At 74.2% G+C, this 56,511-nt stretch carries 51 protein-coding genes (1 of these 51 only partly in view); 30 read left to right on the forward strand and 21 right to left on the reverse strand.

Features of this window, described 5'->3' with window-relative positions; genetic code table 11:
* On the reverse strand, positions 1-157 hold the start of the coding sequence (locus GA0070622_RS06665) for a molybdopterin oxidoreductase family protein (RefSeq protein WP_091570205.1). Its footprint begins 1,952 nt before the window's first position; only the first 157 of its 2,109 coding nucleotides appear in the window; it begins with the start codon at positions 155-157; its stop codon lies beyond the left edge, outside the window.
* A gap of 147 nt (positions 158-304) precedes the next feature.
* Between GA0070622_RS06665 and GA0070622_RS06670 the strand changes: the two genes are divergently transcribed.
* The 7 genes from GA0070622_RS06670 (at position 305) to glmM (ending at position 5,727) form a co-directional block, all read left to right on the forward strand.
* Positions 305-1,003: a class I SAM-dependent methyltransferase gene (locus GA0070622_RS06670; protein WP_091570209.1), complete on the forward strand. Its 699-nt coding sequence runs from the start codon at positions 305-307 to the stop codon at positions 1,001-1,003.
* 74 nt (positions 1,004-1,077) lie between these two features.
* A complete protein-coding gene (locus GA0070622_RS06675; protein ID WP_176710429.1) occupies positions 1,078-1,338 on the forward strand; it encodes a DUF6364 family protein in 261 nt (86 codons plus the stop codon).
* Entirely contained in the window at positions 1,316-1,621 is a 306-nt protein-coding gene (locus tag GA0070622_RS06680) for a hypothetical protein (protein ID WP_172967920.1), read from the forward strand. Before GA0070622_RS06675 ends, GA0070622_RS06680 begins: the two co-directional genes overlap by 23 nt.
* A gap of 122 nt (positions 1,622-1,743) precedes the next feature.
* A complete protein-coding gene (locus GA0070622_RS06685) occupies positions 1,744-3,123 on the forward strand; it encodes an MFS transporter (RefSeq protein ID WP_091570217.1) in 1,380 nt (459 codons plus the stop codon).
* Positions 3,124-3,332: 209 nt separating this feature from the next.
* Complete coding sequence (gene rplM, locus GA0070622_RS06690; protein ID WP_091570221.1) at positions 3,333-3,776, forward strand: 50S ribosomal protein L13; 444 nt, start codon at positions 3,333-3,335, stop codon at positions 3,774-3,776.
* Positions 3,777-3,796: 20 nt separating this feature from the next.
* Positions 3,797-4,261: a 30S ribosomal protein S9 gene (gene rpsI, locus GA0070622_RS06695; protein WP_088998399.1), complete on the forward strand. Its 465-nt coding sequence runs from the start codon at positions 3,797-3,799 to the stop codon at positions 4,259-4,261.
* Between the two features lie 110 nt (positions 4,262-4,371).
* Positions 4,372-5,727, forward strand: a complete 1,356-nt coding sequence (gene glmM / locus GA0070622_RS06700) for a phosphoglucosamine mutase (protein WP_091570224.1) — start codon at positions 4,372-4,374, stop codon at positions 5,725-5,727.
* A 65-nt stretch (positions 5,728-5,792) separates the two neighbouring features.
* Here glmM and GA0070622_RS06705 read toward each other — a convergent pair whose 3' ends face one another.
* The 3 genes from GA0070622_RS06705 to GA0070622_RS06715 are packed head-to-tail and all read right to left on the reverse strand — an operon-like array spanning position 5,793 to position 12,216.
* Entirely contained in the window at positions 5,793-8,618 is a 2,826-nt protein-coding gene (locus GA0070622_RS06705; protein WP_141684537.1) for an ABC transporter permease, read from the reverse strand.
* A 14-nt stretch (positions 8,619-8,632) separates the two neighbouring features.
* A complete protein-coding gene (locus GA0070622_RS06710; RefSeq protein WP_091570231.1) occupies positions 8,633-9,379 on the reverse strand; it encodes an ABC transporter ATP-binding protein in 747 nt (248 codons plus the stop codon).
* Positions 9,380-9,381: 2 nt separating this feature from the next.
* Positions 9,382-12,216, reverse strand: a complete 2,835-nt coding sequence (locus tag GA0070622_RS06715) for an ABC transporter permease (RefSeq protein WP_176710430.1) — start codon at positions 12,214-12,216, stop codon at positions 9,382-9,384.
* A gap of 98 nt (positions 12,217-12,314) precedes the next feature.
* On the opposite strand from GA0070622_RS06715, the gene GA0070622_RS06720 reads away from it, so the two are divergent.
* On the forward strand, positions 12,315-12,965 hold the full coding sequence (locus GA0070622_RS06720; RefSeq protein ID WP_141561962.1) for a PadR family transcriptional regulator: 651 nt from the start codon (positions 12,315-12,317) through the stop codon (positions 12,963-12,965).
* A gap of 26 nt (positions 12,966-12,991) precedes the next feature.
* On the opposite strand, the gene GA0070622_RS06725 is transcribed toward GA0070622_RS06720, so the two are convergent.
* The 3 genes from GA0070622_RS06725 to GA0070622_RS33425 are packed head-to-tail and all read right to left on the reverse strand — an operon-like array spanning position 12,992 to position 16,396.
* A complete protein-coding gene (locus tag GA0070622_RS06725) occupies positions 12,992-14,095 on the reverse strand; it encodes a threonine aldolase family protein (RefSeq protein ID WP_091570242.1) in 1,104 nt (367 codons plus the stop codon).
* Positions 14,092-15,279, reverse strand: a complete 1,188-nt coding sequence (locus tag GA0070622_RS06730) for a pyridoxal phosphate-dependent aminotransferase (RefSeq protein WP_091570246.1) — start codon at positions 15,277-15,279, stop codon at positions 14,092-14,094. Before GA0070622_RS06730 ends, GA0070622_RS06725 begins: the two co-directional genes overlap by 4 nt.
* A gap of 31 nt (positions 15,280-15,310) precedes the next feature.
* Entirely contained in the window at positions 15,311-16,396 is a 1,086-nt protein-coding gene (locus GA0070622_RS33425) for an MmpS family transport accessory protein (RefSeq protein ID WP_091570249.1), read from the reverse strand.
* Between the two features lie 420 nt (positions 16,397-16,816).
* On the opposite strand from GA0070622_RS33425, the gene glmS reads away from it, so the two are divergent.
* Positions 16,817-18,730 (forward strand): glutamine--fructose-6-phosphate transaminase (isomerizing), encoded by a 1,914-nt coding sequence (gene glmS, locus GA0070622_RS06740; protein WP_091570253.1) that lies wholly within the window; start codon positions 16,817-16,819, stop codon positions 18,728-18,730.
* A gap of 50 nt (positions 18,731-18,780) precedes the next feature.
* Here glmS and GA0070622_RS06745 read toward each other — a convergent pair whose 3' ends face one another.
* Positions 18,781-20,424, reverse strand: coding sequence for an alpha/beta hydrolase (locus GA0070622_RS06745; protein ID WP_091570257.1), 1,644 nt, complete (start codon positions 20,422-20,424; stop codon positions 18,781-18,783).
* Positions 20,421-20,723: a type VII secretion target gene (locus GA0070622_RS06750; protein ID WP_091570262.1), complete on the reverse strand. Its 303-nt coding sequence runs from the start codon at positions 20,721-20,723 to the stop codon at positions 20,421-20,423. Before GA0070622_RS06750 ends, GA0070622_RS06745 begins: the two co-directional genes overlap by 4 nt.
* A 252-nt stretch (positions 20,724-20,975) precedes the next feature.
* Between GA0070622_RS06750 and GA0070622_RS06755 the strand changes: the two genes are divergently transcribed.
* From GA0070622_RS06755 to ung, 5 genes are all read left to right on the forward strand, one after another.
* Entirely contained in the window at positions 20,976-22,445 is a 1,470-nt protein-coding gene (locus GA0070622_RS06755; protein ID WP_091570267.1) for an NAD(P)H-hydrate dehydratase, read from the forward strand.
* A gap of 73 nt (positions 22,446-22,518) precedes the next feature.
* Positions 22,519-23,637 carry an alanine racemase gene (gene alr, locus GA0070622_RS06760; RefSeq protein ID WP_091570271.1) on the forward strand — a complete coding sequence of 373 codons (1,119 nt, stop codon included), beginning with the start codon at positions 22,519-22,521 and terminating at the stop codon, positions 23,635-23,637.
* Positions 23,634-24,719: an alpha/beta fold hydrolase gene (locus tag GA0070622_RS06765; RefSeq protein ID WP_091570275.1), complete on the forward strand. Its 1,086-nt coding sequence runs from the start codon at positions 23,634-23,636 to the stop codon at positions 24,717-24,719. Before alr ends, GA0070622_RS06765 begins: the two co-directional genes overlap by 4 nt.
* The gene (gene tsaE / locus GA0070622_RS06770) at positions 24,710-25,192 is read left to right on the forward strand and encodes a tRNA (adenosine(37)-N6)-threonylcarbamoyltransferase complex ATPase subunit type 1 TsaE (RefSeq protein ID WP_091576953.1); all 483 of its coding nucleotides are present in this window, start codon (positions 24,710-24,712) and stop codon (positions 25,190-25,192) included. Before GA0070622_RS06765 ends, tsaE begins: the two co-directional genes overlap by 10 nt.
* A gap of 53 nt (positions 25,193-25,245) precedes the next feature.
* Positions 25,246-25,947, forward strand: coding sequence for a uracil-DNA glycosylase (ung, locus tag GA0070622_RS06775; RefSeq protein WP_091570280.1), 702 nt, complete (start codon positions 25,246-25,248; stop codon positions 25,945-25,947).
* Here ung and GA0070622_RS06780 read toward each other — a convergent pair.
* A complete protein-coding gene (locus tag GA0070622_RS06780) occupies positions 25,936-26,661 on the reverse strand; it encodes a helix-turn-helix domain-containing protein (protein ID WP_091570284.1) in 726 nt (241 codons plus the stop codon). The genes ung and GA0070622_RS06780 overlap by 12 nt on opposite strands.
* A gap of 354 nt (positions 26,662-27,015) precedes the next feature.
* Here GA0070622_RS06780 and tsaB point away from each other — a divergent pair, with 354 nt between their 5' ends.
* The 4 genes from tsaB to GA0070622_RS06800 are packed head-to-tail and all read left to right on the forward strand — an operon-like array spanning position 27,016 to position 29,457.
* Positions 27,016-27,693: a tRNA (adenosine(37)-N6)-threonylcarbamoyltransferase complex dimerization subunit type 1 TsaB gene (tsaB, locus tag GA0070622_RS06785; protein WP_091570288.1), complete on the forward strand. Its 678-nt coding sequence runs from the start codon at positions 27,016-27,018 to the stop codon at positions 27,691-27,693.
* Positions 27,690-28,133: a ribosomal protein S18-alanine N-acetyltransferase gene (rimI, locus tag GA0070622_RS06790; RefSeq protein WP_091570292.1), complete on the forward strand. Its 444-nt coding sequence runs from the start codon at positions 27,690-27,692 to the stop codon at positions 28,131-28,133. Before tsaB ends, rimI begins: the two co-directional genes overlap by 4 nt.
* Before the next feature lie 5 nt (positions 28,134-28,138).
* On the forward strand, positions 28,139-29,185 hold the full coding sequence (gene tsaD / locus GA0070622_RS06795) for a tRNA (adenosine(37)-N6)-threonylcarbamoyltransferase complex transferase subunit TsaD (protein ID WP_091570297.1): 1,047 nt from the start codon (positions 28,139-28,141) through the stop codon (positions 29,183-29,185).
* 17 nt (positions 29,186-29,202) lie between these two features.
* Entirely contained in the window at positions 29,203-29,457 is a 255-nt protein-coding gene (locus GA0070622_RS06800) for a hypothetical protein (protein WP_091570300.1), read from the forward strand.
* A gap of 45 nt (positions 29,458-29,502) precedes the next feature.
* On the opposite strand, the gene GA0070622_RS06805 is transcribed toward GA0070622_RS06800, so the two are convergent.
* From GA0070622_RS06805 to GA0070622_RS06835, 7 genes are all read right to left on the reverse strand, one after another.
* Entirely contained in the window at positions 29,503-30,240 is a 738-nt protein-coding gene (locus tag GA0070622_RS06805) for a DUF4142 domain-containing protein (RefSeq protein WP_091570304.1), read from the reverse strand.
* Between the two features lie 94 nt (positions 30,241-30,334).
* A complete protein-coding gene (locus GA0070622_RS06810; protein ID WP_091570309.1) occupies positions 30,335-31,510 on the reverse strand; it encodes an ROK family protein in 1,176 nt (391 codons plus the stop codon).
* Between the two features lie 31 nt (positions 31,511-31,541).
* Entirely contained in the window at positions 31,542-32,801 is a 1,260-nt protein-coding gene (locus GA0070622_RS06815; RefSeq protein ID WP_091570312.1) for a sugar ABC transporter permease, read from the reverse strand.
* The gene (locus tag GA0070622_RS06820; protein ID WP_091570317.1) at positions 32,798-33,616 is read right to left on the reverse strand and encodes an ATP-binding cassette domain-containing protein; all 819 of its coding nucleotides are present in this window, start codon (positions 33,614-33,616) and stop codon (positions 32,798-32,800) included. The genes GA0070622_RS06815 and GA0070622_RS06820 overlap by 4 nt, the downstream gene beginning before the upstream one ends.
* Positions 33,617-33,720: 104 nt before the next feature.
* Positions 33,721-34,824 carry a sugar ABC transporter substrate-binding protein gene (locus tag GA0070622_RS06825; protein WP_091570320.1) on the reverse strand — a complete coding sequence of 368 codons (1,104 nt, stop codon included), beginning with the start codon at positions 34,822-34,824 and terminating at the stop codon, positions 33,721-33,723.
* A gap of 195 nt (positions 34,825-35,019) precedes the next feature.
* Positions 35,020-35,499: a Cys-tRNA(Pro) deacylase gene (gene ybaK / locus GA0070622_RS06830; RefSeq protein ID WP_091576954.1), complete on the reverse strand. Its 480-nt coding sequence runs from the start codon at positions 35,497-35,499 to the stop codon at positions 35,020-35,022.
* 56 nt (positions 35,500-35,555) lie between these two features.
* On the reverse strand, positions 35,556-36,788 hold the full coding sequence (locus tag GA0070622_RS06835; RefSeq protein ID WP_091570323.1) for a THUMP-like domain-containing protein: 1,233 nt from the start codon (positions 36,786-36,788) through the stop codon (positions 35,556-35,558).
* A gap of 254 nt (positions 36,789-37,042) precedes the next feature.
* On the opposite strand from GA0070622_RS06835, the gene groES reads away from it, so the two are divergent.
* From groES to GA0070622_RS06850, 3 genes are all read left to right on the forward strand, one after another.
* On the forward strand, positions 37,043-37,357 hold the full coding sequence (gene groES / locus GA0070622_RS06840) for a co-chaperone GroES (protein ID WP_088998427.1): 315 nt from the start codon (positions 37,043-37,045) through the stop codon (positions 37,355-37,357).
* 70 nt (positions 37,358-37,427) lie between these two features.
* Positions 37,428-39,074, forward strand: coding sequence for a chaperonin GroEL (gene groL / locus GA0070622_RS06845; protein ID WP_091570326.1), 1,647 nt, complete (start codon positions 37,428-37,430; stop codon positions 39,072-39,074).
* Positions 39,075-39,192: 118 nt separating this feature from the next.
* Entirely contained in the window at positions 39,193-40,917 is a 1,725-nt protein-coding gene (locus GA0070622_RS06850) for a molybdopterin-dependent oxidoreductase (protein ID WP_425412754.1), read from the forward strand.
* A 642-nt stretch (positions 40,918-41,559) separates the two neighbouring features.
* Here the strand turns inward: GA0070622_RS06850 and GA0070622_RS06855 are convergent.
* Positions 41,560-41,943 (reverse strand): WhiB family transcriptional regulator, encoded by a 384-nt coding sequence (locus tag GA0070622_RS06855; protein WP_091576957.1) that lies wholly within the window; start codon positions 41,941-41,943, stop codon positions 41,560-41,562.
* A gap of 252 nt (positions 41,944-42,195) precedes the next feature.
* Between GA0070622_RS06855 and GA0070622_RS06860 the strand changes: the two genes are divergently transcribed.
* Positions 42,196-43,005 carry a response regulator transcription factor gene (locus tag GA0070622_RS06860; RefSeq protein ID WP_091570335.1) on the forward strand — a complete coding sequence of 270 codons (810 nt, stop codon included), beginning with the start codon at positions 42,196-42,198 and terminating at the stop codon, positions 43,003-43,005.
* Positions 43,006-43,020: 15 nt separating this feature from the next.
* Here GA0070622_RS06860 and GA0070622_RS06865 read toward each other — a convergent pair whose 3' ends face one another.
* Complete coding sequence (locus GA0070622_RS06865; RefSeq protein WP_091570338.1) at positions 43,021-43,425, reverse strand: DUF5319 domain-containing protein; 405 nt, start codon at positions 43,423-43,425, stop codon at positions 43,021-43,023.
* Between the two features lie 197 nt (positions 43,426-43,622).
* On the opposite strand from GA0070622_RS06865, the gene guaB reads away from it, so the two are divergent.
* The 4 genes from guaB (at position 43,623) to GA0070622_RS06885 (ending at position 49,346) form a co-directional block, all read left to right on the forward strand.
* On the forward strand, positions 43,623-45,185 hold the full coding sequence (guaB, locus tag GA0070622_RS06870; RefSeq protein ID WP_091570342.1) for an IMP dehydrogenase: 1,563 nt from the start codon (positions 43,623-43,625) through the stop codon (positions 45,183-45,185).
* A 34-nt stretch (positions 45,186-45,219) separates the two neighbouring features.
* Positions 45,220-46,338, forward strand: a complete 1,119-nt coding sequence (locus GA0070622_RS06875) for a GuaB3 family IMP dehydrogenase-related protein (protein ID WP_091570345.1) — start codon at positions 45,220-45,222, stop codon at positions 46,336-46,338.
* Between the two features lie 71 nt (positions 46,339-46,409).
* A complete protein-coding gene (locus GA0070622_RS06880; RefSeq protein WP_091570348.1) occupies positions 46,410-47,798 on the forward strand; it encodes a M1 family metallopeptidase in 1,389 nt (462 codons plus the stop codon).
* Positions 47,799-47,888: 90 nt separating this feature from the next.
* Positions 47,889-49,346, forward strand: a complete 1,458-nt coding sequence (locus tag GA0070622_RS06885; protein ID WP_091570351.1) for a M1 family metallopeptidase — start codon at positions 47,889-47,891, stop codon at positions 49,344-49,346.
* Positions 49,347-49,350: 4 nt separating this feature from the next.
* On the opposite strand, the gene GA0070622_RS06890 is transcribed toward GA0070622_RS06885, so the two are convergent.
* Complete coding sequence (locus GA0070622_RS06890) at positions 49,351-50,451, reverse strand: LCP family protein (protein ID WP_091570356.1); 1,101 nt, start codon at positions 50,449-50,451, stop codon at positions 49,351-49,353.
* A gap of 144 nt (positions 50,452-50,595) precedes the next feature.
* Between GA0070622_RS06890 and GA0070622_RS06895 the strand changes: the two genes are divergently transcribed.
* Together GA0070622_RS06895 and guaA are read left to right on the forward strand one after the other, a co-directional pair.
* Positions 50,596-52,278, forward strand: coding sequence for an FAD-dependent oxidoreductase (locus GA0070622_RS06895; protein ID WP_091570360.1), 1,683 nt, complete (start codon positions 50,596-50,598; stop codon positions 52,276-52,278).
* 119 nt (positions 52,279-52,397) lie between these two features.
* Positions 52,398-53,954, forward strand: coding sequence for a glutamine-hydrolyzing GMP synthase (gene guaA / locus GA0070622_RS06900; protein WP_091570365.1), 1,557 nt, complete (start codon positions 52,398-52,400; stop codon positions 53,952-53,954).
* A gap of 7 nt (positions 53,955-53,961) precedes the next feature.
* On the opposite strand, the gene GA0070622_RS06905 is transcribed toward guaA, so the two are convergent.
* Positions 53,962-54,279: a PspC domain-containing protein gene (locus GA0070622_RS06905; RefSeq protein ID WP_091570370.1), complete on the reverse strand. Its 318-nt coding sequence runs from the start codon at positions 54,277-54,279 to the stop codon at positions 53,962-53,964.
* Positions 54,280-54,423: 144 nt separating this feature from the next.
* Between GA0070622_RS06905 and GA0070622_RS06910 the strand changes: the two genes are divergently transcribed.
* Positions 54,424-55,371 (forward strand): NUDIX hydrolase, encoded by a 948-nt coding sequence (locus tag GA0070622_RS06910; RefSeq protein WP_091570375.1) that lies wholly within the window; start codon positions 54,424-54,426, stop codon positions 55,369-55,371.
* A gap of 112 nt (positions 55,372-55,483) precedes the next feature.
* A complete protein-coding gene (locus GA0070622_RS06915) occupies positions 55,484-56,395 on the forward strand; it encodes an NUDIX hydrolase (RefSeq protein WP_091570380.1) in 912 nt (303 codons plus the stop codon).
* Positions 56,396-56,511: the final 116 nt, after the last annotated feature.

Consider the following 56,511-nt stretch of genomic DNA (forward strand, 5'->3'; position numbering starts at 1 on the left):
CACCCCGGTTGGTGGGGAAGTCCCGGGGGGCCACCTCGACGCGGTCGCCGGTCGCCCGAAGCGTCATGCCGCACTGGAGCGCGCAGTACGGGCAGTGCGTGGCGACCTCCCGGGGACGTACCCCCGTTCGCGTCGCCGTGCGTGCACCGTCTGTCATGTCGGAAAAGCGTGCCGGCGGGCGGTTTCCGGTCCGGGTCCCTTCTGTTTCGGTCCTGTCAAGAGCGCCTCACACCGCACGGGGGTGACGGGCCGAATCGTCGGGTTTAGAATATGGGAAAGTTGTTCCATATAATGGGAGACAATCGTGAGCGTGACGGACGCGTTCGACGCGGTGGCGGGCACCTACGACCAGGCCCGGCGACGGCTGGTGCCGTGCTTCGACGCCTTCTACGGCACCGCCGTCGAGGTGGCCGCGCCACCGTTGCGAACGGCGCTCGCCGCCGGGCGTACCCCCGAGGTGCTGGACCTCGGGGCGGGCACCGGCCTGCTCTCCCTGCTGCTGGCCGCCGCGGTCCCCGGCGTCCGGCTGACGCTGGTCGACGGCGCGCCCGCGATGCTGGCGGTGGCCACCGGCCACCTGGCCGCCCGGGGCGTGCCGCACCGCACGGTCCACGCCGACCTGGGCGACCCCCTGCCCGCCGGGCGGTACGACGCGGTGGTCTCCGCGCTGGCCGTCCACCACCTCGACGACGACGGCAAGCGGGCGCTCTACCGCCGGGTGGTGGACGCGCTGACGCCGGGCGGGGTGTTCGTCAACGCCGAGCAGGTGGCCGGCCCCACCCCGGCGCTCGACCGGCGTTACGACGAGGTGTGGACGGCGCGGATCACCGAGCGGGGCTCCGACGCCGCCGAGATCGCCGCCGCGCGGCAGCGGATGCGGCACGACCGCCCGGCGACCGTGGCCGAGCAGTGTCGCTGGCTCGCCGAGGCGGGCCTGGTCGACGTGGACTGCTTCTTCAAGGAGTGGCGGTTCGCCGTCTTCGGCGGCCACCGTCCGGGATGAGGTCGGCTGTCCGGTTCGCCGGTGGGCGCGCGCGGGGATGACTGGTGGTCATACCTATGGGTAATCTCTCCGGCATGACCGCCAAGGTGACGTTGTCGTTCTCCGACGAGACGATCGAGGAGGCGCGCCGGTTCGCCAAGCGGGAGGGCCTGTCCCTCTCCGCCTGGATGGACCAGGCCGCCCGGGAGAAGGCGCTGCGCGAGGTCTTCACCGCGCACGCCGCCGCCGTCAGCCGTGCCGGCCTGGACCTCGAATCCGCCGCCCTGGCCGACGCCCAGGAGGCCGCGCTGGTCGACGACGCCCTGTTCGGCGGTGGGCGCCCGCGTGCTGCGTAGGGGAGAGGTCTGGCGCATCTCCGGCGCCCGGGAACGGTTCGGCCTGGTCATCAGCTCCGACGTCTACAACTCCACCGACGTGCCGATCGTGATCGTAGCCGAGGTGGTCGAGGAGTCGCTGTTGCGCGACTCGCCGCTGGCCGTCCGGATGGGCGGCTTCGTGGTGATGCCCGACCGGCTCTCCTCGCCGATGAAGAAGTGGTTCAGCGAGTGCGTGGACGTGGCCGACACCGAGACCATGCAGCGGGTCGGCCGGGCGCTGCGCATCCTCCAGGAGCTGTGACCGCCTCACCGCCGCCGCCCGGCGGCCGTGCGATCTCCGTTTCCGGACCGACGCGCGCGGGGCACCCCGGGGAAACCGGCCGTTCCTAGCGTCCCCCTCGTCACCGACGAGGAGGAGCCGCCGTGAGCACGCTCGCCACCAGCACCACCACGACCCCGGCGCCGGTCGCCACCGGCCGGCCCGGGCGGATCACCGAATGGCGTCCCGAGGACCCGGCGTTCTGGGCCGCCGGCGGCGCCCGGGTGGCCCGGCGCAACCTGTACGTCTCGATCTTCGCCGAACACGTCGGCTTCTCCGTGTGGAGCCTCTGGTCGGTGGTGGTGCTCTTCCTCGGCCCGGAGTACGGCATCGACCCGGCCGGGAAGTTCCTGCTCACCGCCGTGCCGGCCGCGCTGGGGGCGGTGCTGCGGCTGCCGTACACGCTCGCCGTGGCCCGGTTCGGCGGCCGGAACTGGACCATCGTGAGCGCCCTGCTCCTGCTCGTGCCGGCGGTGCCGATGGCGGTGCTGATCGAGCCCGGGGTGTCGTACGCCACGCTGATGGTGCTGGCCTGCCTGTCCGGCGTGGGCGGCGGCAACTTCGCCTCCTCCATGGCCAACATCAACCTGTTCTTCCCGGACCGGCTCAAGGGCCGGGCGCTGGGGCTCAACGCCGGCGGCGGCAACCTCGGCGTGCCGGCCGTGCAGCTCGTCGGGCTGGCGGTGCTGGGCGTCGCGGGCGCCGCGTACCCCCGGCTGGTGCCGGCGGTCTACCTGCCGCTGATCGTGCTCGCCGCGCTGGCCGCGGCCCGCTGGCTGGACAACGTGCCCGGGGCGCGCAACGAGCCGGGCGCGCTGCGGGCGGCGGCCCGGGACCCGCACACCTGGGTGATGTCGCTGCTCTACGTCGGCACGTTCGGCTCGTTCATCGGTTTCGGCTTCGCCTTCGGCCAGGTGCTCCAGCTCCAGTTCCACGACCGGTTCCCCACCCCGGTCGACGCCGCCTGGCTGACCTTCCTCGGGCCGCTGGTCGGCTCGCTGGTCCGGCCGCTCGGCGGTCAGCTGGCCGACCGGCTCGGCGGGGCCCGGGTCACGTTCTGGAACTTCGTGGCGATGGCCGGCGGCGCCGCGCTGGTGCTGTACGCGGCCCGGGACCGGTCCTTCCCGCTCTACCTGGTCGGGTTCCTGGCGCTCTTCGTCTTCTCCGGGATCGGCAACGGTTCGACGTACAAGATGATCCCGGCGATCTTCCGGGCCCGGGCGGCGGCCGAGACGGAGCGGACCGGCGACCCGGAGGCGGCGCGGCGGCGGGCCCGCCGGCTCTCCGGTGCGCTGATCGGCATCGCCGGCGCGGTCGGTGCCTCCGGCGGGGTGCTGGTGAACGTGGCGTTCCGGCAGTCGTTCCTGACCTCCGGCACCGCCGACGCCGCTTACCTGGCCTTCATCGGCTGGTACGCGCTCTGCTTCCTGGTGACCTGGGTGGTCTACCTCCGACCCGGGCCGCGTAGGCTGGCCGGCGTGTGACCCGCGCCATGGAAAACGCGCAGGCCACGCGTGGTGCGACCCCGTTTTGACCTGCCACCGGGCGGCCGGGTATCGTTGCCTGCTGTTGTACGACATTCTTAGGCGTGCCGCATCAGGTACGCTTGGTCGTTCGTGCGCGCTGGTTCGACTGGGAAGCCCCGGTTACCTCGGCGCGCGACCCCAGACCGACGACGAGACAAGGTAGACCTGTGCGTACGTACAGCCCGAAGCCGGGTGAGATCGAGCGTCAGTGGCACGTCATCGACGCCTCTGATGTCGTGCTGGGCCGCCTGGCGACCCACGCCGCCACGCTGCTGCGTGGCAAGCACAAGCCGACTTTCGCGCCGCACGTCGACACGGGCGACTTCGTCGTCATCGTGAACGCGGGCAAGGTCGCGCTGACCGGCAACAAGCGCCAGACCAAGGTCGCTTACCGCCACTCCGGTTACCCGGGTGGTCTGAAGCGGGTCGGCTACGACGAGCTGCTCACCAAGCGGCCCGAGCGGGCCATCGAGCTGGCCGTGAAGGGCATGCTCCCGCACAACAAGCTGGGCCGTCAGCTCCTCAAGAAGCTGAAGGTCTACGCCGGTGCCGAGCACCCGCACGGCGCGCAGCAGCCGGCGCCGTTCGAGATCAAGCAGATCGCGCAGTGAGCGCGGGCGAAGGAAGCAGCATGACCGACATCACCGAGACCGAGGTCGCCCCCGAGGCCACCGAGGCGCCGGCGCCCGTCGCGCGCGCGCCCCGCGGTGACCGCCCGATCCAGACCGTGGGTCGGCGCAAGGAAGCCATCGTCCGGGTCCGGATCGTCCCCGGCAGTGGCAAGATCACCTGCAACGGCCGTGACCTCGAGGCCTACTTCCCGAGCAAGGTGCACCAGCAGCTCATCAAGGACCCGCTGGTCACCGCCGAGAAGCCCGAGGCGTTCGACGTGATCGCCAACCTGCGGGGCGGCGGCACCACCGGCCAGGCCGGCGCGCTGCGGCTCGCCATCGCCCGGGCGCTGATCGTCAACGAGCCCGACGACCGCCCGGCCCTGAAGAAGGCCGGCTTCCTGACCCGTGACGCCCGGGTCAAGGAGAGCAAGAAGTACGGCCTCAAGAAGGCCCGTAAGGCTCCCCAGTACTCGAAGCGCTGATCACCACCAGCGACTTGTACTTCTGACGGACGGCCGGGTCCGCCTCCCCTCCCGGGAGGCGGCCCGGCCGTTCCGCGTTTCTCCTCTCAACGGCACGGAGGTTGGCGGGTATGGGCCGGTTGTTCGGCACGGACGGCGTACGCGGGCGGGCGAACGCGGATCTCACCCCGGAGTTGGCGCTCGCGGTCGCGGTGGCCGCGGCCCACACACTGGCCGAGACCGACCGGAGCCACCCGCCGCTGGCGGTGGTGGGTCGGGACACCCGGGCCAGCGGCGAGATGCTGGAGGCGGCCGTGGTCGCCGGCCTGACCAGCGCCGGCGCGAACGTGGTCCGGGTCGGCGTGCTGCCCACCCCGGCGGTGGCGTTCCTCACCGCCGAGGCCAAGGCCGACCTGGGCGTGATGCTCTCCGCCTCGCACAACCCGATGCCGGACAACGGCATCAAGCTCTTCGCGGCCGGCGGGCACAAGCTGCCCGACGAGATCGAGATGCGGATCGAGGCGGCCGTCGAGGCCAACGCCACCACCGCCTGGACGCGCCCGACCGGCGCCGGCGTGGGCCGGGTGCACGACCTGCTCGACGGCGCCGACCACTACGTCCAGCACCTGGTCGGCACCGTGCCGCACCGCCTCGACGGGATCAAGGTCGTGGTCGACTGCGCCAACGGCGCGGCGGCCGACGTCGCACCGGTCGCCTACCGGGAGGCCGGTGCCGAGGTGATCGCCATCCACGCCGAGCCGGACGGGCTCAACATCAACGACGAGTGCGGCTCCAACCACATCGAGGCGCTGCGCGCCGCCGTGGTCGAGCACGGCGCGCACCTCGGCATCGCCCATGACGGCGACGCCGACCGCTGCGTCGCGGTCACCGCCGACGGCGAGGAGGTCGACGGCGACCAGGTGATGGCGATCCTCGCCCTGGCGATGCGGGACGCCGGCGAGCTGACCCAGGACACCCTGGTCGCTACCGTGATGAGCAACCTCGGCCTGCGGCTGGCCATGTCCGCGCAGGGCATCCGGCTGGTCGAGACCAAGGTCGGCGACCGGTACGTGCTGGAGGAGCTGCGCGCCTCCGGCTTGGCGCTGGGCGGCGAGCAGAGCGGGCACATCGTGCTGCCCGCGTACGCCACCACCGGCGACGGCGTGCTCACCGGGCTGCACCTGATGGCGCGGATGGCCGCCACCGGCACGTCCCTGGCCGAGTTGGCGTCCGTGGTCACCAAGCTGCCCCAGGTGCTGATCAACGTGCCGGTGGGCGACCGTACCGTCGGCGCCGCCGCGCCGGCCGTCCGCGCCGAGGTCGAGCGGGCCGAGTCCGAGCTGGGCGAGACCGGCCGGGTGCTGCTGCGCCCCTCCGGCACCGAGCCGCTGGTGCGGGTCATGGTGGAGGCGGCCACCGAGGCCACCGCCCGCGAGGTCGCCGAGCGCATCGCCGAGCAGGTGCGCACCGCCAGCCCGGTCGCCTGACCGGATCCAGCCCGAGCGGCCGCGCGGCCGGCGTCGTTTCTGGGCGCCTGGCCGCGCGGCCGCCGTCATTCCTGGGCGAGGAGCCGCGCGGTGGGTAGCCGGCGCAGCAGGTAGGCGGGAACGAGCGCGGCCAGGCAGGTGACCAGCACACCGGCCAGGGCGGCCAGGGCGGCGGTGGTGACCAGCGCCGCGGGCAGGTCACCGACGAGCCAGGCGGCGCCGCCGAGCCCCAGGCCGGCGCCGCTGAGCGCGCCGAGGCCGCCGAGGAACAGCGCCTGGTAGCCGACGAGACGGGTGAGCGCGCCGTCGGTCCAGCCGGTGGCCTGGAGGGCGGCCAGTTCGGTGGCGCGGTCCCGGACGTCCAGGTAGAGCACGTCCGCGACGGCGGCCGCGCCGAGCAGCACCGTGGCCACGGCGGCGAGGGTGTCCGCGCCGCGTACGTCCAGCGACACCGTGTCGCCCAGCAGACTGCCGACGACCGCGCCGCGGAAGGCGTAGGCGACGGCGCCGACCACCGTCAGTGAGGCGATGCCGATACCGAGGGCGGCGGCACCGAGCAGGGTGCGTGCGGGGACGCGGGCCAGGTTGACCAGAGCCATCCCGGCGACGGTCCGGGTGCGGTGGGCGCGGAGGGTGGCGGCCACCGGCGGGCGCAACGCGGCCCAGGGGTGGGCGCGGGCCGCGCGCAGCGCGGGTGTCAGACCCGCGACCAGGGCCAGGAGCAGCGCGACGGGCACGGCGAGCAGCGCGCGGTCCCACTCGACGTCGATGCCGAGGGCGCGACCGAGGGGGACGGCGAGGCCGACCCCGAGCAGCCCGGCGGCCAGACCGAGCGTGGCGACCTCGCCGAGGACGAGCGCGCCGATGCGGCGTGCCGACCAGCCGAGGCAGGCCAGGACGGCGAGTTCGGCACGGCGGTCGCGGACGGCGGCGGTGACGGCGTTGCCGAGGAACAGCGCGCAGACCACGAGGACCAGCGCGAACAGCACGGCGCTCTTGCGGTCGACGGCCTTCGTGATGACCGAGGCGACGCCGAGGGCGGACCAGTTCTCGGTCAGCCGCAGGTCGGGGCGGCCGAAGGCGCCGGCGGGCAGGTCCACGGTCTGCGGCGCGGGCGAGGAACCGAGGGTGATGTCCACGTCGAGGCCGGTGGTGGTGGCGATCCGTTCGGCGATCAGGCGGACCCGCTCGGCCGAGCGTTCGTTGTAGCCGTCCACGTCGGCCACCCTCACCCGGATCGCGCTGATCGGCGCCTTGCGCTGCCGGGCGGGAGCGCCGACCAGCAGATCCGGAACGCTGGCCAGGTTGGTGAGCAGCAGCGGCGGTGCGGAGAGGTAGCCGCCGGGGCTGCCGTTGGGCAGCAGCGGCCGGTCACCCAGCGCCTGCCGACTGCGGTCGTCGGCGCCCTCGACGGTCGGTGGCTCGTAGGTCTCCAGCGGCACCCGGGACAGGTCGTCGAATCCGGTCAACCGGAGCGGGTCGAACGTGCCGACCGGACGCCAGCTGTGGGAGAGGGCCTCGTCGCCGATGCTCGTCGGCACCTGGTTGAGCGGCCGGAACGACCGGTCGTCGGCGAGCCAGGACCGCTGCCGTCGGATCACGAACTCGGAGCCGTAGACCGACGGGTCGACGGTGACCGTCCGCGGCCGCAGGACGCCGTCCGGTCCCTCGTCGTAGTCGACCGGGCCGGCCTGCAACACGAGGTCGAGCACGCCGCCGCAGCACTCCCCGGGACGCTCGATCAGGTCCCGGATGTCCCCGAGGTAGCGGTCGGCGAAGTCCTCCCGCCCGCCGCCCGCCGGCCTGCCGGGGAGCGTGGCCAGGGCCGCCCCGACCGTGTCGGCCGGCAGGCCGGCGATCCCGGACGGCACGAGCTGGCGGTACGTCGCCGAGACCGACCCGTCGACGAACGGGCGGCTGGTGGCCAGGACCGGGAACTCGGTGGCCTGACCCCAGGAGGAATAGTCCACCCGGGCCGGCCGGCGGTCCGGCGGCAGTGGCGTGCCGTCCTGGATCGCCCCGTTCAACCCGACCAGCCGGTCCTCGGCCACCGGGTCGACAGCGGCGAGCAGCAGCGCGACACTGACCCCCACCGGGAGCAGCAGTCGGTCGGTGGGCGCCGGTGGCTTCCCCCGGCGGGCCGGGCCGAACTCGAACCGCCCGTCCGGCCGCAGGTGGGCCGCGCTGAGCGAGGTCATGTCGAGTTCGGACATGGTCGATCCGGCCGCGCCGTCGCTGGCGACCGCGAACGGATCGCAGACCGGCAGCGAACGCCCGTCCGGTTGGACCTCGCGCGGGACCGCGTACTCCCGGCCGCAGGCGTCGACGGCGTGTTCGCTGCCGTCGGTGTACCGGAGCTTTCGGCCGGGCGGCCCGGAGAAGTCCGGACGGATCAACGGGTGCTTCGTGAGATAGAGGTATCGGGGTGCGGCCCGCCCGACCGACCGGCCACGGTCCGTGTCGAAGGTCAGGTCGATCCGGATGACCTGCCGGTCCAGGGACGGGTCGACCGCCCCGGTGAGGTCGAGTGAGCCGCTGATGATCTGGTCGGCGTGTCCGAGCATCGCGATGGGCGCGGCCACCTCGATGCCGGGCAGCGCCTTCACCTGGTCGTACTGGGCCGTGGTGATGCCGCCGAAGAGGCCGGACAGGTAGTTGGGACGGACCAGCCCGCGCTGCGCCTCCAGCGGGGTGCGGCTGCCCGCGGGACGCACGAGAATGTCGTAGGACGCGCGGGTGTGCCTTTCGAGGCTGCCGATCACGGCGAGCCGCGAGGTGGTGGTCGCCCCGGTGAGGACGACGAAACCGGTGGTGGCCACCAGGACGCCGGTCAGCAGTGCCACCGAACGGCCCGCACGCCCACGGAGCTGTCGCCAGACGAATCGGAACACGCGTGCTCCCTCGGTCAGAGACGCAGTCGGGAGGCACGGTCGAACGTGTCGGCCGGATCCTCCCCGTCGGTCAGGTCCACGTCCTCGACGATCCGTCCGTCGCCGAGCCGGACCAGGCGGTCGCAGCGGGCGGCGATCGCCGGCTCGTGGGTCGCGAGCAGGATCGTCATCCCGTGCCGGTCGCGCAGGTCGAGCAGCAGGTCCAGGATCTGGGCGCCGGTGGTCGAGTCCAGGTTGCCGGTCGGCTCGTCGGCCAGCAGCAGCCGGGGCTCGCCCATCAACGCCCGGGCGATCGCCACCCGCTGCTGCTGGCCGCCGGAGAGCTCCGCCGGCAGGGCCCGTTCCCGGCCGGCGAGGCCCACCGCGTCCAGCAGTTCGCGGGCGCGGGCGGCGTGGTCGGCCCGGCCCCGGCGCGGCAGCACCGGCGCGATCACGTTGTCCAGCACGGTGAGCGCCGGCAGCAGGTGGTAGCGCTGGAAGACGAAGCCGACCCGCTGCCGGTAGCGGGCCAGGGCCGCCCGACGCAGCGCGGTGACCTCCACGTCGTCCACCGTCACCGTGCCCCGGTCGGCCTGCTCGATCGCACCGATCAGGTGCAGCAGCGTGGACTTGCCCGAGCCGCTCGGGCCGGTCAACGCCACCACCGACCCCGCCGCGATCTCCAGCGACACGTCGTCGACGGCGGTGAGCCGCTCGGGGCCGGTGCGGAACTGCCGGACCAGCCCGGCGATGCGTACCGTACTGCCCGTCGTCGGGTCCATGGTCACTCCTCTGCCAGCAGTCGTGCGGTGGGTAGGCGGCGCAGCAGCGCCGCCGGTACGAGCGCCGCCAGGCAGGTGACCAGCACACCGGCCGAGGCGACCAGCGCCGCCACGGTCACCAGGCCGGCCGGCACCTGGCCGACCACCAGGGCCGCCCCGCCGAGCCCGAGGGTGGCGCCGCCGACCGCGCCGAGCGCGCCGATGACGAAGCCCTCGTAGCCGACCAGGCGGCCCAGCGCCGCGTCGGTCCAACCGGTCGCCCGCAGCGTGGCGAGTTCGGCGGCCCGGTCGCGGATGTTCAGGTAGAGCACGTCGGCCACGGCGGCGGCGCCGAGCAGCACGGTGGCCACCGCCGCGAGGGCATCCGCGCCGCGCACGCTGAGCGACACCGTGTCACCCAGCAGGCTGCCCACGATCGCGCCCCGGAACGCGTACGCGGTGGCCGCCACCAGTGTCAGCGCGGCCACCCCGATGGCCAGCGCGCCCGCGCCCAGCACGGTGCGGCCGGGGCTCCGGGTCAGGTTCACCAGCGCCAGGCCGGGCAGGGTACGGGGGCGGCGTACCCAACGGGCCGCGGCGACCGGCGGACGCAACGCCTCGGCCGGATGGGCGCGCGCGGCTCGCAGCGCCGGCGCCACCCCGGCGACCAGCGCCAGCAGCAGGGCCACCGGTACGGCGACCAGCGCCCGCCGCCAGTCGATGCCGATGTCCAGGGCCGCGCCGAGCGGGAACGCCAGGCCGACGGAGAGGAGCCCGGCGGCGAGACCCAGCGCGGCGACCTCACCGAGGACCAGCGCGCCGATCCGGTGGGCCGGCCAGCCCAGGCAGGCGAGCACCGCCAGCTCGGGGCGGCGGTCCCGGACCGCGGCGGACACCGCGTTGCCGAGGAAGAGCACGCAGACCACCAGCACCAGGACGAAGAGCGCGGCGCTCTTGCGGTCCACCGCCTCGGTGATCACGGAGGCGACCCCGAGTGCCGACCAGCTCTCGGTCAGGCGCAGGGCGGGGCGGCCGTACCCGCCGGCCGGCAGCTCCACGGTCTGCGGCGCGGGAGAGGACCCGAGCGTGATGTCGACGTCGAGGCCGGTGGCCTGGGCGATCCGCTCGGCGATCAGGCGGACCCGCTCGGCCGAGCGCTCGCTGTAGCCGCCCACGTCGGCGACCCGGACCCGGATCGCGCTGATCGGCGCGGTGCGCTGCGGCGTGCCGGCGCCGTCCAGCAGCTGGCGCGCGCTGGCGAGATTGGTCAGCAGCAACGGCGGCGCGGACAGGTAGCCGGCCGGGTTGCCACTCGGCTCCAGCGGCCGGTCGCCCAGCGCGGTCCGGCTGCGGTCGTCGGCGCCCTCGGCCACCGGCGCCTCGTACGTCTCCAGCGGCACCGTGCCGACGTCGCTGAAGCCGGTCAGCTTTTCCGGGTCGAACACGCCGACCGCCCGCCACTGGCGGAACGGGGTGACCGCGCCGCCGCCGGGCAGGGGAAGTCGGCGCAGGGTCCGCGCCCCGACGTCCTCGGTGAGCCAGGGGCGGGGCAGCCAGCTGAATTCGCGAACGTCGCCGAAGACCTCGGGTGCGGCCGGTGGCACTCCGGTGGCGCGCAGCTCGCCGCCGGGTCGCTCGTCGTACCTCACGGGGCCGGGCTGCGTCATGATCTGGAGCTGCCCGGAACAACAGCCACCCGGGTCGGAAATGCCGGCCGCGAGCCGGCTCCGGTAGGCGTCCGCCAGCTCGGCCCGAGCCACCCCGGCCGGTGTGCCGGTTGCCCGCCGCAACCCGTCCTCCAGGTCGACGGCCGGCATTCCGGCCGGGCGGGCGGAGGGCAGTTGGGTGAGCGTGGCTCGCAGTTCGCTGTCGAGATAGGGGCGGCTGGTGGCCAGCACCGGAACCGACCGGTTGAGCGCGGTGCCGAGCAGCTTCTCGTCCACCGCGTCGCCGGCCCGCAGGGGGCGGCCCGTCGTCACGGCGCCGGCGAGGCCGACGAGGCGCTGTTCGGCGTCCGGGTCCACGGCGGCGAGCAGGAACGGCACGGTGACCGGCTCGGTCAGCGTCAGCCGGTCGGAGATCGCCGTCGCGGCGTCGCCGTTCTCCGCGAGCACGCGGTTCTCCGCCTCGAAGCGGCCGTCCGGCAGCAGCCGGACCGGGACGACCCACCAGTTGTCCCGCTCGGAGAGCGCGCCACGGTTGCCGATCAGGGCGCCGCGCTGCGGGTCGCAGATCGGCCGGCTGCTGCCGTCCGGCTGCACCTCGCGCGGGACCGCTCCGCAGACCTCGTCCACCGGGTAGCGCCGGCCGTCGGTGTAGCGGAGCTCGTCCAGGTGCTCCGGATCGACCATCGGATGGATGAGGGGGTGTGTGGTCACGTACACGTACCGGGGCCTGCCCGGCGCGGTGGACAGGCCGCGCTCGGCCAGGTAGGTGGGCTCGACCCGGATCACCTGCCGGTCGAGGGACCGGTCGACCGCGGAGGTGAGGTCCAGCCGCAGCGGCACCGCCGAGGTCGAGTAACCGATCATCGCGATGGGCGCGGCCACGTCCACTCCGGGGACCGCTCTGACCTGCTCGTACTGCGCCGTGGTGATGCCGCCGTAGGTGTCGGAGAGGTAGTTGGGCCGCACCAGTCCGCGCGCGGCCTCCAGGGGCGTGCGCGTCCCCTGCGGACGGACCAGGATGTCGTAGGCGGCGCGGGTGTGGCGCTCCACGGCGCCGGTGACGGCCAGCCGCGAGGTGGTGGTGGCGCCGGTCAGGACGACGAAGCCGGTGGTGGCCACCAGCACGCCGGCCAGCAGCGCCACCGACCGTCCCGCACGGCCACGAAGCTGCCCCCAGATGACGTGGAACATGTCGCGCCTCCCCGTGTGCTGACCACACTGTGCGCGATACATTGTGACAATGCAAGGCCCCGCACGGGTGCCTGTCCGGAACCGGATCGGAGGAGACGGTGGCGATCCAGCACGCGGTCCTGGCCCTGCTCGCCCGTGGTCCCAGCTACGGCTACGAGCTCAAGGGCGCCTTCGAGGCGGCCGTCGGTCCACAGTGGGGCCCGCTCAACATCGGGCACCTCTACCAGATCCTCGACCGGCTGTCCCGGGACGGGCAGGTCGTCGCCGAGCGGCACGCCCAGCCGGTGAAGCCCGACCGGGTGGTCTACGAGATCACGCCGGCCGGCCGCACCGAGCTGGACCGCTGGCTCGCCGAACCCAGCCCGCGCAGCGGCGGCTTCCGGGACGACTTCTTCCTCAAGGTGACCGCCGCAGCCCGCTCCGGCGAGGCGTCCGTCGTCCGTTCCGTGCTCACCAACCAGCGCGGCCATCTCCTGCGCGAGCTGCGCAACCTCGACGGGTTGCGCCGCCGGGCCGACGACCCCGTGGTCCGGCTGTTGCTGTCGGCGGCGGGCCGGCACGTCGAGGCCGACCTCGCCTTCGTCGACGACGCCGAGGCGGCGCTGCTCGCCGACGGCGGCGTCACGCTGGCCGCCCTCGCCGACGCGCCCCCGTCCGACCGGCCCGCCGGTCGAGCGTCTCGGGCCGACCCGATCGACCCGGGGGCCCGGCCGGACGACGGAACCGGCCCGACGCGGGCCGCCGGCTGACGCGCGAGCCGCTCGCGGCGCGCCGGTCAGTCCACCAGGCGGCGCAGGAAACGGTCGGCCAGCTCGGTCACCGCCTCGGCGTCCAGCTCCCGCGCGGGGCCGGCCACCGTCACCTCGGCCAGCGCCAGCCCGGGCACCTCGGTGTCCCGCCAGCCGCCGACGAACCACCCCCGCTCCTCCTCGGCCAGGGCGAGGTTCGCCGCGTTCAGCGCCGCCGCCGGGTGCGGCAGCCAGAACCGGAACTGGTGGGTGTGCGGCGGCGTCGGGTGGACCCGGGCGCCGGGCAGGGCGGCCAACGCCTCGGCCACCACCTTCGCGTGCCCCACGTGCCCGGGCAGCTCCGGCAGCTCCCGGGTCAGCCCGGCGAGCGCGGCCAGGGCCGCCGGCCACTGCTGGAACAGCGTGCCGCCGTAGCGGTGCCGCCAGGCGCGCGCGTGGCGGGCCAACTCCGCGTCCCCGGCCAGCGCCGCCCCGGAGTGGCCGCCGAGCGACTTGTAGAACGAGACGTACGTGCTGTCGGCCAGCGCCGCGATCTCGGCCGTCGAGTAGCCGAGGTGGACGGTCGACTCCCAGAGCCGGGCGCCGTCGAAGTGCACCCGGACGTCCCGGGCCCGGGCCGCCGCGACCACGGCGACCAGCTCGTCCCAGGTCGGCAGCACGAACCCGGCGTCCCGCAACGGCAGCTCCAGGAAGAGCGTGCCGATCGGCTCGTCGAGCGCGGCGACCTCGGCGGCCGTCGGGTTGCGCGGGGCGGCCGTGGTCGACACCGCGCGCACGCCGGCGAGCAGCGCGTACGCGTCGCGTTCGTGCACCAGCGGGTGGCTGAGCGGGTGCAGCCCGACCCCGGCCCGGCCGGTCAGCTCCGCCCCGTGCCGCATCGCCACCTGCTGCGCCATCGTGCCGGAGGGGAAGAACACGGCGGCCTCCGCGCCGAGCAGCTCGGCGACGCGCAGCTCCAGCTCCGCCACCGGCCCGCCCTCGCCGTAGAGGTCGGGCAGGTCGTCACCGGCCACCGCGCCGAGCGCGGCGAGCTGCTCCCGCACCGACGTCGGGCGTACGCCGGAGAGCATCGTGTCGCAGCCGCGCTGGGCGGCGAGCCGCCGCAGCCGTTCGGCGTGTCCGTCGCTCATCCGTCCTCCCGGAGCCGGCGCAGCCGGGTCACCGCCTCGGCGAGCACCTCCGGCCGCTTGCAGAACGCGAACCGGACGAGCCGGCGGCCCGCCTCCACGTCGTCGTAGAAGACCTGCGTCGGCACCCCCACCACGCCGCAGCGCTCCGGCAGGGACCGGCAGAACTCCACCCCGTCCCGGCCGCCGAGCGCGCCGATGTCGGCGGTGACGAAGTAGGTCCCCTCGGGCGGGAGGACACCGAAACCGGCGTCGGCGAGCCCGGCGACCAGCTGGTCCCGGCGGCGTTGCAGGTCGTCCCGGAACCCGGTGAAGTAGGCGTCGGGCAGGCCGAGGGCCACCGCCACGGCCGGCTGGAGCGGGCCGGCGTTGACGAACGTGAGGAACTGCTTCACCCGCAGCACCGCCGCGACCAGCGGTGCCGGCCCGCTCACCCAACCGACCTTCCAGCCGGTGCAGGAGAACGTCTTGCCGGCCGAGGAGATGCGCAGCGTCCGCTCCCGCATGCCCGGCAACCCGGCCAGCGGCAGGTGCGGCCCGGCGGCGTCGGTGTAGACGAGATGCTCGTAGACCTCGTCGGTGACCGCGTAGACCCCGTGCTCCCGGCACAGCCCGGCGACCACTGCCAGCTCGTCGGCGGTGAAGACCTTCCCGGTCGGGTTGTGCGGCGAGTTCAGCAGCACCAGCCGGGTACGCGGACCGAACGCCGTGCGCAGCTCGTCCGGGTCGAAGGCGTACCGGCCGTCGGCGCCCGGTCGCAGCGTCACCGGGCGACGGACCGCGCCGGCCAGCGCGATCGAGGCGGCGTACGAGTCGTAGTAGGGCTCGAAGCAGACCACCTCGTCACCCGGCTCGCAGAGGGCGAGGATGCTCGCCGCGACCGCCTCGGTGGCGCCGGCGGTCACCACGATCTCGCCGTCCGGGTCGTAGTCCAGGTCCCAGAACCGGCGTTGGTGGGCCGCGACGGCCGCGCGCAGCGCCGGGATCCCCGGACCCGGCGGGTACTGGTTGTGGCCGCCGCGCAGCGTCTCGGCGGCGGCGGCGAGCATCTCCGGCGGGCCGTCGCTGTCCGGGAAGCCCTGCCCGAGGTTGACCGCGCCGGTGCGTACGGCCAGCGCCGACATCTCGGCGAAGACGGTGGTGCCGAACGGCCGCATCCGGGCCACCAGGGGATCGGTCGTCGTCACGGCGGCCAGCCTACGGCCCACCTCCGACGCGTCACCAGCCGAAGCAGGTCGCGCCCCACCGGCCGGAGTTCCGGTACACCTCCCGGCCGTCGACGGTGATCCGGCAGGTCACGTCGCCGGCGTCGGGTCCGGCCGGGGTCGCGGTGACCTGCACCCGCTCGCGGTTGTTCGCGGTGAGGCGCAGGCGCCAGGGCGAGGCCACGTCGTCGAGGTGGAGCAGGTTCTCGCCCGCGTCGTAGAACTGCACGTCCACCGGGCCGGTCGCGGTCACCTCGTAGACGACGGTGAAGCGTCCGGGCCCGCCCGACGGGGTGGTCACCGGCACCGTGGGCGTCGGCTCGTCCGCGATCCCGTCCGGGTCGTCGAGGTAGGGGTCGTCGAGATAGGGGTCGTCGTAGGGCTCCCCGGCCGAGGTCGAGTCGTCCACGAACGCCCCGAGCACGCCCAGGCCGACGCAGCCGCAGAAGGCCAGCACCAGCGCGGCGACCACGGTGACCACCAGGCCGACCACCCAACCGCCGGTGGAGCGGCGCGGGACCCCGCCGGGATACGCGTACGGCGGCGGGTACGGCCCGGGCGGATACGCCCCCGGCGGATAGGCGGCCGGCGGATAGGCCGCGGGCGGATAGGCGGCCGGCGGCCGACCGGGTGCGGCCGGGCCACCGGGCGGCGTCCCGCCGGTGTCACCGGGCGACGGGACGGCCGGGTCGCCGGACCAGCCGGCAGGCGTGACGGCGGGTGGGACGGCCGGTCGGGGGTGGCCGGCCGCTTCCGGCGCCGTCCAGCCCGCGCCGCCGGCCGGTGCCCCCGTCGGTCGGCCCGGTCCCGGGTCGACGCCCTGCCCGGGGGTGTCGGGCCGGTCGGTCGGGCCGGGCGTGCCGGCAGGGTCGGATGTGCCGGAGTGGTCGCCGGTCCAGGGGCCCGGTGCCCAGGTCGGCGGCGACCACGGGGCGGGCGGCGTCCACGGCTGCGGGGCGGCCAGCGGGTCGGGCGGCGTCCAGGACGATGCCGCTGGCGGCGCGATCGGGTCGCCGGGCGTCGCGGCCGGGTGGGCCGGTGTCGGGGGTGGGCCGCTCGGCCCGGAGCCCGGCTCGGGGGCGGGGGTCGTCTCGGACATCGGCTCAGCTCACAGGGGTACGGCGCGGACGTCCGCGGCGGGGTGGGCGCGGCCCTCAATGTAGGGCGTGCCAGCCACCCCCGCGGCCCCGCCCTGCGCCCTCCCCAGAACCCCGCCCCGACCCGGCGATCAAGGAGTTGGCGTCGGAGGGTGGCATGTCGTCCGACCGGAACTCCTTGGTCAACATCGGTGACCGCACACGGGCCGGGCGGCCGGGCGTCGATCGCCGCGCCTGCCCTGCCGGGGCCTCGCACGCGGTGATGCTGGAGGCCGCCGCCATGCCGACCGGCCAAGGCTCCACGCGGGATGGGCCGCTTTGTCCGATCCGCCGCCCCCGCTCATCGGTTCGCTCATGTTCAGTGATCGTTAACCCGCCTTCCGAGCACGCGCGGTGAGCGAAACTCGGCTAGGCTGCGGACCATGTGTGGAATCGTGGGTTACGCCGGTGCGCGCCCGGCGCTCGGCATCGTGCTCGACGGACTGCGGCGGCTGGAATACCGCGGCTACGACTCGGCCGGGGTCGCCGTCGTCTGCGACGACGAGCTGCTGACCGAGAAGAAGGCCGGCAAGCTGGCCAACCTGGAGAAGGTCCTCTCCGAGCGGGCCGCGAGCAACCCCGAGGACTGCGCCGCCAGCCCGATCGGCATCGGCGACGGCACCACCGGCATCGGCCACACCCGGTGGGCCACCCACGGCGGGCCGACCGACCGCAACGCCCACCCCCACCTCGCCCCCGACGGCCGGGTCGCCGTGATCCACAACGGCATCATCGAGAACTTCGCGAAGCTGCGCGCCGAGCTGGAGGACGAGGGCGTCGAGTTCGCCAGCGACACCGACACCGAGTGCGCCGCGCACCTGATCGCCCGCGCGCTGGCCGACCTGCGCTCGGCCGGTGAGACCGACAGCCCGCAGCTCCTCGCCGCCGCCATGCGGGTGGTGTGCGCCCGCCTGGAGGGCGCGTTCACGCTGCTCGCCGTCGACGCCGGCATCCCCGGCGCGGTGGTCGGCGCCCGGCGCAACTCGCCGCTGGTCGTGGGCCGGGGCGACGGCGAGAACTACCTGGCCAGCGACGTGGCGGCGTTCATCGAGCACACCCGGGAGGCGGTCGAGCTGGGGCAGGACCAGATCGTCCTGATCACGCCGGACAGCATCGACATCACCGACTTCGCCGGCCAGCCGGCGAGCGGCAAGGACTTCCACATCGACTGGGACTCGTCGGCCGCCGAGAAGGGCGGCTACGACTGGTTCATGCTCAAGGAGATCGAGGAGCAGCCGCAGGCCATCGCCGACACGCTGCTCGGTCGGCTCACCGAGACCGGCGAGATCGCGCTCGACGAGGTGCGCCTCAGCGAGCAGGACCTGCGCGACGTCGACAAGATCTTCATCGTCGCCTGCGGCACGGCCTACCACTCCGGCCTGGTCGCGAAGTACGCCATCGAGCACTGGACCCGCATCCCGTGCGAGGTGGAACTGGCCAGCGAGTTCCGCTACCGCGATCCCGTGCTCGACCGCTCCACGCTGATCGTGGTGATCTCGCAGTCCGGCGAGACGATGGACACGCTGATGGCGCTGCGGCACGCCAAGGAGCAGAAGGCCCGCGTGCTGGCCATCTGCAACACCAACGGCTCCACCATCCCGCGCGAGTCCGACGCGGTGCTCTACACCCACGGCGGCCCGGAGATCGCGGTCGCCTCCACCAAGGCGTTCCTCACCCAGCTCGTCGCCTGCTACCTGATCGGGCTGCACCTGGCCCAGGTGCGCGGCATCAAGTTCGCCGACGAGGTGGGCGCGGTGGTGGCCCAGCTCCAGGAGATGCCGGGCAAGCTGCGTGAGCTGCTGGACCGCATCGAGCCGGTCCGCGAGCTGGCCCGCGAGTTGAAGTCCGAGCCGACGGTGCTGTTCATCGGCCGGCACGTGGGCTACCCGGTCGCCCTGGAGGGCGCGCTGAAGCTCAAGGAGCTGGCCTACATGCACGCCGAGGGTTTCGCCGCCGGCGAGCTGAAGCACGGGCCGATCGCGCTCATCGACCAGGGCACGCCGGTGATCTGCATCGTGCCGTCGCCGGTCGGCCGGGGCATGCTGCACGACAAGGTCGTCTCCAACATCCAGGAGGTGCGCGCCCGGGGCGCCCGCACCATCGTGATCGCGGAGGAGGGCGACCAGGCGGTGGTCCGTTACGCCGACCACCTGATCTACGTGCCGCGTACGCCCACGCTGCTGGCGCCGCTGGTGACGACCGTGCCGCTCCAGGTGCTCGCCGCCGAGATCGCCGCCGCCCGGGGGCACGACGTCGACCAGCCGCGGAACCTCGCCAAGTCGGTCACCGTCGAGTAACCGACCCGTTCCGGCCCCCTCCGCCCCACGACGGAGGGGGCCGCGTCGGCTCACCCACCCAGCACGATCCGCGCCATCCCGTCCAACGCCGGGTTGTCGGGATCCCAGTAGCCGGTGTGGCCGTGCGGGGCGCTGGGGAAGCGCCGGCCGCCGAAGCCCGGGCCGCTCGGGTCTTCGCCGAACCACAGTCGCCCGGCGTGCGGGTCGAGCGCGGCCAGCGCCGGACCGAGCGGCGTGCCGGCCAGCAGGGTCCGGCGGGCCAGTTCGTCCGGTGGACGGGCCAGCCGGATGACGTCGTCGGGCGCGGTCGCCGCCCACACCTGCCCGGCCGGCATCCGCAGCTCGGTGGCGTGGTCGACGCCCACCCCCGGGGACCCCACGAAGACCAGCGCGTCGGCGCCCAGGCCGTGGTCCCGGGCGGCGGTGCCGACCACCACGGAGCCGTAGCTGTGCCCGAGCACGGTCTGCCGGGCCGGCGGTCCCTCGTGCGTGGCCCGCAACCCCTCCTGGAAGCGGTGCAGCGCCGGCCCGGCGTCCTCGGCCTGCCGGGCGCCGGCCGCCTCGGTGAGCCGGTCCGGCGCGTCGTAGTCCAGCCAGAGCACCGCCGCCGTCTCCGCGCCCGGCCCGATCGCGGCGCACCGCTGGAGCACCCGGGCGGCCCGCCTCAGCTCGGCCGGCGCGTCGGCGAGGTCCGAGGTCATGCCCGGCACGTAGGTCAGCACCGCGCCGGCCCGGTCCGGGTTGCCGAGCGCCACCACCGCCCGCCCGTCCCCGGCCGGGTCGAGACCCAACAGGTACGCCCGTGGCGCCCCGGGCGCGGCGAGCCGCTCGGCCAACCCGTCGAGCCCGCGCAGCGCCGCCTCCACCCCGGCCAGCCGGGCGCGGCGGGCCACCTCGAACGGCGCCGCCGGCAACGGGCGGGACAGCGCGATCCGACGGGCGAGCAGCTCCTCCCGCCGGTCGGCGAGCAGGAGCCGGTTGGCCTGGTCGCGGGCGGTCACGGGCACCCCGTCGAGCCGGCCCACCCGGCCCGGCTCCCGCCCGACCAGCCACCGCCGTTCGGCCGGGCTCAGGCCGGCCCACCAGCGGCTCACCTCGGCCGGCCCGGCGCCCGGCCCGGGCCGCCAGGCCGGTGGCACGCTCACCCAGCCGCGTGCCGCCGCCGTGGTCAGCTCGGCCAGCCGGCCGGCGGCCTCCCGGTCCGCCGCGCCGGCCAGGGTCAGCGCGTCCCGGATCCCGGCCCGTGCGCGCACCACCGCCGGGCCGGCCTGGTCGACGGGCCGGCCGGGAGGCGACCGGACGGCGCCGTGGCGGTCCACCAGCAGGCCGCCGCTCTCGGCCCGGGCCACCTCGGCGCCGAGCCGGGCCTTCGCGACGCCCAGCCGGGCGCCGAACTCGGCGAGCGCCTGGTCGGCCTCGACCAACGCCGGCAGCACGTCGGTGAGCGCCGTCCGCAGCTCTCCGATCCGCCGCTGCGCGGCCGTGGACGCCGCACCGGTCCAGCCCGGGCGGAGTTTCTCGACCCGGGCGGTCAGCCCGTCGGCCCGGCGGCGCACCGGGCCGGCGAGGCCACGCCAGGCCGCGCCGGCGGCGGGCCACGCGACCGGGTCGGCCCGCCAGAGCTGCGCGTAGCCGGCCGGTGCGTCCCGGTCCGGGGCGGAGGCCGGCGCGGGGCGCGAACGCGGGGCGCTCACCGGGAGATCCCGGCGAGGCGGTGGGCGGCCCGGTCGTCCACCGCGTCGTAGCCGTCGGCCCCGGCGCGCAACGCCTCGGCGGTGTCGGCGACCCGGGCCGCCAGCGTGCCCGACCAGCGCCGCACCGCCGCCTCCAGGTCGGCCAGCGCACCGCCCGACCGCCAGCCGTCCGCCGGTGCCACCAGCAGCGGTTCCGACGCCTCGCCCGACACACCGGCCAGCCGGCGCGCGTCGTCGCCCAGTTCCCGCGCCACCGCCCGCAGCAGCTCCGGATCGACGTCGAACGGCTCCTCCACCACGTGCCCTCCCCGCCTCGGCCGGCCCCACCGGCCGGCTCCGCACGGCGACGACGCTAGGCGGAACGGCGGTGGCGTCGTCGACCCTGTGGACAACGGGCGAGGTTTTCCACAGGCGCGTTCGTGGGCCGGTTGCGGGCACCTGCCGCCGGTAGGGTGAGGCCTGATCGAGACCCGCACGCGGGCCCTCGGTCGACCGTCGGCACGGTGGTCGACACGCCGGACGGGCGGCACGACGAAACGGGACGGGGTGGCATGAGACCGGTGTGGCGGGTCGCTGACGTTCGCGCGGCGGAGGCGGGTCTGATGGCCACCCTCCCGGCCGGGGCGTTGATGCACCGGGCCGCGGCCGGGCTGGCCCGGCGGTGCGCGCTGCTGCTCGGCGACCGGGGCGGCGTCTACGGCGCCCGGGTCCTGCTGCTGGTCGGCTCCGGCGACAACGGCGGCGACGCGCTCTACGCGGGCGCGCACCTGGCCCGCCGGGGCGTCGCGGTCGCGGCGCTGCTCCTCACCCCCGGGCGGGCGCACGCCGACGGTCTGGCCGCGCTGCGTGCCGCCGGCGGGCGGGTGGTCGACCGGCCGCCCGCCGTGGTCGACCTGGTGCTCGACGGCATCGTGGGCATCGGCGGCACCGGTGGTCTGCGGGAGACCGCCGAGCAGCTCGCGGCGAGCCTGGCCGAGCGTTGTGGACGCGACGGCACGCGCGCCACGGTGGTCGCGGTGGACGTGCCGAGCGGCGTCGCGGTCGACACCGGGCACGTCCCGCTGACCGACGCCGGCCGGCCCTGCGCCGTCCGCGCCGACGTGACCGTGGCCTTCGGCGCGCTCAAGCCGGCCCTGGTGGTCGGCCCGGCCGCCGCGCTGGCCGGGCAGGTCGAGCTGGTCGACATCGGGCTGACGCCGTGGCTGCGCGGCTCGCCCGCGCTCCGGGTGACCGAGTGGTCGGACGTGGTCGACTGGTGGCCCGCGCTCGGCCCGGCGTCGGAGAAATACTCGCGGGGCGTGGTCGGGGTGGCCACCGGGTCGGCCACCTATCCGGGCGCGGCGGTGCTCTCGGTCGGCGGTGCGCTGGCCGGTCCCACCGGCCTGGTCCGCTACGCCGGGGGCGCCCGCGCCGAAGTGGTCCACCAGCACCCGTCGGTGATCGCCACCGGCCGGGTCGCCGACGCCGGCCGGGTGCAGGCCTGGGTCTGCGGGTCCGGGCTCGGCACCGGCGAGGAGTCCGCCGCCGAGCTGCGCGCGGTGCTGGCCGCGCCGGTGCCGGTGGTGCTGGACGCCGACGCGTTGACCCTGCTCGTCGACGGCAAGCTGGCCGACCGGCTGCGCGGCCGGGACGCCCCGATCGTGGTGACCCCGCACGACCGGGAATACGCCCGGCTCTGCGGCGAGATGCCGGGGGAGGACCGGGTCTCGGCGGCGCTGCGGCTGGCCGCCTGGATGAACGCGGTGGTGCTGCTGAAGGGTGATCGGACGATCGTCGGCACGCCCGACGGGCGGGCGTACGTCAACCCGACCGGCACCCCGGTGCTGGCCACCGGTGGCACCGGCGACGTGCTGGCCGGGCTGCTCGGCTCGCTGCTCGCCGGCGGTCTGGCCCCCGAGCGGGCGGCCGCCGCCGCGGCGTACCTGCACGGGCTGGCCGGTCGGGAGGCGGCGCGCGGCGGCCCGGTGACCGCACCCGACGTGGCCGCCGCGTTGCGCCCGGTGCTGGCCCGACTGGGCTGATCCGGGCGCGGCCCGTGACGCCGGCCGCGCGGCTCACGGCCACGATGATCACCGGCGGAAGTAGGCTGGGGGTATGTGGCAGTCGGAGGTGCGCGTCGATCTCGACGCGATCCGGGAGAACGTGGCCCGGCTCAAGGCCGGCACCAGCGCCGAGCTGATGGCGGTGGTGAAGGCCGACGGATACGGGCACGGCATGGTGCCGGCGGCCCGCGCGGCGCTCGACGCCGGGGCGGACCAGCTCGGCGTCTGCACCCTGGACGAGGCGCTCCGGCTGCGCCAGGAGGGGATCACCGCGCCGGTCCTGGCCTGGCTGCTCGATCCGGGCCTGCCGCTGCACGACGGCATCGCGGTCGGGGTCGACCTGGGCTGCGCCAGCCTTCCCCAGCTCGACGAGATGATCGAGGCGAGCCGCCGGGCCGACCGCCCGGCCCGGCTGCACCTCAAGATCGACACCGGGTTGTCCCGGGGCGGGGCCACCGTGGCCGACTGGCCCACCCTGCTGGAGGCCGCCGCGAAGGCCCAGGCCGACGGTCTGGTCGAGGTGGTCGGCGTGTGGAGCCACTTCGTGTACGCGGACTCACCCGGCCATCCCACCACCGACCGCCAGCTCGCCGTCTTCCGCGAAGGGCTGGAGATGGTGACCCGCGCCGGCCTGCGGCCCCGCTACCGCCACCTGGCCAACTCGGCGGCCACGCTGACCCGGCCGGACACCCACTTCGACCTGGTCCGTCCCGGCATCGCGGTCTACGGTCTGTCGCCGATCGCGGGCGAGCGGTTCGGCCTGCGGCCCGCGATGACGGCCCGGGCCCGGGTGATGCTGACCAAGCGGGTACCGGCCGGCACCGGCGTCTCCTACGGCCACACCTACCTCACCGAGAACGAGAGCAACCTGGCGGTGGTGCCGCTGGGCTACGCCGACGGGGTGCCCCGGCACGCCTCGAACACCGGTCCGGTGCTGCTCGCCGGCGAGCGGCGGACCATCTCGGGGCGGGTCTGCATGGACCAGTTCGTGGTCGACTGCGGCGACGACGAGGTGGCCGCCGGGGACGTGGTGACGCTGTTCGGCAGCGGCGCGGACGGTGAGCCCACCGCCGACGACTGGGCCGAGGCGGTCGGCACCATCAACTACGAGATCGTGACCCGCTTCGGTGGGGTGCGGGTGCCCCGCGTCTACGACGGCGAGCGCGTATGAACCTGCGGGTGCCCCGTCCGCGCAGCGCCGCCGGCAAGGTCGCCGGCCTGGTCGGCGCGGCCGTCGGGGTGGCCGCGGCCGGGCTCGCGGCGGGCGTGGTCAGCGAGCGGGTGCTGGTCCGCCGGCTCAAGAACGACCCCGCCGACCGGTACGCCCACGAGGTCTTCGACCAGCAGCGCTACGACGAGGCGTACGAGCTGGAGATGCCGGACGGCACCGACATCCACGTCGAGGTGGTCGAGCCGACCCGGCCGGTCCCCGGCCGTCCGACGGTCGTGCTGGTGCACGGGTTCTGCCTGGACATGGGGACCTTCCACTTCCAGCGCAAGCTGCTCACGGAGCGCGGGGACTACCGGGTGGTCGCGTACGACCAGCCGGGGCACGGCCGTTCCGGGAGGCTGGAGTCCGGCGAGTACGACCTGGTCGCGCTGGGCCGCACGTTGCGCAGGGTGCTCGACGAGGTGGCGCCGGAGGGGCCGCTGGTGCTGGTCGGGCACTCGATGGGCGGCATGACCATCATGGCGCTCGCCGAGATATACCCGGAGCTGTTCGGCGACCGGGTGGTCGGCACCGTGCTGATGGCCACCTCCGGCGGCCTGGCCGCGGAGACGAAGCTGGTGGCCCCCGCGCTGCTCGGCCGGGTCGGCGCGCCGGTGCTCTACATGATGAGCAACGCCACCCGCTACGGCGGCACGGTGATCGACAAGGCCCGCAGGTCGACGTCGAACGTGGCCTGGCTGCTCACCCGCAAGTACGGCTTCGGCACCCCGAAGCCCAGCCCGGCCCTGGTGTCGTACGTCGAGACGATGAACTCCCGCACCTCGGCCGACACCGTCACCCGCTACCTGCGCACCCTGGCCACCCACTCGCGCTTCCCGGCGCTGGCCGCGTTGGCCGGCACGCCCGTGCTGGTGATCGTGGGGGACAAGGACATGATCACGCCGGTGACGCACTCCGAGGAGATCGTCCGGCGGTTGCCGCACGCCGAGTTCGTGAAGATCCACGACAGCGGGCACGTGGTGATGCTCGAGCACGCGGACGACGTCAACGCGGCGCTGGAAAGGTTCCTGGAATCCCTGTGACGGTGGAGCTGACGACCCTCGACGACACGCACCGGTTCGGCCGCCGGCTGGCCGGCGTGCTGCGCGCCGGCGACCTGCTGCTGCTCAGCGGCCCGCTGGGGGCCGGCAAGACCGCGCTGACCCAGGGCATCGGCGCCGGCCTCGGCGTCCGCGGGGACATCACCTCGCCCACGTTCGTCATCGCCCGGGTGCACCGGCCGGATCCGGCGCGGGGCGGCCGGGTGACGCTGGTGCACGCCGACGCCTACCGGCTGGGGGAGTCCGCCGACCCGCGCGCCGAGATCGACGACCTCGACCTGGACGCCTCGGTGGACGAGGCGGTCACCGTGGTGGAGTGGGGCGAGGGGATGGTCGAGCAACTGGTCGACGCGCACCTGCGGGTGCGCATCGACCGGCGCGACGACGACACCCGGGTGATCACCCTGGAACCGGTCGGCGGCGACTGGGCGGCGAGGCTGGCGACCCTCGACTGAGCGTTGTCGTACCCGCTGCCTAGAGTCCCGGGGACGACTGCGAAAGGTTGCCGATGCCCGACGACGCCCCCGCCCTCGACCTGTTGGCGCTCCTGCCCGAGCCGTGGCGGGAGGCGATCGCCCCGCACCTCGACCCGGCCCGCACCGCGGCGCTGGCCGAGTTCGTCGCCCGGGAGTACGCGACCGCCACGGTCTTCCCCCCGCTGGAGGACCTGTTCTCGGCCTACCGCCTGTGCGGGCCGGCGCAGACGCGGGTGCTCATCCTCGGGCAGGACCCCTACCACAAGGCGGGGCAGGCGCACGGGCTGAGCTTCAGCGTGCGCGAGGGCGTGACGGTGCCGCCGTCGCTGCGCAACGTCTTCAAGGAGCTGGGCGAGGACCTGGGCGTGCCGAAGCCGCGCAGCGGCAACCTCGACGGCTGGGCGGCGCAGGGCGTGTTGCTGCTCAACTCGGTGCTCACGGTCCGCCAGGCCACGCCGGGCTCGCACGCCAACCGGGGCTGGGAGGAGTTCACCGACGCCACCATCAGGGCGCTCGACGCGCTCGACCAGCGGGTGGTGTTCCTGCTGTGGGGCGGCTACGCCCGCAAGAAGGCGGCGCTGGTCACCAACCCGCGGCACGTGGTGCTGGAGGCCGGGCACCCGAGCCCGATGAACCCGAAGGGCTTCCTCGGCAGCCGCCCGTTCAGCGCGGCCAACAAGGCGCTCGCCGACGCCGGCCTGCCCACCGTCGACTGGGAACGCTCAGCCGGCTGACCCGTCCGGCGCCTCGCCGGCTGCGGCGAGGCGCCGCCGGTGCCGGCGGAGCAGCTCGGCCGTGCGCGGGTCCGTCACCTCGATCTCGACCAGTGGCTCGACCGGGTACGCACGCTCTCCGAGGCGGATCTCGACGGGCTCGGGCAGCTCCTCGCACATCCGGGCGCGCAGCTCGCCGTAGCGGGTGAGCCAGCGGTGCTCGCCCGGTTCGTTGGGTTCCGGGTGCACTCCGCCCCACTCCTCCCAGCGTGCGTTCCACCGCTGCGCGTGGGCCCGCTCCAGCCACTTGGTGAAGCGGGGGGCGTCCCGCCACCGCACCGCGATCTCGACCGCGTCCACCGGCAGCGGAGCGCCCTGGAGCAGGGCCGCCGTGCCGCCGGTCAGCACGTACGGCAGGTCGCCCAGGGCGTCGATGATCCGGTCCAGCCCGAGATCCGCGATCCGCTCGGGCAGGGCGGTCCCGGCCGCCTCGTCGAGCGTCGCGTCGAGGTGGCTGTCGAGCGGCTCCACCTCGATTCGGAGCTGGCGCCCGAGCGCGCCGAGCAGCCGTTCCACGGTCGGCAGGCTCGGTAGCCGGTCGCCACGCTCGATCCGGGCGACGGCGGCCTGGCTCAGGCCGACCCGCCCGGCCAGCGCCTGCTGGGTGAGCCCCGCGTGCTCCCGCTCGTGCCGGAGGGTGCGGGCCACCTGCCCGGCGAGGCGACTCTCGGTCATCCCGGGAGGATGGCACGTCGGTTCCGAGCGATATACCGCTCAGTCATAAATATGACCCAGCGGTATATCGCTCTCGAAGGGTGCCGTGACCCGACGGCGTCACCGTCCGGCGCGGGCGCGGGCGCGGGCGACGGCGACGGCGACGGCGAAGGCAGGTGGCGGCGAGGAGCGGGCAGCGAGGGCGAAGGCAGGTGGCGGCGAGGAGCGGGCAGCGAGGGCGAGGGCAGGCGGCGGCGAGGAGCGGGCAGCGAGGGCGAAGGCAGGTGGCGGCGAGGAGCGGGCAGCGAGGGCGAGGGCAGGCGGCGGTGAGGGCGTGGCCTGACCGGCCGGGCGGGACGGCTAGGCTGGCTAACCGTGCTCGTACTCGTGGTGGACTCCTCGACGCCCGCGGTGACCGCGGCGCTGGTCGAGGTCTCGACGGACGGCGTCGCGGTCCGCGCGTCCCGGTGCACGGTCGACGCCCGGGCCCACGGCGAGTTGCTCGCGCCGCAGGTCGACGCCGTGCTGGCCGACGTGGACGCGCGCCCCGCCGACCTGGCCGCGATCGTCGCCGGGCTCGGCCCGGGGCCGTTCACCGGGCTGCGGGTCGGCCTGGTCACCGCCGCCACCATGGCCCAGGTGCTCGGCATCCCCACGTACGGTGTCTGTTCTCTCGACGGGATCGGCCACCCGGCGGCCGCCGGCGAGCCGGTGCTGGCCGCGAGCGACGCGCGCCGCCGGGAGGTCTACTGGGCCGTCTACGACGGCGCCGGCGAACGCGTCGCCGGGCCGGACGTGGCGGCGCCGGCGGTGGTCGCGGAGCGGGCCCGGGACCTGGCGGTCGGCGTCGCGGTCGGCGACGGCGCGCACCGGTACGCGGACGTGCTCGGGCTGCCGGTGCGGGAGGAGCCCCGGTACCCGGACCCGCTGGCGCTGGCCCGCCTCGCCGCCGAGCGGATCCGCGCGGGCGCCCCCGGTGAGCCGCTGACCCCGCTCTACCTGCGCCGACCGGACGCCGTCGCGGCCACCGGCCACAAGCCGGTCCTGCCGTGAGGATCGGCCGGTTCCGCTGGTGGCACGTCGAGGAGGTGCTGCCCCTCGAGGCGGACCTGTTCGGCGCCGAGCGGTGGTCCCCGGCGATGTTCTGGAACGAACTCGCGAACGGGCACTTCTACCTGGTGGCCACCGACGACGACGGCGCCGTGCTCGGCTACGCCGGGCTGGCCGTCTACCCGCCCGACGAGGCGTGGGTGCAGAACGTCGCGGTTCGCCGGGACGTCCAGCGTCGGGGTGTCGGCCGGCAGCTGCTGGAGGCGTTGCTCGCCGAGACGGCCCGGCGGGGCGTCCGCAACACGCTGTTGGAGGTCGCCGCCGACAACGCCCCGGCCCAGCGCCTCTACGCCACCCACGGCTTCGAGCCGATCGGCGTGCGGCGCGGCTACTACCAATCGAGCAACACCGACGCGCTGGTCATGCAGCGCACCGAGGACTGACGAGCATGGCTGACGAACCCCTGATCCTCGGCATCGAGACCTCCTGCGACGAGACCGGCGTGGGCATCGTGCGCGGGCACACGCTGCTCGCCGACGCGCTGGCCTCCAGCGTCGAGGAGCACGCCCGGTTCGGCGGGGTGGTGCCCGAGGTGGCCAGCCGGGCCCACCTGGAGGCGATCGTGCCGACCATGGACCGGGCGCTGCGCGAGGCCGGGGTCACCATCGCGGACATCGACGCGATCGCGGTGACCTCCGGACCGGGCCTGGCCGGCGCGCTGCTCGTCGGCGTCGCCGCCGCCAAGGGGTACGCGGTGGCCGCGGAGAAGCCGGTGTACGGGGTGAACCACCTCGCCGCACACGTGGCCGTGGACACGCTGGAGCACGGACCGCTGCCCGAGCCGGCGATCGCGCTGCTGGTCTCCGGCGGGCACTCCTCGCTGCTGCGCGTCGACGACCTGGCCCGGGACGTGGTCCCACTCGGCGCGACCATCGACGACGCGGCCGGGGAGGCGTTCGACAAGGTGGCCCGGCTGCTCGGGCTGCCGTTCCCCGGCGGACCGTACATCGACCGCGAGGCGCGGGCCGGAGACCCGGCGGCGATCGCTTTCCCGCGCGGGCTGACCGCCGCGAAGGACCTGGTCGGTCACCGCTTCGACTTCTCCTTCTCCGGGCTGAAGACAGCGGTGGCCCGGTGGGTGGAGGCGCGGCAGCGGGCCGGCGAGCCGGTGCCGGTGGCCGACGTGGCGGCGTCCTTCCAGGAGGCGGTCTGCGACGTGCTGGTCGGCAAGGCGCTGGACGCGTGCCGCAGCAGCGGCATCGACACGCTGGTGATCGGCGGTGGGGTCGCCGCCAACTCCCGGCTGCGGGCGATGGCCGAGCACCGGGCCGACAAGCACGGCGTCCGGGTGCGTACGCCCCGGCCGAAACTCTGCACGGACAACGGCGCGATGGTGGCCGCGCTCGGGTCGCACCTGGTCGCCGCGGGCGTCGCGCCGAGCCGGCTCGACCTGCCGGCCGACTCCGCGATGCCGCTGACCGTGGTCAGCGTCTGAACGGGGAGAGGACCGACATGATCGTCCGGATGTGGGAGGCGAAGGCCGAGTCGTACGGCTTCGCCGAGCTGATCACCTGGGTGTGCGAAACCGCGCTGCCCGAGTTCGAGCACGACCCGATGCACGTCTCCAGCGAGGTGTTCTCCTCCACCGACCACCGGCTGGTGGTCGTCTCCAAGTGGCGGAGCAACCCGCGTGAGCTGCCCGAGCCGCCCATGCGCCTGGTCGCCCGGCCGCCGCACAGCTGGGACTTCACCCAGGTCGACCGCTGACGGTACGAGAAGGGGCCCCGGTCGACGACCGGGGCCCGACACCCCTCAGGCGCGGCGCATCAGCCGCCAGGTCGTGTACCCGCCGGTGCCCAGCGCGATCAGGAAGACCGCCCACACGATCCCGGTGCCCACCTGGAGCCCGCCGCCGCTGCCCACGTTCGCCTGGGCGGCCGCGACCAGCGAGTCGCTCTGCGCCGGCGGGAGGGCGGGCGGCGGCAGCTGCTGCCAGCGGACCAGTCCGGTGCTCTCCAGCATGGTCATGTGGTCGTTGACGAACTTGTTGGCGTCCTCGGCGAGCTTGCGCACGATCGGATCCTTGGTGCTGGCCCGGACCGCGCCGATCACCGGGAAGATGTTGCCGTGGGCGACCCGGAGCCGGGTGACGAAGATCTGGTCGAACTGCGCGCCGTTGGCGTTCTGCATCTCGGTCAGCCAGCCCTTCTGCTGGGCCGTCGGGTCCGTCGGCAGGACCGCCCCCAACTTGTTGGCCGCCTCGACCACGAGCTGGTCCAGTACGCCGTGCTGGCGGGCGATCTCCGCGCCGACCTCCCGGACCCGGGGGGACTTGCCCTTCTCCGCGGCCATCGTCCCGGCCGGCATCTCCCAGAGCCCGGCCAGCCGTACGCCGTTGAGCAGCGTCATGTCGGCGGCGTTCATCTGCACGCCGGGGTTGGGCGCGGCCAGCGCCGCGCCGGGAAGGACGCCGATCCCCGCGCCGATCGCGACGAGCAGCAGGGTCACCCGGTGCGCCAGCCGGCGACGTGCGGATTCCAGCGATGCCATGGTTGGGTTGCCTCCTCGGTCCGGACCGCTTCGTGGGGTCGCGGACGGCCGAGCCCACCGGCCGTCCGCACACTGGTACGGATCGCCGGGCCGATCAGTTCAGCGGGTCGGCCAGGAGGCGTTCGAAGGCCAGTTCGGCCGCGCCGATCAGCGCCGCGTCGTCACCGAGTTTCGGGGTACGCAGGCGCACGTGCTCCAGGCACGCGGGCAGCCCGTTGGAGTTGAGCCGGCTGCGGACCTGGGCCGCGGCGGCCAGGTAGAGGTCGCGCATGGTGCCGCCGAAGATGACCATCTCCGGGTTGAAGATGTTGACCAGGTTGGCCACGCCGAAACCGAGCCAGTCGCCGGCCTGCCGCACCGCGCTCTGCGCCCGGGCGTCGCCCCGGTCGGCCGCGTCGAACACGGCCAGCAGGGCCTCCCGCCCGCGCGCCTCGGACCGGCCGGCCGCCCGCAGCAGCCCGTGCTCGCCGACCTCGGTCTCCCAGCAGCCGCGCCGGCCGCAGTCGCAGCGCACACCGTCGCGGACCACCACCATGTGGCCGACCTCGCCGCCGTAGCCGCCGTGCCCGGTCAACCGTCGGCCGCCGGCGATGATGCCGGCCCCCACGCCGACGTCGCCGTACAGGTAGATGACGTTGTCGCAGCCGGTCGCCGCGCCCCGGGCGTGCTCGGCGTACGCGGCCACGTCGGCCACGTTCCCCACCGTTATCGGCACGTCGATGCCCAGCTCGTCGGCGAGCGCCGCACCGATCGGCTCGTCCACCCAGCCGGTGGTCGGGCTGAGCCGGACCAGCCCGTCGTCGCGGCGCACCATGCCGCACACGGCCACCCCGGCGCCCACGCAGAACGAGTCCGGCGGCACCGAGTGGTGCATCTCCTTGACCGCGCCGGCCAGCAGCGGGGCGGCCTCCCCGGCGACCAGGTTGCGCGGCCGGTCCAGCTCCCGGCGGTCGAGCACCTCACCGCCGAGCCCGACCCGTGCGGCCCGCAGCCGGTCCACCTCGACGCTGTACGCGTACGCGTAGACCCGTCCCGACTCGGGCCGGACGACCAGTGACGGTCGCCCGGCCCGGCCGGTCTCCTTCGGCGTCCCCTCGCTGACCAGACCGGCGCCGGCCAGGTCCGCGGTCAGCGCGCCGATGGTGCTGCGGTTGAGCCCGAGCGCGGTGGTCAGCTCCGCGCGGGTGGTGGCCCCGTGCACGTGCACGTAGCGGAGCAATGCGCCCAGGTTCTGCCGGCGGATCTCGTCCTGGCTCGGTCCCGCGCGCATTGCCACTGCCATGGTGTGTCCGTACCCGGGGTCAGCGCACGCCGGTGGCGGCGGCGCGCCGTCGCGACAGCGCGTCGATGGTCGCCGCGGCGAGCAGCACCACGCCGGTGACCACGAACTTCACGCCCGAGCTGTACCCCATCAGTCCCATACCGTTGTCGATCACCGCGACCACCGCGCCACCGAGCACGGCGTCGAGGACCCGGCCCTTGCCGCCGAAGAGGCTGGTGCCGCCGATCACCGCCGCGCCGACGGCGTAGAGCAGTACGTTACTGCCACCGGTGTTGGGGTCGACCGAGTTGGCCCGGCTGGCCGCCACGATGCCGCCGATGGCGGCCATCCCGGAGCAGATGACGAACACGGAGATGCGGATCCGGTCCACGCTGATGCCGGCCCGGCGGGCCGCCTCGGCATTGCCGCCGACGGCGTAGATGTGCCGGCCGTAGCTGGTGCGCTGGAGCACGAACGTCCAGACGACCAGCAGCAGCGCGATGATCGGCACCACGATCGGCACGCCCTTGAGCGAGACGACCAGCACGTTGCGGCTGCGCTCCAGGTTGAGCACGTAGACCGCGAGGCCGAGGATCACGGCGAGTCCGCCGATCCGGGCCGCGACCACCGCGATCGGGTCGGTGAGCAGGCCGCGGGCGGACCGGTTGCGGTGCCGCAGCAGCTGCACGGCCGCGTAGCCGGCGACGGCCACCGCGGCCAGCGCCCAGCCCAGCGCCGGGGAGAGGTTGCGGTTGGCGATCGCGACCAGGGTGTCGTCGCGGACCGCGATGTTGGCACCCTCGTCCATGAGCGTCAGCACGACGCCCTGGAAGGCGAGGAAGCCGGCGAGGGTGACCACGAAGGACGGGATGCCGACCTTCGCGACCAGCAGGCCGAGCACGGTGCCGATGACCACGCCGGTGACGACGGCGGCGAGCACCGCCACGTACCAGGGGTAGCCGAGCACGGTGACCACGTTGGCCAGGATCGCGGCGCAGACGCCGCTGGCGAAGCCGGCGGAGAGGTCGATCTCGCCGAGCAGCAGCACGAACACCAGACCCATGGCGATCAACGTGACCGCGGCGCCCTGGGTGAACAGGTTCGCGAGGTTGCCGGCGGTGAAGAACGACGGGCGGGCGATCGAGAAGCCCACGGCGAGCACGAGGAGCATGATCACCGCGGGCAGGGCACCGATGTCGCCGCCACGTACCCGGCGCCAGTAGTTGTTCACGTGGCTGCCCACGGTCGGCGCCGGGGCGACGCCGGCGGGGCCTTCCTTCTTCACGACGGTGGCGGTCATCGGACGGCTCCTGGGGTGGTGTCGGCGGGCGCGGCGCCGGTGCCGTTGCTGCCCGGTTCGCCGGCGAGGCCGAGGCCGCCGGAACGGCCGGCGGTGATCAGCTCGACCACCTGCGAGTGGGTGATGTCGGTGGTCTTCACCTGGGCGACCATCTGGCCGAGGTAGAGCGCGGCGATCCGGTCGGAGACGGCGAAGACGTCGTTCATGTTGTGCGAGATGAGCACGACGGCCAGGCCGTTGTCGGCCAGCCGGCGGACCAGCTCCAGCACCTGGGCGGTCTGCGCGACGCCGAGCGCGGCGGTCGGCTCGTCCAGGATGACCAGCTTGCTGTTCCAGAGCACCGCCTTGGCGATGGCGACGGTCTGCCGCTGGCCGCCGGAGAGGCTGGACACGTGCTGGCGCAGCGACTTCACGGTGCGGACGCTGAGGCCGGCCAGGGTTTCGGCGGCCATCTGCTCCATGGTCGGCTCGTCGAGCACGATGCCGCTGCGCTTCTCCCGGCCGAGGAACATGTTCTGCACGATGTCGAGGTTGTCGCAGAGGGCCAGGTCCTGGTAGACGACCTCGATCCCGAGCGCGGCGGCGTCCCGGGGGCTGCTGATGCTCACCGGCCGGCCGTCGAAGAGGAACTCGCCGGCGTCGGTGGGGTAGATGCCGCTGATGCACTTGACCAGGGTCGACTTGCCGGCGCCGTTGTCGCCGACCAGCGCGGTCACCTCGCCGGGGTGGGCGGTGAAGGCGACGTCACGCAGCACCTGGACGGGACCGAAGCTCTTGTCGATCCCGCGTAGCTCCAGCAGGGGGGTTGCGGACACGGGTGTCTCCTTTGGGCGGAGGGGAGGTCTCGGATCCCGTCCGGCGTGGGCGCCGCCCGACCCGGGTTTCCCCGTGCCGGGCGGCGCCGCCTGAGCGGGTTGGGTCAGCTCACGCCGGCGTCGGTGCAGAGCTTGGCGAACGCACCGGTGCAGAGCTCTTCCTTGGTGACGTAGTTGTCGGCCACCACGTCCTTGACGTTGTCCTTGTAGATGGCCTTCGGCTCCAGCAGCACGGCCGGCACGTCCCGGTTGCCCTCCGGGTCCTTGACGGTCTGGCCGGTCTCCTTCTTCTCGCCCTTGGCGAGCGCGATGGCCAGCTCGGCGGCGGCGTCCGCCTCCTTCTTGACCGCCTTGTAGACGGTCATGCACTGGTCACCGGCGAGGATGTTCTGCAGGCCCTCCTTGGTGGCGTCCTGACCGGTCACCGGGACCTTGCCGTTGAGCTTGTTCTTCTTGAGCACCGAGATGGCCGCGTTGCCCAGACCGTCGTTGGCGGCGAGCACGCCGTCGATCTTGCCGCCGGCCTTGGTCAGCTGCTGCTCGAAGATCGTGGCGGCCTGCGCGTTGTCCCAGGCCGGCACCGAGTCGTCGGCGACCTTGGTGTACTCCTTCGAGTCGAACTTCGGCTTGAGGACCGAGTCGTACCCGTTCTTGAACAGGGTGGCGTTGTTGTCGGTCGGCGAGCCGTTGAGGTACGCGATCGACGGGTTCTTGACGGCCTTGTCGGTCAGGCACTTGCTCAGGCCCTCGCCCTGGAGCTTGCCGACGGCCTCGTTGTCGAAGCTGACGTAGTACTGGGCGGAGCCGCCCAGGGTCAGCCGGTCGTAGTCGATGGTGGCGACGCCCTGCGACTTGGCCTTGTCGAGCACGGCCTTGCCGGTGCCGGAGTCCAGGTTGACGATCATCAGGACGTTGACGCCGTTGGTGATCATCTGGTCGGCGATGGTCTGGAACGCGGTCTTGTCGTTCTGCGCGTTCTGGATGTCCGACTCCACGCCGGCGGCGTCGAACGCCTCCTTGAGGAACTTGCGGTCCGCGCCCTCCCAGCGGGCGGAGGACTTGCTGTCCGGCAGGATCACGCCGATCTTCGGCTTCTTGTCGGTGGAGCCGCCGGCCTGGTCGGAAGAACCGCCGTTGTCACCACAGGCGGCCATGCTGCCGGTCGCGAGGAGACCGACGGCCGCGAAGGTGAGGAGTCCCTTGCGCATGTGCACGGGTCCTTTCGGGGGTGGGGGAGTAGAGGTCGATGTTTTGTTGTGTCCGGCAACGTATTCCGCGCTTCCCACGCTCCGCAAGAGTGCCGAGGTCAGAAGTTTGTTGGCGGCGGTAACAATTCAGCAACGCGGTTGTCACTCGGCCGACACCCACGGCGGAAACGCTCCCACCGTCCCGCTACGGGTGGTTCAACCGGCCGCGATCGGGGCGGTCCGCGCCCCGGTGAGCGCCACCAGGTCACCCGGCGCGAGCTGCACCTGCAGGCCCCGGCGGCCGGCCGAGACGTACACCGTCGGGTGTGTCGACGCGGAGGCGTCGACCACCGTCGGCAGCCGCCGGCGCTGCCCGAGCGGGCTGATCCCGCCCCGGACGTAGCCGGTCGCCCGCTCGGCCACCGCCCGGTCGGCCAGTGCGGCCCGCTTGCCGCCCACCGCCGCGGCGAGCGCCTTCAGGTCCAGCTCGCCGGTCACCGGCACCACGGCCACGGTCAGCTCGCCGTCCACCTCGGTGACCAGCGACTTGAACACCCGCTCCGGCGGCACCCCGAGCGCGGCGGCGACCAGCGCGCCGTAGTTCGGCGCGTCCGGCGAGACGTCGTACGGGTGCGTGCTGTGCGAGATCTTCCGCTTGGTCAGCAGCGCGGTCGCCGGAGTGCCCTGTCCCGCCATGGCGGTCAAGCTAACCCGGGCGCCGCCCTGCCGCGAGCCGAAACCGGAGGCAGCGGTCAGGCGGCGGCCGGCACCGGGCGGCAAATCAGCACGGTCGGCGCGCCGGCGACCCGGGTCAGCACCAGGCTGGCCGCCGCGCCGCCGGCCAGGCGCAGGTCGCGGCGCAGTTTCTCCGGCTCCAGCGCCGAACCGCGCTTGAGGATCTCCACCCGGCCGACCCGGCGCTCCCGCAGCAGCGCCCGCAGGCGCTTGAGCGAGAACGGCAGCACGTCGGTGACCTCCAGGCAGCGCGCGTACGGGGTGGGCCGGGCCGTGTCCGCGTAGAGGTAGGCGATCGACGGGTCCGCGAGGGTGGCGTCGAGGTCGGCGGCCAGCTCGGCGACCAGGTGCGCGCGCACCACTGCCGGGTCCGGGTCGTACAGGAACCGCCGGACCGGGCCCACCGCCGCGTCGACCGCGCCGCTGCCGGTCAGCTGACAAGAGGGGGCCCCGCCGCTACCGGAGGCGTTGACCGGGGGCCCTTCCTTCTCCCGCAGCACTGTGGCGCGGCGGGGGACGTCGGCCAGCTCGCCGCACCAGAGCGCGGCCTCCACCAGGTCCCCGTCGACGCTCACCCACTCCGCCTCGGCGCCGGCCGGGATCAGCGCGTGGTCCAGCCCGGGTGCCACCTTGACCACGGTGCGCGGCACCCGCTCGGCCAGCCCGACGACGAAGTCCCACGGCGGCGAGTAGGCGTTCGGGTCGAAGATGCGCCGACCGGTGCCGGCCCGCCGTCGCGCCGGGTCGCAAAAGGCCCCGTCGACCCGGCTCACGTCGAACGCGGTGGCGTCGCCGCACTCCACCGTGACCAGGTCGGCCAGCCCGGCCGCCTCGGCGTTCGCGGCGGCCATCGCCGCGGTGACCGGGTCGGCCTCCACCGCGTACACCCGGATGCCGGCGCGGGCCGCGGCGAGCGCGTCGGCGCCCAGCCCGCAGCCCAGGTCGGCGAGCGTGGTCACGCCCGCGGCGCGCAGCCGCACGGCCCGCCGGTCGGCGACCGCCCGGCGGGTGGCCTGCTCCAGCCCCGGCCGGGTGAGGAACATCCCGGCCGCCACCGCGCCGAACTTGCCGGCGGCCCGGCGGCGCAGCTCCGCCTGGGTCAACGCCGCCGCCGCGAGCCCGCCGGGGATCCCGGCCGAGCGCAGCGCGGCGGCCGCCGCCAGCGGGTCGCCGCCGGCCACCCGCGCCGCCGCGGCGAGCGCGGCCGACCCCTCGGGGGTACGCAGCGCGGCGAGCTGGTCGAGGTCCACCCGCCCATTCTCCCGACCCGCCTCCGGGCCGACACGGCGGGCGACGCGCTGGCACTCTCCTTGACGGAGTGCTAGCCGAGGAATAACCTGCGATTAGCACTCTCACCCTGAGGGTGCCAACGCCCGGGCCCCGTGCCCGGGGGTTGAGCGCCAGGCGGACCGGCACCCGCGACGACGGCCCCGCCCGGTGGCATGTGGCAGATTGACGCTGGTCGGCATGCCGACCGGTAACGACACCAAGTACCCGGGAGGGTATGCCCGTGACTACCGCGACCAAGGTTGCGATCAAGCCGCTCGAGGACCGCATCGTGGTCCAGGCGAACGAGGCCGAGACCACCACCGCCTCGGGCATCGTGATCCCCGACACCGCCAAGGAGAAGCCGCAGGAGGGCACCGTCCTCGCTGTCGGCCCGGGCCGGATCGACGACAAGGGCAACCGCGTGCCGGTCGACGTGAAGGTCGGCGACACCGTCCTCTACTCGAAGTACGGCGGCACCGAGGTCAAGTACGCCGGCGAGGAGTACCTGGTGCTCTCCGCCCGCGACGTCCTCGCGGTCATCGAGAAGTAAGCAACCGATCAGTGTCGTTGCCCCGGTCCGGCTCGCCGGGCCGGGGCAACGTCGCTTCGAAGGGATACTGATGGCGAAGATCCTCAGCTTCTCGGACGACGCCCGGCACCTGCTCGAGCACGGTGTCAACGCCCTCGCGGACGCGGTCAAGGTCACCCTCGGCCCGCGCGGTCGCAACGTCGTCCTGGACAAGAAGTTCGGTGCGCCCACGATCACCAACGACGGCGTGACCATCGCCAAGGAGATCGAGCTCACCAACCCGTACGAGAACCTCGGCGCGCAGCTGGTCAAGGAGGTGGCGACCAAGACCAACGACGTCGCCGGCGACGGGACCACCACCGCCACCGTGCTGGCCCAGGCCATGGTCCGCGAGGGCCTGCGCAACGTGGCCGCCGGCACCAACCCGACCGGCCTGAAGCGGGGCATCGACGCGGCGGCCGCCAAGGTCTCCGAGGCGCTGCTCGGCAAGGCCGTCGAGGTCGCCAGCAAGGAGTCGATCGCGCATGTCGCGACCGTCTCCGCGCAGGACTCCACCATCGGCGAGCTGATCGCCGAGGCGATGGAGCGGGTCGGCCGCGACGGTGTCATCACCGTCGAGGAGGGCTCGGCGCTCACCACCGAGCTGGAGGTGACCGAGGGTCTCCAGTTCGACAAGGGCTTCATCTCGCCGAACTTCGTCACCGACGTGGAGGGGCAGGAGTCGGTCCTGGAGGACCCGTACATCCTGATCACCACGCAGAAGATCTCGGCCATCGAGGAGCTGCTGCCGCTGCTGGAGAAGGTCCTCCAGAACAACAAGCCGCTGCTCATCGTCGCCGAGGACGTCGAGGGCCAGGCCCTGTCCACGCTGGTGGTCAACGCCATCCGCAAGACCATCAAGGTCTGCGCGGTCAAGGCCCCCGGCTTCGGCGACCGCCGCAAGGCGATGCTCCAGGACATGGCGGTCCTGACCGGCGCCGAGCTGGTCGCCCCGGAGCTGGGCTACAAGCTCGACCAGGTCGGCCTGGAGGTGCTCGGCACCGCCCGTCGCGTCGTGGTCGACAAGGAGAACACCACCGTCGTCGACGGTGGCGGGCAGTCCTCCGAGGTCGCCGACCGGGTCGCCCAGATCCGCAAGGAGATCGAGGCCTCGGACTCCGAGTGGGACCGGGAGAAGCTGGCCGAGCGGCTGGCGAAGCTCTCCGGCGGCATCGCGGTGATCAAGGTCGGCGCGGCCACCGAGGTCGAGATGAAGGAGCGCAAGCACCGCATCGAGGACGCCATCGCCGCGACCAAGGCCGCGGTCGAGGAGGGTACGGTCCCGGGCGGCGGCGCCGCGCTGGCCCAGATCCTGCCGGTGCTCGACGACGACCTGGGCTTCACCGGCGAGGAGAAGGTCGGCGTCTCGATCGTGCGCAAGGCGCTGGTCGAGCCGCTGCGCTGGATCGCGCAGAACGCCGGCCACGACGGCTACGTGGTGGTGCAGAAGGTCGTCGCCCAGGAGTGGGGCACCGGCCTCGACGCCGCCACCGGCGAGTACGTCGACCTGGCCAAGTCCGGCATCCTCGACCCGGTGAAGGTGACCCGCAACGCGGTCTCCAACGCCGCGTCGATCGCCGGCCTGCTGCTCACCACCGAGAGCCTGGTCGTGGAGAAGCCGGCCGAGCCGGAGCCGGCCGCCGCCGGTGGGCACGGCCACTCGCACGGCCACGGCCACCAGCACGGCCCGGGCTTCTGACCCGACGAGTACGGCCCGACGTCGGGGCACACCGCCGAGCCGGCGGTGTGCCCCGACGTGCTTACGGAACGCTGACGAGATTGGCAGCCGGCCCGCCCGGTCGACCAGACTGGACGGCGTGCGCATGATCTCCCGCCGCCACGCGGCGCTGGCCGGTGTCGTCGCCGCCGTGGTGGCGCTCGGCACCGCCGAGCCGGTGGCTGTCCTGACCGGCCCCCGGTCCGCCCCGCTGATCGCCGTCGGCGGTGTCGTCGTCGACCTGGTGCCCGAGCCGCTCAAGCAGTTCGCCATCGCCGTCTTCGGCACGTACGACAAGATCGCCCTGCTGGTCGGGACGGCGCTGCTGCTGGCCGGCTTCGCGGCGCTGCTCGGTTTGGCGGCGGCCCGGCGACTGGTGGTCGGCCTGGCCGGCATCGCCGCGTTCGCCGTGCTCGGCGTCGCCGCCGCGCTGACCCGACCCGGCGCGGACGCGTTCGACGCGCTGCCGTCCCTGGTCGGCGCCGGCCTCGGCGGGCTGACGCTCTGGGCGTTCGTCGCCGGCCCGTTGAGCCCGGACCCCGCAGGGGCCGACCGGAAGCGCCCCGGGCAGGGTCCGGACCGCGCCGGGGTCGACCGGGCGCGCGCCGGACAGGGGCCGGACCGCCACGAGGTCGACCTGGCCGACGGCGAGCAGGCCGGGGCGCCCCGTTCCACGCCCCCGCCGCCCCCGGCGGCTGCCGCGTTCGCGCGCGAGGAGGAGACCCCGGGCGGCTGGGAGCCGGCCCGGCACGACGTTCCGGAGTCGCGACGCCGGTTCCTGCGGGGCGTCGGCCTGTTGACCGGCGCGGCGGCGGTGGCCGGGCTCGGCGGGCACTGGCTGGCCGGCCGGCGTGGCGTCTCGGCGGCCCGGGAGGCGGTGACGCTGCCCGCGCCGGCGACGCCCGCGCCGCCGGTACCGACCGGCGCGGACCTGTCGCTGCCCCGGCTCGCCCCCTACGTCACGCCGAACCGCGAGTTCTACCGGATCGACACCGCGCTGGTGGTGCCGCAGGTGGACCCGGTGACCTGGCGGCTGCGCATCCACGGCCGGGTCCGCAACCCGATCGAGCTGAGCTTCGACGACCTGCTCGCCCGCCCGATGGTCGAGCGGTACGTGACCCTGGCCTGCGTCTCCAACGAGGTCGGCGGTGACCTGATCGGCAACGCCCGCTGGCTCGGCGTACCGATCAAGGAGCTGCTCGATGAGGCCGACCCGGAGGAGGGCGCGGACCAGGTGGTCGGGCGCGCGGTGGACGGCTGGACCTGTGGCACCCCCACCTCGGTGCTGCGCGACGGGCGGGACGCGCTGCTGGCGGTGGGGATGAACGGCGAGCCGCTGCCGGTCCAGCACGGCTTCCCGGTGCGGATGGTGGTGCCCGGCCTCTACGGGTACGTCTCGGCGTGCAAGTGGGTCACCGAGCTGGAGCTGACCAGCTTCGCCGACTTCGACGCGTACTGGGTGCCGCGCGGCTGGTCCGCCCAGGGCCCGGTCAAGACCCAGTCCCGGATCGACACCCCGCGTGCCCGCAGCCGCCCGGCCGCCGGCCCGGTGACGGTCGCCGGGGTGGCGTGGGCGCAGCACCGCGGCGTCCGTCGCGTCGAGGTACGCGTGGACGACGGCCCGTGGCGGGAGGCGACGCTGGCCCCGGCGGTGTCGACGGACACCTGGGTGCAGTGGTCGTGGCGGTGGGACGCCACGCCGGGGGAGCACACCCTCCAGGTACGCGCCACCGACGCGGCCGGCGAGACGCAGCCGGAGCGGCGCAGCCCGGTGGCCCCCGACGGCGCCACCGGCTGGCACACCGTCACGGTCACCGTCGCCTGACCGTCGCCTGGCCGCCTGACCGTCGCTTGGCCGCCTGACCGTCGCTTGGCCGCGCCTGCCTGCGCCTGGCCGCGTCCGACCGCGTCCTGACCGCGTCTGGGCGTGCCTGGGCGTGCCTGATCAAGGCTCTGCACCGCGACGATCGGGCAGGTGCGGGCGCGTCGGTGGCATGCGGCGCGGGCGGCGTGCGGCAGTGCCTGCGGCGAAGCGCCTTTCGAGCTGATATCGCCAACGACTCAACCTCCGCCCGGCGGCAGGCCCTCGGCCGCCAGCTCCGGTACCCGGCCAGGTGAGTAAGCCGACCGCTTCGGCCCGGCTGCCGGCTCTCCTCCCGACGGACACCGGAGGGCTCGGTCCGTCCGGTCGGTCTGGGTCGGTTGCGACGGGTGGCCTCGGGTGTTGGGTGGTTCGGTCTGGGTCGGTTGCGACGGCTGCCTCGGGTTCGGGTGGTCCGGTCTGAGTCGTTTCTGATATCAGCTCCAAAGGCGTCGCGAGAGGGAGTCGCCTGGTCCGGCGAGCGGCGGGAGACGTCTCGGAAAGCCGGCAACGCCGGCGGAGGGGTCGGCGGTGTGGACACGAGACGACGCCGCGCTCCATGGTCCGGAGCGCGGCGTCGGGACGTGCTTTTGGTCAGGCGACTGGTCAGGCAACCTTGCGCTGGTCCGGCACGGCGGTCTTGTGCGGCCGGCCGAGGCGCGCCTCCAGCCGGGCGATGTCCACCCGGCTCTGCCGGCGGTCGGCCAGGTCCTCCCAGCCGAGGGCGAGCAGCCGCAGCCGCTCGGACTCGCTGAAGCCGCCCCAGACGCCGTAGGGCTCGCGGACCGCGAGGGCGTGGGCGGCGCACTCGGCGCGCACCGGGCAGGCGCGGCACACGGACTTGGCGCCGGTCTCCCGGCGCAGTCGGGAGGAGCCGCGCTCGCCGTCGGGGTGGAAGAACTGGGCGCTGTCGCGGCCACGGCAGGCGCCGAGCCGCTGCCAGTCCCAGAGGTCGACGATGGGTCCAGGCAGCCTACGTACGTTCGACATCAGCACCCCTCCTCCCGCGCGGCACCGCGGAGAATGTTCGTGGCCAGCTACCGGGCGGCGGTCCGCGCGGGATGCCGGTTCCGGATGAACGACTCGGTACCCGAGCTGTCCCCGCCTCACACATCTGTGATCGAAAACCTCGGACAGTCGGCGGCATATGCCCCAGATGTCGGAAAAGTTCGAATGATTGCCCGGAACCCCCTCCCCGGCCGACCCCCACGTGGTCTGCTCTGAGTCGGAGAGGAGACCACAGTGCGTAGCGTTCTCGTGTGCGTTCGGACACCATTGGCGGCCCAGCATCTGACCTCCGCGGCGGCGCGGCTCGGGCTGTCCGGCGTCGTCCGGACGGCCGTCTCCGATCCCGAGGTGATGTTGCGGCTCGCCGAGCGTCCGGTAGACGTGGTGCTGGCCGACACCGCCCTCACCCGGCCGGACAGCCCCGGTTTCGTGCGTCGGGTGCTCGCCCGCGCGCCGCAGGCCGCGGTGCTGCTGCTCGGCCCGGAGGAGTCGGAGTCGGCGGCGGCCACGATCAGCGCCGGTGCGCGCGGTCTGATCCAGAACGCCGACCACGACCTGACCAGCGCGGTGGCGAAGGCGCTGCTGCTGCTCTCCGCCCCCGGGCGGACCAACCGGCACCGGGTGGCCGACCCGGCTCGGGACGCGGCGGCGGTCGGCGGGTCGACCCGGGCGGCATCGGGGCGTACCCCGGGCGGGCCCGGCTGGCCGGCGACCGCGACGGACGCCGCCGGCCTGCCCACCGTGGTGCCGGTGCAGCGCGGCGAGGACCCGAACGACCCGGCTGCGGACGGGGCCGAGGCGCCCCCGGCGGGTGGCGCCCAGCGGCCGGCGCGGACGCCGCGCAGCGCGGTCGGGCTCACCGAACGTGAGCTTCAGGTGCTGCTGGGCATGGCGGAGGGCAAGAGCAACGCGGAGATCGGGCGGGAGTTGTTCGTCTCCGAGGACACCGTGAAGACGCACGCCCGGCGACTGTTCCGCAAGCTGGGCGCCCGGGACCGGGCGCACGCCGTGGCGGCCGGGTTCCGGGCCGGCCTGGTCGCCTGACCCGCCCGGCGGCTGTCACTCCTCCGCGGAGTCGTCCGTGCCCTCGGTGAGCGTGTCGTGCACGCCGTCGGCGTAGCCGCGGGCGTAATCCCAGCTCACGTAGTGGTCCGGGTCGGGGTCGTAGGCCGGCTCGTGCACCCGGGGCCGCCCCGAGTTGAGCAGGTGGCGCAGGTTGCCCCGGAGCAGGTCCCAGTCGAAGTAGTGCGGCTCGCGGCAGTCCTCGCACTCGATCACCAGCCCGCGCACCCCGATCGGCTGGAGCAGGGCCTGGTAGATCTCCAGGTCGGCGAGATCCTCCAGGACGTCCTGCCGCTCGACCTCGGTCAGCGGGTCGAGCGCGTCCTCGTCGCCGGGATCGTGCAGGCCGGCAGCCGGATCGGCCGGGTCGCCGTTGAACGGGTCGATGGGCTCGTCGTGCACCCCCTCACCGTAGACCCCGCGCCGCCGGAAAGCCCGCCCACGGCCGTGCTGTGGCCCGGCCTACGCCAGGCCCGCCGCTGCCCGGGGCGGGGCAGGCCAGTGGGTACGATGAGGCGACGCGCCGTCACGCCGGCGCACGCCGGTGCCCGCGCGCGCCGCCTCGCTGCAGCCCGTTCGACCAGCTCAGGGGAGCAATCGTGGAGAATTCACCCAGCACCGAGATCCCGGCCGGCCGCGACGGCGGGGAGCTGGGTGGCCATCTGCCCGAGTTGCCGGCCGGTTCGGCCCGGGTGGTGCCGCTCGGGCTGACCTTCGACGACGTGCTGCTGCAGCCGGGCGAGTCGGACGTCGTGCCCAGCCGGGTCAACACCCGCACCCGCCTCACCCGCAACATCGAGCTGACCGTCCCGCTGCTGTCCAGCGCGATGGACACCGTCACCGAGGCCCGGATGGCCATCGCCATGGCCCGCCAGGGCGGCATCGGCGTGCTGCACCGCAACCTCTCCGTCGAGGACCAGGCGCTCCAGGTCGACCTGGTCAAGCGCTCCGAGTCCGGCATGATCACCAACCCGGTGACCGCCAGCCCGGACGACACGCTCCGTGACGTGGACGCGCTCTGCGGGCGCTACCGCATCTCCGGCGTGCCCGTGGTCGACGGGCAGGGCCAGCTGGTCGGCATCGTGACGAACCGCGACATGCGCTTCGTCTCCGACCCGGCCACGCCGGTCCGCGACATCATGACCCGGACGCCGCTGATCACCGCACCGGTCGGGGTGAGCAAGGACGACGCGCTCGACCTGCTGCGCCGCCACAAGGTGGAGAAGCTCCCGATCGTCGACGAGTCCGGCGCGCTGCGTGGCCTCATCACGGTCAAGGACTTCACCAAGAGCGAGCAGTACCCGGAGGCCACCAAGGACGAGGCGGGCCGGCTCCGGGTCGCCGCCGCGATCGGGGTCGGCGAGGACTCGTACAAGCGGGCCCGGACGCTCGTCGACGCGGGCGTCGACGTGCTGATCGTGGACACCGCGCACGGTCACCAGCGGGCGGTGCTGGAGATGGTCGGCCGGCTCAAGCGGGACGTGACCATCGACATCGTGGGTGGCAACATCGCCACCTACGCGGGCGCGAAGGCGCTCGTCGACGCCGGCGCCGACGGCGTCAAGGTGGGCGTCGGTCCGGGCGCCATCTGCACCACCCGGATCGTGGCCGGGGTGGGCGTCCCGCAGATCACCGCGATCATGGAAGCGGCGCGGGCGGCCCGGCCGGCCGGCGTCCCGGTCATCGGCGACGGCGGCATCCAGTACTCCGGCGACATCGCCAAGGCGCTGGTGGCCGGCGCCGACACGGTGATGCTCGGCAGCCTGCTGGCCGGCTGCGAGGAGAGCCCCGGTGAGCTGATCTTCGTCAACGGCAAGCAGTACAAGGCCTACCGGGGGATGGGCTCGCTCGGCGCGATGCAGTCCCGCGGCCAGGTCAAGTCGTACTCCAAGGACCGCTACTTCCAGCAGGACGTGACCAGCGACGAGAAGCTGGTGCCCGAGGGCGTCGAGGGCCAGGTGCCCTACCGCGGCCCGCTCGCCCAGGTCGCCCACCAGCTCACCGGCGGCCTGCGGCTCGCCATGGGATACGCGGGCGCGGAGAGCATCGCCGAGCTGCACCAGCGTGGGCAGCTCATCCGGATCACCGCGGCCGGGCTCAAGGAGAGCCACCCGCACGACATCCAGATGACCGTCGAGGCGCCCAACTACCACACCCGCTGACCCCCCTCCACCCCCGAACACATCTGGAGTCCCCATGCGTGACGTGGTCGAGATCGGGCTGGGCAAGACCGCGCAGCGCGGTTACCACCTGGACGACATCGCCATCGTGCCGAGCCGCCGCACCCGGGACGTCGACGACGTCTCCACGGCCTGGCAGCTCGACGCCTACCCGTTCGGCATCCCCTGTGTCGGGCACCCCTCGGACGCGACCATGAGCCCCGCCTCCGCGGTGCGCCTCGGCCAGCTCGGCGGCCTCGGCGTGCTCAACGTCGAGGGCCTCTGGACCCGCTACGAGAACCCGGCCAAGATCCTGGAGGAGCTGGCCGGCCTCGGCGAGGACGCGCGCGCGACCAAACGCCTCCAGGAGGTCTACGCCGAGCCGATCCGCCCCGACCTGATCGCCGAGCGGGTCCGCGAGCTGCGGGCCGGCGGCGGCACCGTGGCCGTCCGGGTGTCGCCGCAGCACACCCTGGCGCTGGCCCCGGTGATCCTCGACGCCGGCGTCGACATCCTGGTCATCCAGGGCACGCTGGTCTCCGCCGAGCACGTCTCCACCACCGACGAGCCGCTCAACCTCAAGGAGTTCATCGCCGACCTCGACCTGCCGGTCATCGTCGGCGGCTGCACCGACTACAAGACCGCGCTGCACCTCATGCGCACCGGCGCGGCCGGCGTGATCGTGGGCATCGGCGGCGACGACTGGTCCACCACCGAGTCGGTGCTCGGCATCCGGGTGCCGATGGCCACCGCCATCGCCGACGCCGCCGCGGCCCGCCGCGACTACCTGGACGAGACCGGCGGCCGGTACGTGCACCTGATCGCCGACGGCGACATGCAGACCTCCGGCGACATCGCCAAGGCCCTCGGCTGCGGCGCGGACGCGGTGATGCTCGGCGAGCCGCTGTCGCTCTGCGAGGAGGCCCCGGCCGGCGGCGCCTGGTGGCACTCCGCGGCCAGCCACCCGTCCCTGCCCCGGGGCGCGTTCGAGGTGGCCGGCGAGCCGCTCGGCTCGATGGAGCGGCTGCTGTTCGGCCCGGCCGACGAGCCGGACGGCCAGCTCAACCTCTTCGGCGGGCTGCGCCGCGCGATGGCCAAGTGCGGCTACCGCGACCTCAAGGAGTTCCAGAAGGTCGGCCTGGTCCTCGACCGCTGAGCGGACCCGACGTGACGGCGCGGACGCGGGTTCGACCCCGTCCGCGCCGTCGCGCGTCTAGGCTCGCCGGGGTGAGACGGGTGCGGTGGTACGCGACCGCGCTGGCGGTGGCGCTGCTGGCGACCGGGTGCACCGGCGAGGACCGGGGCGGGTTCCGACCCGGCGCGGCCGACGCCGGTGACCCGTACGTGCCGGGGGCCGGCAACGGTGGCTACGACGTCGGGCACTACGCGCTGGACGTCCGCTACGACCCGGGCGACGACCGGCTCACCGGCACGGCCACGCTGACCGCGACCGCCACCGAGGCGTTGTCCCGGTTCCAGCTCGACCTGGCCGGCCTCGACGTCGACCGGGTCCGGGTGGACGGCGAGCCGGCGAAGCACCGCCACGACGACGCCGAACTGGTCGTCACCCCGGCACACGGGTTGCCGTCGGGCCGGCGGTTCACCGTCGAGGTGACCTATGGCGGGGTGCCGAAGCCGCTGCCCAACGCGGAACTGGGCGACGGTGGCTTCCACGCCACCGGAGACGGGGCGATCGCGCTCGGCCAGCCCGAGTCGGCCAGCACCTGGTACCCGGTCAACGACCATCCGTCGGACAAGGCCACCTACGACATCGCGATCACCGTGCCGGACGGGCTCGCCGCGCTGAGCAACGGCGTCCCGAAGGGACGGACGAGCAGCGGCGGCCGGACCACCTGGCGCTGGTCCGAGGGCTCGCCGATGGCCAGTTACCTGAGCACGCTGGTGATCGGCGACTACCGGGTCACCAGCGGCACCCACGCCGGTCGGCCGCTGGTCACCGCCGTCGCCTCGGCGTTGCCCGCGGACGGCCCGGCCGCCGCGTCGGTCGCCCGCACCGGCGAGGTCGCCGACTTCCTGGCCGCCCGCTTCGGGCCGTACCCGTTCGACGCGTACGGCGGAGTGATGGTGGCCGACGACCGGATCCGGTACGCGCTGGAGACGCAGAGCCGCCCGGTCTACGGGCCGGGATTCTTCCGGGGCGGGCCGAACACCGAGGTGGTCGCGCACGAGCTGGCCCACCAGTGGTTCGGCGACAGCGTCTCGGTGGCCCGGTGGAGCGACATCTGGCTGAACGAGGGGTTCGCCACGTACGCCGAGTGGCTCTGGGCCGAGCACGACGGCGGGCGGACCGTGGCGCGGACCGTCGCCGACCGGTACGCCACCACCGACTGGACCCGGCCCACCGTCGACCCGGGCCGGGCCGGGATGTTCGGCGACGCGGTCTACCAGCGGGGCGCGCTGGCGGTGCACGCGCTGCGCCGCGCGGTCGGCGACGACACGTTCTACCGGATCCTGCGCGGCTGGCTGGCGCAGCACCGGGACGGCAACGTCACCACCGCCGACTTCGTCGGGTACGCCGAGCGGACCGCCGGGCGGCCGTTGCGCGCGTTGCTCGACGCGTGGTTGGTCGGGGCGACCCCGCCGGGCCTGCCGTGACGCGGACGTGATCGCCGCTCGGTAGGCTGCCGCGGGCGGAGCGGGCCCGCGGGCGGGGCCGCCGTTCGGGCCCCGGGAGGGATCGAGATCATGGCGCGGCGCGGCGGACGACGAGGGCTCGGCCTGCTGGCCTGCGGGACACTGCTGCTGGCCGGCTGCGGATCGCCCGAGGCGGACCGGAGCGCCGCGGCGCCGACCGCGCCCGAGCCGTCGGCCACGCGCCGCTTCGCGCCCGGGGCGCCCGGCGCCGGCGACCCCTACTTCCCGGGCTACGGCAACGGGGGCTACGACGTCGCGCACTACACCGTGAAGGTGCGCTACGACCCGGACACCGACAAGCTCACCGGCACCACCACGGTGCGGGCCACCGCCACCACCGACCTGTCCACGTTCAACCTGGACCTGGCCGGGCTGACCGTCCGCTCGGTCACCGTCGACGGCGCCGCCGCCCGGCACGCCCGCGACGACGACGAGCTGGTCGTCACGCCCGCCACCGGCCTGACCTCCGGCAACGGTTTCGTGGCCGAGATCCGGTACGACGGTCGGCCGGAGGCGCTGCGCAACGAGGCGCTCGGCGAGGGCGGCTGGCTGCACACCGCGGACGGGGCGATCGCGCTCGGCCAGCCGGAGTCGGCGAGCACCTGGTACCCGGTGAACGACCACCCGTCGGACAAGGCCACCTACGACCTGGAGATCACCGTTCCCAAAGGGCTGACGGCGGTCGGCAACGGCGTGCCGAAGGGGCGGACGACCACCGGCGGCTGGACCACCTGGCGCTGGTCGGAGGGCTCGCCGATGGCGAGCTACCTGACCACTGTGGTGATCGGGAAGTTCCGCGTCACCACCGGGCAGCACAAGGGACGACCGGTCTACAGCGCGGTCACCACCCGGGTGGCCGAGGGCGCGCCGGACCGGTCGATCGCCCGTACCGTCGAGGTCGCCGACTACCTGGAGAGCCTCTTCGGGCCGTACCCGTTCGACGCGTACGGCGGCGTGGTGGTGGCCGACGACCGGATCCGCTACGCGCTGGAGACGCAGAGCCGCCCGGTCTACTCCGCCGGCTTCTTCCGGCAGGGCGACAACACCGACGTGGTCGCGCACGAGCTGGCCCACCAGTGGTACGGCGACAGCGTGTCGCTCCAGCGCTGGCAGGACATCTGGCTCAACGAGGGGCTGGCCACGTACGCCGAGTGGCTGTGGGCCGAGCACAGCGGCTCCTCGACCGTCCAGCGCACGTTCGAGCAGCAGTACGCCAACGCCCCCGGCCAGGTCTGGCGGACGCCGCCGGGCAAGCCGGGGGTGGAGAACCTGTTCGGCCGCTCGGTCTACGACCGGGGTGGGATGACCGTACACGCGCTGCGGGTGGCGGTGGGCGACACCGCGTTCTTCGCCATCCTGCGCACCTGGGCGGCCGAGCGGAGGAACGGCAACGGCACCACCGCCGACTTCGTGGCGCTGGCCGAGCGGGTGTCGGGCAAGAAGCTCGGCAAGGTGTTCGACGCCTGGCTGTACGGCACCGAGCGGCCGGCCGCCCCGAAGCCGTTGTAGCGGCTCAGGTCTTCACGCGCAGCGTCGGGTGCGCGGCCAGGAACGTCTCGGCCCGCCCGCCGCGCAGCGCGGTGAGGAACTCCCGGCCCAGCGGCCGGAGCTGCTCACCCCGGTACGCGCCGCCGCTGCCCACGCCGGCGCCGGGCAGCGCCACCAGGGTGAGGCGGTCGGATGGCAGGCCACCGAGGGCGTACGCGAAGTCGACCAGCTTCCGCCCGCCCCCGACGTACACCAGGGTCCGACCGAGCGCGGCGACGATCTGCTCGACGCGTTGCGGGTCGCGGGCGGTGCCCTGCTCGACGAGCTTGCGGGCGAGCGCCCGGAGCAGTTGCTGCTGGTGCCGCTGCCGGGTGTAGTCGCCGCCGGCGGTGTAGCGCTGCCGCGCGTAGTCGAGCGCCTGCCAGCCGGTCAGGTGCCGGGTGCCCTTCTCGTAGACCATCTGCGGGCCGGTGTAGCCGCCGCCGCCCAGCGGCCGCATCGTCCCGTCCGGCCGGCGGTGCCGGGAGGCGACCCGCTGGTCGACGTAGAGGTCGACCCCGCCGAGCGTGTCCACCAGCTTGTCGAAGCCGCCGAAGGTGATCACCGCGCCGGCGTCGATGCGCAGCCCGGTGTAGCGGGAGACGGTGGTGCGCAGCAGCTCGTACCCCTGCGCGGTGCTGGGGTGCCGCTTGTCGCCCGGCACCCGGCTGCCGTAGCTCATCGCGTGGGTGAGCTTCGTCCGGCCGCCCGGGTAGCGGGCCTTGGGGAAGGCGGGGATGTCGACCACCAGGTCGCGGGGGAGCGAGAACAGGTACGCCTGGCCCAGCCCGGCGGGCACGTGCAGCACCAGCACGGCGTCGGCGTGCGGCTCCCAGCCGGGGATGCTGACCCGGGTGTCGACCCCGACGAGCATCAGGTTGAGCGGCCCGGTCAGGTCGGCCCCGGGCGGTGGGGTCGGACTGGCGGAGGTCGGGGCCGGGGTGGGTGACGCCGGCGCCGAGGTGACCGGCGCGGCGGCCGGCTCGGGGGAGCGGTGCGCCACCAGCCGGGTGGTCACCACCGCCCCGGCGGCGACCAGCAGCACCGCCACCAGGGCGGCCAGGCCCAGCAGGCGTCGTCTCGTCACGGTCTCGTCCTCTCCCCGTTGGGTTCGACGCGCCGGGCGGGGCCCAAGGTTGCAGCGGCGGGAATCCCGGCGGTCGAAGCGCTCTGCATGATCTGCGAAAAACTCTTGCTGGCGCCATAGCTACCCGTCGGTAATGATGCGTTCATGCGCTACGACGTGGTCGTCATCGGATCGGGCTTCGGCGGCAGCGTCACCGCGCTCCGGCTGGCCGAGAAGGGTTACTCGGTCGGCGTGCTGGAGGCCGGCCGACGCTTCGCCGACGAGGAGTTCCCCCGCACCTCCTGGCAGGCGCGGCGGTTCCTCTGGGCGCCGAAGCTGGGTTGTTTCGGGCTCCAGCGGATCACCCTGCTCCGCTCCGCCGACCGCAGGAGCGGCGGCGGCGTGCTGGTGCTCTCCGGCGCCGGGGTGGGCGGCGGCTCGCTCGTCTACGCGAACACGCTCTACGAGCCGCTCGACGCGTTCTACGCCGACCCGCAGTGGCGCGACATCACCGACTGGCGCGACGAGCTGGCCCGCCACTACGACCAGGCGAAGCGGATGCTCGGCGTCACCACGTACCCGATCGTCACCGGCGCGGACCGGGCGATGCGGGCGGTGGCCGAGCGGATGGGGGTGGCGCACACGTTCCACCCGACCCCGGTCGGCGTGCACATCGGCCGCCCCGGCCAGCGCGTGCCCGACCCGTACTTCGGCGGCGTCGGCCCCGACCGCACCGGGTGCAGCCACTGCGGGTCGTGCATGACCGGTTGTCGGCACGGCGCCAAGAACACGCTGGTCAAGAACTACCTCTGGCTGGCCGAGCGGCTCGGCGCGCAGGTGCACCCGCTGACCACGGTGACCGCCGTCCGGCCGGACCCGGCGGGCGGCTACACGGTGCACACCGAGCGCACCGGGGCCTGGCTGCGCAAGCGACGCGCGGTGATCCACGCCGACCAGGTGGTCTTCGCGGCCGGCGCGCTGGGCACCCAGCGGCTGCTGCACGAGATGCGGGCCACCGGCGCGCTGCCGGCGCTCTCGCCCCGGCTGGGCGAGCTGACCCGGACCAACTCCGAGGCCATCCTCGGCGCCTCGGTGGCGTCCGGCGCGGCCCGGCGACGCGGCCTGGACTTCTCCGAGGGGGTGGCGATCACCAGCTCGTTCCACCCCGACCCGCAGACCCACATCGAGCCGGTCCGCTACGGCAAGGGCTCCAACGCCATGGGCCTGCTCCAGTCGCTGCTGGTCGACGGCGGCCCGCGCCGGGTCCGGCGCTGGCTGGGCAGCATCGTCCGGCAGCCGGGGCTGGCGGCACGGATGCTGTCCGTGCGCGGCTGGTCCGAGCGCACCGTCATCGCGCTGGTCATGCAGTCGGTCGACAACTCGCTGACCACCCGCTACCGGCGGGGCCGGCTGGTCTCCGGCCCCGGTCACGGCGCGCCCAACCCGACCTGGATCCCGGCCGGGAACGAGGCGGTCCGGATGCTCGCCGAGGAGATCGACGGCACCCCGGGCGGCGCGGTCACCGAGCCGTTCAACGTCCCGATGACCGCGCACATCCTCGGCGGCGCGGTGATCGGCGCCACCCCGGACGACGGCGTGGTGGACCCGTGGCACCGGGTGTACGGCCACTCGGGGCTGCACGTGGTGGACGGCGCGGCGGTCTCGGCGAACCTGGGCGTCAACCCGTCGCTGACGATCACCGCCCAGGCCGAGCGGGCCATGTCGTTCTGGCCCAACAGGGGCGAGGCGGATCCGCGGCCGGCGCTCGGCTCGGCGTACGCCCGGGTCGACCCGGTGCCACCGCGCAACCCGGCGGTCCCGGCCCACGCCCCCGCCGCGCTGCGGTGAAAGGAAGGGCCCCTTCTTAACGCCTCCGGTAGAGGCGGGGCCCCTTCTTAACACCCTGGGAGCGACGCGCCGCCGGGGCGCGTCCGCCGGGCCGGTGACTGTCGGTAGGCTTTGCGCACATGAGCACGCCTCGCCCCGTCCTCGTGGTGGACTTCGGAGCCCAGTACGCCCAGCTCATCGCGCGCCGCGTCCGCGAGGCGAGGGTCTACTCGGAGATCGTCCCGCATTCCATGCCGGTGTCCGAGATGCTGGCGAAGAACCCGGCCGCGATCATCCTGTCCGGCGGCCCGTCCAGCGTCTACGCCCCGGACGCCCCGCAGATCGACGCCGGCATGTTCGACACCGACGTGCCGGTCTTCGGCATCTGCTACGGCTTCCAGGCGATGGCCCAGGCGCTCGGCGGCACGGTCGCGCGGACCGGCAACCGCGAGTACGGCGGCACCCCGCTGCGCCCGCGCCTGACCGAGCCCGGTGTGCTGCTGCGGGACCTGCCGGCCGACCTGCCGGTGTGGATGAGCCACGGCGACTGCGTGACCGAGGCCCCGGAGGGCTTCACCGTCACCGCCGAGTCGGCGGGCGCCCCGGTCGCCGCGTTCGAGGACCTGGCCGGGCGCCGGGCCGGCGTGCAGTTCCACCCGGAGGTGGGGCACACCGCGCACGGTCAGGAGATGCTGACCCGCTTCCTCTACGACATCGCCGGCGTCGCGCCGACCTGGACGCCCGAGAACATCATCGACGAGCAGGTCGCCCGGATCCGCGAGCAGATCGGCGACAAGGAGGTCATCTGCGGCCTCTCCGGTGGTGTCGACTCGGCGGTCGCCGCGGCGCTGGTCCACCGGGCCGTGGGCGACCAGCTCACCTGCGTGTTCGTCGACCACGGGCTGCTGCGGGCCGGTGAGGCCGAGCAGGTGGAGAAGGACTACGTCGCGGCGACCGGCATCAAGCTCAAGGTGGTCGACGCGCGGGAGCGGTTCCTCGGCGCGCTCGCCGGGGTGACCGATCCGGAACAGAAGCGCAAGATCATCGGCCGGGAGTTCATCCGGGTCTTCGAGGCCGCCGCCCGGGAGATCGCCGCGCACGGCGACGTCGAGTTCCTGGTGCAGGGCACCCTCTACCCGGACGTGGTGGAGTCCGGCGGCGGCACCGGCACCGCCAACATCAAGAGTCACCACAACGTCGGCGGCCTGCCCGAGGACCTGAAGTTCTCCCTGGTCGAGCCGTTGCGCACGCTGTTCAAGGACGAGGTCCGCACGATCGGCCTGGAGCTGGGGCTGCCCGAGGCGATGGTGTGGCGGCACCCGTTCCCCGGCCCGGGCCTGGCCATCCGGATCATCGGCGCGGTCGACGAGGAGCGCCTCGCCGTGCTCCGCCGGGCCGACCTGATCGCCCGGCAGGAGTTGACCGCCGCCGGCCTGGACCGGGGCGTCTGGCAGTTCCCGGTGGTGCTGCTGGCCGACGTCCGCAGCGTCGGGGTGCAGGGCGACGGGCGCACCTACGGCCATCCGGTGGTGCTGCGCCCGGTCTCCAGCGAGGACGCGATGACCGCCGACTGGTCCCGGCTGCCCTACGACGTGGTGGCCCGGATCTCCACCCGGATCACCAACGAGGTCGCCGAGGTCAACCGGGTGGTCCTGGACGTGACCAGCAAGCCGCCGGGCACCATCGAGTGGGAGTGACGCCCGCTCAGGCGGCGGGCGGCGGCCCGGCCTGCGGCCCCGGCCCGGCCGGCGGGACCGGCGGCCAGCCGGGCGCGGTGCCCGGCGGGTGCGGCCAGGCGGGCGCGCCGGCCGGCTCCTCGGGCATCAGGAACCACATCACCGGGTACGCGAGCGCGGCCAGCCCGCCGGTGAGCACGGTGGCGGTCGCGAAGACCACCCGAACCAGGGTGGGGTCGAGCGCGAAGTAGCGGCCGAGGCCGCTGGCCACACCGGCGATCATGCGGTCGCTGACCGGCCGGCGGAGCTGCTTGTACGGGGCCTGGGAGGGGTTCGTGGAGGTCATGTCTCCACGGTCCCGCGCCGGTCGACGGGCGACCTCGGTGACCGCCCGGACGCCTACCCTGATCCGTCCCTGAGGCGCCAGCGGAGAGTCAGGAATCTGACTCTTTTCGATGGAGGTAACCCGGGCCGGGGAGAATTTGCTCCCGTGACCACCTCGCTGGAGCCGCTGCGCAGGATCGCGGCATACGCAGTTTGTGCTGATTCAAACGGCCGAGTGTTGCTGGTCCGCGCATCGGAGCGCTCCGGCACCCCCGGCACCTGGTCGCTCCCCGGAGGAGCGGTCGACCACGGTGAGGACCCGAAGCACACGGTCGTGCGGGAGACCGCGGCCGAGACCGGGCTCTCGGTGGCGGTCGCCGGCCTCCAGGACGTGCTCGCCGACATGCGGGCGCTGCCCGAGCGGCGCATCACGATCCACACCGACCGACTGCTCTACACCGTGTCGGTCCGGGGCGGGACGCTGACCGAGCGGGTCGACCGGCCGACCGACCTGGCCCGCTGGTTCACCCTCGACGAGGCCCGGGAGCTGCCGCTGCGGTCGTTCACCGCACGCGCGCTGGGCCTGCCCACCTCCACCGACGACATCGTGCCGGAGGAGGTCCCCGAGTTCCCCTCGTTCTACGCCGTCCCCGGCCCCGACGGGCTGCACCGGGCGCAGCGCTTCGCCGCGTACGCCGTGGTCACCGACCCGGAGGAGCGGGTGCTGCTGACCCGGGTGTCCGACGGCTACCCGGGCGCCGGCTGCTGGCACCTGCCGGGCGGCGGCACCGACTACGGCGAGCAGCCGGGCGCCGCGCTGATCCGGGAGCTGGTCGAGGAGACCGGGCAGACCGGCCGCCTGGTCGAGCTGCTCGGGGTGGCCAGCCACCGCGACGCCGCCTCGCTCGGCCCGGAGGGCTACCCGATCGACTGGCACGGCGTACGCGCCTTCTACCGGGTGGTGGTCGACCAGCCCGCGCCGCCCACCGTCACGGACGTCGGCGGCTCGACCTGCGAGGCCCGCTGGTTCCGCCGGGAGGAGCTCGGCGCCCTCCCCACCGACCGCCTCACCGAGGTCACGGCCGAAGCAGTCCAGGCCGCCCACCTCCTCTGACCCCCGCCCGTCCCACCCCGGCGATCATGAGGTTGACGGCGTGAAATGTCCGCCTCGGTACCGCTAACCTCATGATCGACGGAGTGGTACGGCCGGACGGGGTGGGTGCGGGGTGCGGGAAGAGCGGCGGGTCGGGGCCTACGGGGTGCTGCGGGACTCGGACGGGCGGGTGCTGCTGGCGCGCGGGGCGGCCGGGTGTCCCTGCCCGGGGGTGTGGCAGCTGCCCGGCGGCGGGGTCGAGCACGCGGAGCACCCGGCCGACGCCGTGGTACGCGAGTTCGCCGAGGAGACCGGACTGAGCGTGGTGGTCGCCGGGATCCGGGCCGCCGTCGCCGACGTGTCCGTCTTCCGGGACGAGGGCGTCGCGCTGCACACCGACCGGCTGATCTTCGACGTCGAGGCCCGGGGCGGGCGGCTGCGCCCCGAACCGGCCGGCGGCACCGACGAGGTGGGCTGGTGCACCCCCGGGGAGGCCGCCGACCGGCCGTTGATGCCGTTCACCGCCGAGTTGCTCAACCTGCCGGTGACGCCGCTGCCGGCCGATCTGCCCCGGGCCCGGCCCGCCGCGCCGGCCGGTCCGACCACCGACCGCCGGCAGCGTTTCGCCGCGTACGGGCTGGTCACCGATCCGACCGACCGGGTGCTGCTCACCATGATCGCGGACGGCTACCCGGGCGCCGGGCGGTGGCACCTGCCCGGCGGCGGCACCGACCACGGCGAGCAGCCGGCCGCCGGGCTGCTGCGGGAACTGGTCGAGGAGGCCGGGCAACTGGGGCGGGTGGTCGACCTGCTGGCAGTGGACAACCTGCACAATCCTGGCGCGCTCGGCCCGGAACGCCGCCCACTGGACTGGCACGGCATCCGGGTGATCTACCGGGTACGCGTGGACGCGCCGACCGAGGCGGTGGTGACCGAGCAGGCGGGTGGTTCCACCGCCCGGGCCGCCTGGTTCGCGCCGGCCGAGGTCGCCGCTCTGCGGATGACCGACGTGGCGGCCCGGGCCACCGGACGGCGAGTGAGCTGAACCGCTCGCCGAGCCGGTCTGGGCCACCTCCGGTACAGTCGGGAGTTGGGATTGGTCGACGAAAACGGGCGTTGAGCCCGAGATGGGAATAAGTGAGCGGTTCGCGCGGTTAAGGG

Origin of the sequence: Micromonospora sediminicola, from assembly GCF_900089585.1 — a bacterium.
In the GTDB taxonomy this organism is placed as follows: Bacteria; Actinomycetota; Actinomycetes; order Mycobacteriales; family Micromonosporaceae; genus Micromonospora; species Micromonospora sediminicola.

Excerpts from the sequence above, each read along its gene's own strand:
- GA0070622_RS06675 (WP_176710429.1), top strand. The coding sequence starts at position 1,078 with ATGACCGCCAAGGTGACGTTGTCGTTCTCCGACGAGACGATCGAGGAG.
- rpsI (WP_088998399.1), top strand. The coding sequence starts at position 3,797 with ATGACCGACATCACCGAGACCGAGGTCGCCCCCGAGGCCACCGAGGCG.
- glmM (WP_091570224.1), top strand. The coding sequence starts at position 4,372 with ATGGGCCGGTTGTTCGGCACGGACGGCGTACGCGGGCGGGCGAACGCG.
- GA0070622_RS06710 (WP_091570231.1), bottom strand. The coding sequence starts at position 9,379 with ATGGACCCGACGACGGGCAGTACGGTACGCATCGCCGGGCTGGTCCGG.
- GA0070622_RS06715 (WP_176710430.1), bottom strand. The coding sequence starts at position 12,216 with ATGTTCCACGTCATCTGGGGGCAGCTTCGTGGCCGTGCGGGACGGTCG.
- GA0070622_RS06725 (WP_091570242.1), bottom strand. The coding sequence starts at position 14,095 with ATGAGCGACGGACACGCCGAACGGCTGCGGCGGCTCGCCGCCCAGCGC.
- GA0070622_RS33425 (WP_091570249.1), bottom strand. The coding sequence starts at position 16,396 with ATGTCCGAGACGACCCCCGCCCCCGAGCCGGGCTCCGGGCCGAGCGGC.
- glmS (WP_091570253.1), top strand. The coding sequence starts at position 16,817 with ATGTGTGGAATCGTGGGTTACGCCGGTGCGCGCCCGGCGCTCGGCATC.
- GA0070622_RS06755 (WP_091570267.1), top strand. The coding sequence starts at position 20,976 with ATGAGACCGGTGTGGCGGGTCGCTGACGTTCGCGCGGCGGAGGCGGGT.
- alr (WP_091570271.1), top strand. The coding sequence starts at position 22,519 with ATGTGGCAGTCGGAGGTGCGCGTCGATCTCGACGCGATCCGGGAGAAC.
- GA0070622_RS06765 (WP_091570275.1), top strand. The coding sequence starts at position 23,634 with ATGAACCTGCGGGTGCCCCGTCCGCGCAGCGCCGCCGGCAAGGTCGCC.
- ung (WP_091570280.1), top strand. The coding sequence starts at position 25,246 with ATGCCCGACGACGCCCCCGCCCTCGACCTGTTGGCGCTCCTGCCCGAG.
- GA0070622_RS06780 (WP_091570284.1), bottom strand. The coding sequence starts at position 26,661 with ATGACCGAGAGTCGCCTCGCCGGGCAGGTGGCCCGCACCCTCCGGCAC.
- tsaD (WP_091570297.1), top strand. The coding sequence starts at position 28,139 with ATGGCTGACGAACCCCTGATCCTCGGCATCGAGACCTCCTGCGACGAG.
- GA0070622_RS06800 (WP_091570300.1), top strand. The coding sequence starts at position 29,203 with ATGATCGTCCGGATGTGGGAGGCGAAGGCCGAGTCGTACGGCTTCGCC.
- GA0070622_RS06805 (WP_091570304.1), bottom strand. The coding sequence starts at position 30,240 with ATGGCATCGCTGGAATCCGCACGTCGCCGGCTGGCGCACCGGGTGACC.
- GA0070622_RS06810 (WP_091570309.1), bottom strand. The coding sequence starts at position 31,510 with ATGCGCGCGGGACCGAGCCAGGACGAGATCCGCCGGCAGAACCTGGGC.
- GA0070622_RS06815 (WP_091570312.1), bottom strand. The coding sequence starts at position 32,801 with ATGACCGCCACCGTCGTGAAGAAGGAAGGCCCCGCCGGCGTCGCCCCG.
- GA0070622_RS06825 (WP_091570320.1), bottom strand. The coding sequence starts at position 34,824 with ATGCGCAAGGGACTCCTCACCTTCGCGGCCGTCGGTCTCCTCGCGACC.
- ybaK (WP_091576954.1), bottom strand. The coding sequence starts at position 35,499 with ATGGCGGGACAGGGCACTCCGGCGACCGCGCTGCTGACCAAGCGGAAG.
- groES (WP_088998427.1), top strand. The coding sequence starts at position 37,043 with ATGCCCGTGACTACCGCGACCAAGGTTGCGATCAAGCCGCTCGAGGAC.
- groL (WP_091570326.1), top strand. The coding sequence starts at position 37,428 with ATGGCGAAGATCCTCAGCTTCTCGGACGACGCCCGGCACCTGCTCGAG.
- GA0070622_RS06855 (WP_091576957.1), bottom strand. The coding sequence starts at position 41,943 with ATGTCGAACGTACGTAGGCTGCCTGGACCCATCGTCGACCTCTGGGAC.
- GA0070622_RS06875 (WP_091570345.1), top strand. The coding sequence starts at position 45,220 with ATGCGTGACGTGGTCGAGATCGGGCTGGGCAAGACCGCGCAGCGCGGT.
- GA0070622_RS06885 (WP_091570351.1), top strand. The coding sequence starts at position 47,889 with ATGGCGCGGCGCGGCGGACGACGAGGGCTCGGCCTGCTGGCCTGCGGG.
- GA0070622_RS06895 (WP_091570360.1), top strand. The coding sequence starts at position 50,596 with ATGCGCTACGACGTGGTCGTCATCGGATCGGGCTTCGGCGGCAGCGTC.
- guaA (WP_091570365.1), top strand. The coding sequence starts at position 52,398 with ATGAGCACGCCTCGCCCCGTCCTCGTGGTGGACTTCGGAGCCCAGTAC.
- GA0070622_RS06905 (WP_091570370.1), bottom strand. The coding sequence starts at position 54,279 with ATGACCTCCACGAACCCCTCCCAGGCCCCGTACAAGCAGCTCCGCCGG.